The organism is Phenylobacterium sp. RIFCSPHIGHO2_01_FULL_69_31 (genome assembly GCF_001824475.1).
In the GTDB taxonomy this organism is placed as follows: Bacteria; Pseudomonadota; Alphaproteobacteria; order Caulobacterales; family Caulobacteraceae; genus Phenylobacterium.
Map to the genome: position 1 here is coordinate 59424 of NZ_MHXN01000037.1, position 56935 is coordinate 116358.

The following is a 56935-nucleotide window of genomic DNA, read 5'->3' on the forward strand; positions in this document are numbered from 1 at the left end:
GATCATCTCGCCGCCGCCCTGGTAGGGTGGAAGCGCGGCCAGTCGCTCGGCCTTGCCATAGAGGATGCCGATGCCGGTGGGGCCGTACAGCTTGTGGCCCGAGAAGACGTAGAAGTCCGCGTCGATGTCCTTCACGTCCACGGGCTTGTGGACGATGGCCTGGCAGCCGTCGAACAGCACCAGAGCGCCGACGTCATGCGCCATGCGCGCCAGCGACTTGGCGTCGTTGATGGTGCCCAGGACGTTGGACATGTGGCTCAGCGCCACAACCCGGGTCTTCGGCCCCAGCAGGCGCTGGTAGGCTTCCAGGTCCAGGGCGCCGTCGTCCGTGACCGGCACGAACTTCAGCACCACGCCCTTGCGCTCGCGCAGGAAGTGCCAGGGCACGATGTTGGCGTGGTGCTCCATCTCCGAGAGCACGATCTCGTCGCCGGGGTGCAGCGTGGCGCCGAGGCCCGCCGCGACCAGGTTCACCGCCTCGGTGCCGCCCTTGGTGAAGACGATCTCGTTCTCGTGGGCGCCGATGAACGCCGCGGCCTTCCGGCGGGCCGCCTCGTAGGCGTCGGTGGTCTCGTTGGCCAGGGTATGGAGGCCGCGATGGACGTTTGCGTAGGAGTATTCCATCGCATGGGTCATCGCCTCGATCACCGCCCGCGGCTTCTGCGCTGAGGCGGCGCTGTCGAGATAGACCAGCGGCTTGCCGTGCACCTGGCGCGACAGGATCGGGAATTCGTTGCGGACCGCTTCGGCGTCGAAGGCCATGGTTAGCCCCTCAGCCTTTCGCCGATCCAGGCGCGGGCGATCTCTCGGGCGGCTTCGTGGCCGATCCGGTCGACGACCTCGCCGATGAAGGCCTCGGTCAGCAGGGCGCGGGCCTCGTCCTCGGGAATGCCCCGCTGGCGGGCGTAGAACAGGGCGTCGTCGTCCAGGGCGCCCACCGTGTTGCCGTGCGCGCAGGAGACGTCGTCGGCGTAGATCTCCAGCTCGGGCTTGGCGTCGACCTCGGCGCGATCCGACAGGATCAGGGCGTGGTGACCCATGCGTGCGTCGGTGCGGTCGGCGCCCTCGGCCACGACGATCTTGCCCTGGAACACCGCCCGGGCCTGGTCGCGGACCACGCCCTTGGTGAGCTGCTGGGTGGTCCCGTCGACCGCCTGGTGGGTCACCGCCGTGGTCAGGTCGGCGTGGCGCTTGTCGGCCAGCAGATAGACGCCGTCGAGGCGCAGATCCGCGTGACCGCCGGGGTGACGGACCACCGTTTCCAGCCGCTGGCGGCGCGCGCCGGAGGTCAGGACGCTTTGCGCGAAACGGGCGCCCGGGGCCAGGTCGACCTCGGCCTGACTCACCGTCACGCCCTCTGCGCCGTCGGACGCCAGCACGATGCGCTCCACGGCCGCGTCCTTGCCCAGGCTCAGCATCAGGCCCGTCTGGCTGAGATAGCCGCCGGCGTCGCCTTCGTAGCTCTCCAGGATCGTCAGCCGTCCCGCGACCTCCACGTCCACGGAGATGCGGGCCGCGTGGGCGCCGTCGCCGCGGGAAACGATGCGGAGAGCCACGACCTTGGACTCGCCGGGCTCGACGCCGATGTGCGCCGCGCCGCGGCCATTCGCGACGACCAGCACTTCATCGGCCAGGGCGTCGAACGGTCCCGCGTGCAGCGCGGAGACGTCCAGCTCATCGGAGGGCGCCGGAACCTGCCGGATCAGGCCGCGTAGGTCGGTCCAGCGCCAGGCTTCGTCGCGCTTGCCGGGAAGCTCGGCGGCGTCCCGGGTGCGTATGGCGGAGACGACGCTCAAGCGGCCCTCGCGTACTTGTCGTAGCCTTCGCGCTCCAGCTCCAGCGCCAGGTCCGGCCCGCCGGTGGCGACGATGCGGCCGCCGGCCAGCACGTGGACCTTGTCGGGTTTGATGTAGTCGAGCAGGCGCTGGTAGTGGGTGATCACCAGCATGGCGCGGTCCGGCGAGCGCAGGGCGTTGACGCCGTCGGCCACGATGCGCAGGGCGTCGATGTCGAGGCCGCTGTCCGTCTCGTCGAGGATCAGGAAGCGGGGCGACAGCATCGCCATCTGGAAGATCTCCATCCGCTTCTTCTCGCCGCCGGAGAAGCCGACGTTGAGGGCGCGCTTGAGCATGTCGAAGTCGATCTTCAGCTCGGCGGCCTTGGCGCGGGCCAGCTTCAGGAACTCGGGGGCCGTCACCTCCGGCTCGCCGCGGGCCTTGCGCTGGGCGTTGAGCGCCGTGCGGATGAAGGTAAGGGCCGGAACCCCCGGAATTTCCAGGGGATATTGGAACGACAGGAAGACGCCCTTGGCCGCCCGCTCGTTGGGTTCCAGGGCCAGCAGATCTTCACCCTCGAGGGTGACTTTGCCGGCCGTAACTTCGTAGCCGCTGCGGCCGGTCAGGACGTAGCTCAGCGTCGACTTGCCGGCGCCGTTCGGCCCCATGATCGCGTGCACCTCGCCGGCGGGCACCTCCAGGGAGAGCCCTTTGAGGATCTCCTTGTCCTCGACGGCGGCGTGCAGGTTGGAAACGGACAGCATTCTAGCGGGCCTCATCGGCGAGGAACTGGGCCATGACCTTCAGCGCGTCCTCGACGCTCTCGACGGTCTCCTGTTTGCGGGGCGTGCCGGAACCCGGCGCGCCGCCGCGCTTGTCGGACAGCGTGACGCTGGCCTTGCCGCCCTCGAAATAGGCGGCGATGCGGTAGTTCGCGTGGTCGACCGAGACCGTATAGCGGCGGACGTCCGCGCTGAGGTTCCGGCCAGCCAGGAAGTCGCCGTCGGCGGTGACGGCGGCGTGCAGCGCCTGGGCGCCCTCGAGATCTGCCTCCTGCTGCCGCCGCTCGGCCTCCTCCCGGGCGCGGCGCTCCATCTCGCGACGCGCGAACTCGGTTTCGAACGCGTCTTTCAGCGTCAGAACCCTGGGCTTGCGCGTCCGGGTGGTCACAGCTCCACCGCCTTCTTGTCCTCGATCTTCTCGACGACGCGCACGTCCGCGCCGCTGCCGTGGGCGAAGGCGTAGGTCTCACCACTCTCGTCCAGGTAGCATTCGAGATCGAACAGGCCCGACTCAGGGTCGAGCAACGTGATCGCCGTCGCCCGCGTGCCCGCGGGGATCTCGGTCGGGGCCGGATCGCAGTTGCCCGCCGCGGTGGAGGCCAGGGCGCGCATCAGCACGACCCCGTCCCACTCGCGCAACATGTTGCCCTCGGCGTCGACCGCCGTCTGCTCGCCCTCGTAGGTCGGCCGCCCCGTCATCCCACACTCCCCTCTAGCGATATGGCCACCAGCTTCTGGGCCTCTACCGCGAACTCCATGGGCAACTCTTGCAGCACGTCCTTGACGAAACCATTGACCAGCAGTTGCACCGCCTCTTCCTGCGAGAGGCCGCGCTGCATGGCGTAGAAGAGCTGGTCCTCCGACAGGCGGGTCGTGGTCGCCTCGTGCTCGAACTTCGACTGCCCGTTGCGGGCCTCGATGTAGGGCACCGTGTGAGCGGCGCAGTGCTTGCCGATCAGCAGGCTGTCGCACTGGGTGAAGTTGCGCGCGCCCTTGGCCTTGGGGTGGGCCGAGACCAGGCCGCGGTAGGTGTTGGACGACCTCCCCGCGCTGATCCCCTTGGAGATGATCCGCGAGCGGGTGTTGGCGCCAAGGTGGATCATCTTGGTGCCGGTATCGGCCTGCTGGCGGCCGTTGGTGATGGCGATGGAATAGAACTCGCCGGAGCTCTCGTTTCCGCGCAGGACGCAGGAGGGATACTTCCAGGTGATCGACGAGCCGGTCTCGACCTGCGTCCATGACACCTTCGAGCGGTCGCCGCGGCAGTCCGCGCGCTTGGTCACGAAGTTGTAGATGCCGCCCTTCCCGGTCTCCGGATCGCCCGGGTACCAGTTCTGGACGGTTGAATATTTGATCTCGGCGTCGTCCAGGACGACCAGCTCGACCACGGCGGCGTGAAGCTGGTTCTCGTCGCGCATGGGGGCCGTGCAGCCCTCCAGGTACGAGACGTAGGCCCCCTTGTCGGCGATGATCAGGGTGCGCTCGAACTGGCCGGAATTCTCGGCGTTGATCCGGAAATAGGTCGACAGCTCCATCGGACAGCGCACGCCCGGCGGCACATAGACGAAGCTGCCGTCCGAGAAGACCGCCGCGTTCAGGCAGGCGAAATAGTTGTCGCTGACCGGGACCACCGAGCCCAGGTACCGGCGCACCAGTTCCGGATGCTCGCGGATCGCCTCGCTCATGGAGCAGAAGATGACGCCGGCCTGGGCCAGCTCCTTCTTGAAGGTGGTCACCACGCTGACGCTGTCGAACACGGCGTCGACGGCATAGCGGGGCGCGCCCTCGACGCCCGCCAGAACCTCCTGCTCGCGCAGGGGGATGCCCAGCTTCTTGTAGGTTTCCAGCAGGTCGGGGTCGACCTCGTCGAGGCTCTTGGGCCCCTCCTTCTTCTTCGGCGCGGCGTAGTAGTAGCTGTCCTGGTAGTCGATGCGCGGGAAGCTGACCTTGGCCCAGTCGGGCTCTTCCATGGCCAGCCAGCGCTCGAAGGCGTCCAGCCGCCAGGCCAGCATCCACTCCGGCTCGTCCTTCTTGGCCGAGATGAAGCGGACGATGTCGGCGTTCAGGCCCTTGGGCGCGAAGTCCTGCTCGATATCGGTGACGAAGCCATGCTTGTACTTCTCGAGCGAGGCGACGTGTTCGACGGTCTGTTTGACGGCGGCCATCAGGCGACCTCCCCGACTGGGCTGGTGGGGCGGCGGGCGACGTGGCGGGCGTGAGCTTCCAGCCAGGCGTCGGCGAACCGGGTCCAATCTGCTTCCGTGGTGTCCCAGCCGCCACTGACGCGGATCGCCGCAGGGGCCAGGTCGGCCTGGCCCATGGCGACCAGCACGTGGCTGGCCTTCACCTTGCCCGACGAACAGGCCGAACCGGCGCTGACCATCACGCCGGCAAGGTCCAGGGCCATAAGCTGGCGGTCGGCGTCCCAGCCGGGCGTGGCGACGCAGAGGGTGTTGGCCAGGCGCGGTTCGCCTTCGCCCAGCACCACGGCGCCCGCCGCCTTCAGCCGCGCGGCCGCCGCGTCGCGCCACGCGGGATCCCCGACTCCGGACACCGCCTTAGCCGCCGCGCCGAAACCGCTGATTCCAGGGATGTTCTCGGTCCCCGCGCGCCGGCCGCGTTCCTGGCCGCCGCCGTGCTGGATGCGCACCATGGTGGCGCGGGGGCCGAAGGTCAGGGCGCCCACGCCCTGCGGCCCGCCCATCTTGTGCGCGGAGATCGACAGGGTGTCGGCGCCCAGGGCGCGGCTGTCGATCGGCATTTTGCCGGCGGCCTGGATCGCGTCGACGTGCAGCCAGCCGTTCGCCGCGCGGACCAGTTCCGACGCCTCGGACACCGGCTGGATCACGCCGGTCTCGTTGTTGGCCAGCATCAGCGCCACGAAGGGGCGCCCGTCGCCCTCGTCCCAGGCGGCCAGCCGCTCACGCAGCCAGGCGAGGTCGGCCACGCCGCTCGCGTTCACCGGCAGGTATTCGACCGCGGCGTCCGAAGCCTTGGCCGTCTCCAGGACGCTGTCATGCTCGATGGCCGAGACGATCAGTCGCCGCGAGCCGGTCGCGACGGCGCTCAGGATGGCCAAGCCGTTGGCCTCGGTCCCGCCGCTGGTGAAGATGACCGTCGAGGCCGGCGCGGCGATCAGGGCGGCGACGTCGGCCCTCGCCTGCTCCATCACCGCCCGCGCGGCCCGTCCGGCGGCATGCACCGACGACGGGTTGCCGACCGCCTCCAGGGCGCGGGTCACCGCCTCGACCGCCTCGGGGCGGACGCGCGCGGTGGCGTTGTGGTCGAGATAGAGGCTCATGCGGCGCGACGCAGCCTCCCGCCGATGACGTCCGCAAGGCTCACGGAGGCCAGGTAGTCTTCGATCTTGTCGCCCAGGTCGGCCCAGAGGTCGTGCGTGAGGCAACGCTCACCACGGATCATGCAGCCCTGCCCCGCCTTCTCGCAGCGCGTGGCGCGCAGGGGCTCGTCCACCGCATGGACGATCTCGGCGATGGTGGTGGCGGAGGCGTCGCGGGCGAGGCGGTAGCCGCCCCCCGGCCCGCGGGCGCTCTTCACCAGGCCCTTGCGGCGCAGGCGGGCGAACAACTGTTCCAGATAGCTCAGCGAAATCTCCTGCCGGGCGGCGATATCGGCCAGCGCCACGGCGCGGCAGGCGTCGCTTTCGCGGCGCGCGAGGTCGGCCATCGCCATCACGGCATAGCGGCCTTTCGTGGAGAGACGCATGGTTTTGACCCAATGCAGTTTTCGCGCGCATCCGGCGGCGCCTATGTTATTAGCCCGGCCTCGCTCGAAGCGGGGTCGCGCCGGATGGCAGCGACTTAGGAAGACCGACTAAAACAGTCAAGTATTCTAGGCCAAGGAAGAGGGTCGAATGCCAGAGGTGGTTCTGACCGGCGCAGCCGGGCGGATCGAGGGGCGCTACTCCCAGGGCAAGAGCGAGACCGCGCCGGTCGCTCTGATCCTGCACCCGCACCCCAAGGCGGGCGGCCAGATGAACAATCCGGTGGCCGTCCAGCTCTTCCACCTGTTCATGAAGCGCGGCTTCTCGGTCCTGCGCTTCAACTTCCGCGGCGTCGGCCGGTCCCAGGGCGAATTCGACGGCGGCATCGGCGAATTGGCCGACGCGGCCACCGCCCTGGACTGGCTGCAGTCCACCAACCCCGCGGCTTCGCAGTGCTGGGTGGCCGGCTACTCCTTCGGGGCCTGGGTCGGCATGCAGCTCCTGATGCGCCGGCCGGAGACCGACGGCTTCATCTCGGTCTCGCCGCCGACCAACGCCTACGACTTCTCGTTCCTGGCCCCCTGCCCGGCCTCCGGCCTGATCCTGCACGGCCAGAATGACACCGTGGTGCCGCCGATCGACGTGGAACGCGTCGTCTCCAAGCTGCGCACGCAGAAGGGCATCGTGATCGACTACGACGTGGTCGAGGGCGCCAGCCACTTCTGGATGGAGAACCTGCCGGACGTGGAGCGCCGCGTCGGCGACTATCTGGACAAGCGCCTGGCGGCGAACCCGGCGTAACCGGTGGCCACCGCGCAGGAAGACGCCATCCGCGCGCGGCGGAAGCTGACCAACAAGCTGATCGCGGCGCATGAGGCGCAGCGGCTGCGGCCGTTCTTCCTGGCCGACGTGAAGCTGATCGTCGGCGACGGCGCCCTGGTCCTGGGCGTCGATGCGGTCATCGAAGCCTTCGCCGCCCAGTTCGCCGATCCGGCCTTCAAGGCCTATGTGCGGGAGACCGAGCGGGTCTGCCCGGATGCCGAGGGCCAACGGGCGGCCGAGCACGGCGCCTGGGTCGGCCGCTGGGCCGACCATGAGATGTCCGGAACCTACCTCGCCGTCTGGCGCAAGATCACTGGCCAGTGGGCCATCGAGAGCGAGCTCTACGTCACCCTGCGTTAGAACCAGCGGCGCTGGGTTCGCTCCAGCGCCTCCGCGACCTCGGCGACGAAGGCGACCGACCGCCGATCTGCGTCTCCGGGAACCAGGACCCGGTCGCGCGATCGGTCGGCCGGCCGCCAGGAGGAGGCCTGGGCAGCGGCTGGGGTAAGGCCGCTGGACGTGGGGGATGTCGGCTCGTCCATGACTGCAGGATGCTCGCCGCCCGTGCAGCGACGGCAGGCCGCCGTGTGGAGATTTCGTGCAGTCAGTCGGCGCGCGGGAGCGTCACCCGGAACGTGGCGCCCCGTCCGCCGTCCACCAGTTCGATGCGGCCATGGCTGGCGGCCAGGAGCGAGCGGGCGATGGACAGGCCCAGCCCCGTGCCACCCTCGGCGCGTCGGCTGGTGAAGAAGGGTTCGAACAGGCGCTCGCGGTCCGCCTCTGGCACGCCGGGGCCGTCGTCGGACACGGTGAGCACCACCTCCTCGTCCGCCACGACGGCGGAGACCTTTGCCGCGCCGGCGCCGGCCTGCCGCGCGTTCTGGAGCAGGATCGTCAGCACACTTTCCACCGTCGTGAGCGGCGCCGCGACAGGCGGGACCTCGCGCGGGATGTCGACGTCCACCGGAAAGCCCGCGGCGTCCGCGGCGCGCCGGGCGGGCTCGGCCAGGTCGGCCGACGCCCCCGCTTCCGGCATCGCCATGTCCGCGCGGGCTAGGTCCAGGAGCCGCGTGACCAGCTGGGACAGCCGCTCGCTGTCGCCGGCGATGTTGTCCAGGAACCGCCGGCGCTCGGCGGCCGACATGGTCTCGAAATGGTCCTGCAGCAGCTCCACTGCGCCGGTGATGCCGGCGAGCGGGGTCTTGAACTCGTGACTGACGGCGGCGGCGAAGTCGCGCAGGTAGCCGGAGCGGCGATCGATCGCCTCGGCCATGGCGCGGAAGTCCTCGTAGAGGTCTCGGATCTCGACGGCGGCCGTGCGAGGGGTGCGCGGAACGGCGCCGCCGCCGGCCACCTGCCGGGAGGCGGCGCTGAGCTTCTCGATCGGCAGGGTCACGCCGCGGGCGATGAGGCCGGAGACGACCACCAGCAGCCCCAGGATCACGCCGGCGGCGATGGCGAACTTGCCGCGGTCCTCGTACAGGCCGCGGAACAGCGCCCGCGGCGACCGCGACAGCAGCACCACGCCCTTGACCTGGTCGCCCAGGAGGATCGGCCGGGCGTGGTGCAGGCGGATGCCCGACGCCTTGCTGAGCCACTCGAAGCGGTAGAGCGGCCGGTAGTCGCCGTTCTCGCGCAGGACGGTTCGGGAGCGGCCGCCGAGCGCGACCTTGACCTCGGGCAGCGCGGAATAGTCCTCACCCTCGGGCGAGACGCCGCGCCCGTCCAGGATCACCGCGGAGGCCAGGGTCGTCCGCGTGGTCCGCTCGACCACCGGCTCCAGCGCCCGGGCCACGCCCACGGCCTGCGTATCGGGCGCCAGGCCGGCGAACGGCAGCGGCGGTCGCTCGGGGAGAACCGTGTCGCGGCTGAGGTCGATGGTGGTGAACTCGGGCCGGAAATAGCCGTCCGGCGGCTTCTCCGGCCGCGGTATCGGCGCGGGCGCGCCGGGCCATCCCACGCTGGCCATGGCCGCGATGGCCGCCCCCTGGGCCACGAGCTCGGCCTCGGTCTGGCGGACCAGGGTGTTTTCGTAGACCCTGAGCGAGATCGCCCCGATGGCGGGCATGGCGGCCGCGAAGACCAGCACGCCGAACAGGATCGTGCGCAGCCGCAGCGCCGGCCACCACCGCGCGATCAGGTCCTTCAGGCGCTCGATCAAGCCGGCTGGCCGAGGCAGGGCCCGAGGCGGTAGCCGACGCCGGCGCGGGTCTCGACCACGTCGTGGCCGCCCAGGGCTGCGAACTTGCCCCGCAGGTTGCGGACATGGCTGTCGATGGTGCGGTCGGTGATGGCGAAGCCGGGGCCGTGCAGGCGGTCGATGATCGCGTCCCGGCTGAACACCCGCGTCGGCGCGCTCATCAGGATGCGCAGGATGCCGAACTCGGTCACGGTCAGCGCCGCCTCGGCCTCGCCCCAGCGCGCGATCCAGCTCTCCGGATCGAGCTTCAGGCGGCCCTGGCTGAGGACGGCTTCGGCCGCCGGCGGCGGCGCGCTGCGCGCCCGGCGCAGGATGGCCTGGACGCGCGCGGTGACCTCGCGCGGACTGAAGGGCTTCACGACATAGTCGTCGGCGCCCAGTTCGATGCCCAGGATGCGGTCGATCTCGTCGTCGCGGGACGACAGGAAGAGGATCGGCAGGTCGCCCTGCGCCCGCAGACGGCGGCACACCTCCAGGCCGTCCAGCTTGGGCATGTTGATGTCGAGGACGACCAGGTCCGGGCGCTGCTGCTCGACCGAGGCCAGGGCGGCTTCGCCGTCCTCGGCTTCGCGGGCGGACAGGCCGGCCTTCTCCAGGGCGAAGACCAGGAGTTGGCGGATGTGCGGATCGTCGTCGACGACGAGGACCTGGGGCATGGAGCTCATGTTCCGGGGTTCGGGGTGGGCGTCAATGGCGAGGCGGCGGCCGGGCGAAGGTAGCCGTGGCAGTCCCGGCCGCGCAGATCGGGCATCGCGGGCGTCTCATAGACGTTGAGCTCGGCCCACGCGATCCGGCGCGCATCGCGCCACCGCCAGCTCCGCCAGTCCGCCTGGCGCTCGGCCACCTCGGCCATGAGCACGCGGCGCGTGAAAGCCACCCGCTCCAGGAAGGCCGGATCGTAGCCGCCGTGCTCGATCCGCGTGAGCGGGACCACGGCCGCGCCGCCGAGCGATCTCATGTAGCAGAGGTCGAGGTTCACGCCCCGGCCGCCGACCTCCCGGGCATGGCGCACGTTCCAGGCCGCGGCGATGGAGCCCAGGTCGACGATGCTGCACGCGCCAAGGACCAGGCCGGCGGCCAGCAGGTTGGCGTTGATCAGCCAGCCGGCGCTCTTCGCCCGCAGCAGCCGCCAGGTGACCAGGACGAGGCCCAAGGCGACCAGCGCCATCCAGAGCAGCGCCGCCAGGCGCATGCGGGTGAGCGAGTAGGCGTCGATGTAGTCGAGCGTGCGCAGCGCCGTGGAGGCGACGAGGAAGAGGTTCTGGGCGATCCAGACGGTAACCAGCACGCGCACCGCGCGGGAGCCGGCGGTGGCCGATCCCGGCCGCAGGAAGGCCAGCACGGACAGCCCCGCCAGGATCGCGGTCGCGATCAGCGGATAGGCGCCGCGGTGGGCGTAGTCGGCGAAGGTGACGTGTGGCGGCAGGCCCGCGCCGCCCCAGAGGAAGGCGATGTCGAGGGCGTTCTGCACCGCGAAGATGAGGTTGAAGAGCGCCAGCGAGGCGGCGACGGAAGCCGTGGTCACGCCCGGTATGCCGAGGTCGCCATCCAGCCCGGGCGTCCGAAACGTGCGACTGAGGCCGCGGGGGCGGAGCACGGCCCACACCATCACGCCCACCACCGCCCAGAAGATCAGCCGGGGCGGATCAGGCTCTCCCAGGTAGATGGCGCCCAGCTGCGCCTCGATCACCGGGTTGGCGGCGGCGAACAGGCCGAGGAACACCGCCCCGCCGACCAGCGGCAGCACGGCGCCGACGATGGCCACGGCGATCTTGACCGGGCCCCGCCGGGCCCGAGCCTTGAGCAGGGCGCGCAGATCGCACGCCGGGCCGATCAAGGCCTTCAGCCCGCCCGCGACCAGCCGCTGGGCCCAGCGCCAGCCGTCGTCGCCGGTCGGCGCGCGGGGGGCCAGGGCGGCCACGGCCAGGGCGAGCGCGAACAGCAGCCAGCCGAGGACGCTCGCCCGCTCGATCTGGAGGGCGGCCAGCAGGCCTGCGGCGGCAAGGGCGACGAGCGCCGGGCGATGGCGCCGGACCGCAGGGTTCGAAAGGCCGAGGGCGGCGGCGAAGGCCAGGCTGAAGAGGCCGAGGTTCAGCCCGACGCCAGGGGCGCCGAAGAACAGGAGATCCGCCGCGACGACGAGGCCGAGCGCGAGCGCGACCTTGATCCAGAAGCTCGGAAGCCGCGCGGGCATGTGGGACGTCCCCTTGTGTGGGGACCGTCCTAGAGCGGTTGCGTCGCGCCCTGCCCGAGCCGCCATGCGCAGGCGGCCCGGTTCATGTGCAGAGGTTGTGCAGAGGACCTAGGGCGTCAGCTCCAGCCCCTTCAGCGAGCCCTCGGCGCGCCAGTCCTCCAGCACCTTGGTGAAGGCCACCGGGCCTGCGCCGTACGAGCCGTTCTTGGCCGTCATGGCCTCGGGCTTGCCCTCGTTGTTGTAGTAGCCGGGCGTGCATTCCTTCAGGAACTGCTCGCGCATCACCGCCAGCTTCACGATGGTGTCGACCCAGGCCTGCTCGGCCTCCTCCGACGGCTCCACGACCCGGGCCTGCCGCTCCATCGCGCTCTTTACGAGGTAGGCGATGTGCTTGGACTGCTCGTTGATCATGTGGGGGAAGTTGGCGCTGAAGCCCGACTGCACGTTCGAGACGATGAAGCAGTTGGGGAAGCCGCGGGAGAGCACGCCGTGCAGCGTCTCGGCCCCGTTCTTCCACTTGTCGGTCAGGGTCTGGCCGCCCCGTCCGTACAGTTCGTAGCCCGAGCGCCGGGTGTAGTCAGTGCCGACCTCGAAGCCGGTCGCGTAGATCAGGCAGTCGACCTCGTATTCCTTGCCGTCCACGACGATGGCGTTCTCGGTGATGCGCTCGACGCCCCGGCCCTTGGTGTCGATGAGGTGGACGTTCGGGCGGTTGAAGGTCGTCAGGTACTCGTCGTGGAAGCACGGCCGCTTGCAGAACTGGTTGTACCAGGGCTTCAGGGCCTCGGCCTTGGCGGGGTCCTCGACCACCGCATCCACGCGGGCGCGGACCTGCTCCATCTTCTTGAAGTCGGCCAGCTGCATCAGCTCGGCGGGGTTCTCGACCTTCTCGCCGGCCTCGGCCTTCTTGCGGGCCAGGAGCAGGATGTTGCCGATGATGTCGGTCCAGCCGTCGTTCACCAGGTCCTTGTCGGCGAAGCCGCCGGAGACCAGGACGTTGAAGTTGTCCATCCGCTCCTGCTGCCACCCGGGCTGGAGGCTGGCGGCCCACTCCGGATCGGTGGGGCGGTTGTTGCGCACGTCGATGGACGAGGGGGTGCGCTGGAAGACGTAGAGCTCCTTGGCCCACTCGCCCAGGTGCGGCACGCACTGCACCGCGGTGGCGCCGGTGCCGATGATCCCGATCCGCTTGTCCTTCAGGCCCGTCAGGCCGCCGTTGGAGTCGCCGCCCGTGTACTCATAGTCCCACCGGCTGGTGTGGAAGCTGTGGCCCTTGAAGCTCTCGACACCCGGAATGCCCGGCAGCTTGGGGCGATGGAGGGGCCCGTTGGCCATGACCACGAAGCGCGCCCGCAGCGCATCGCCCCGGTTCGTGGAGACCGTCCACCGCGCGGCCGCCTCGTCCCAGCGCAGTTCCTTGACCTCGGTCTGGAAGAGCGCGCCCTTGTAGAGGTCGAATTTCTCGCCGATGGCGCGGCTGTGGCGCAGGATCTCAGGGGCGCGGGAGTACTTCTCGACGGGCAGGTAGCCCACCTCCTCCAGGAGCGGCAGGTAGATGTAGCTCTCGATGTCGCAGGCGGCGCCGGGATAGCGGTTCCAGTACCAGGTGCCGCCGAAGTCGCCGCCCTTCTCGATGATGCGGATGTCCTGGACGCCGGCCTCGCGCAGCCGCGCGGCGGCGAGCTGGCCGCCGAAGCCGCCGCCGATCACCACCACCTCGACCGCCTCGTCGATGGGCGCCCGCTCGATGGGCTGGACGTAGGGGTCCTCAAGGTAGTGGGCGAACTTGCCGGCGATCTCGACGTACTGCTCGCTGGCGTCGGCGCGCAGGCGCTTGTCCCGCTCGGCCCGGTACTTCTCGCGCAGTGCGTTCGGGTCGAAGCCCAGGTCGTCCGCCGCCATCGTCGTCCTCCGCCATGTTATCGGCGTTCAGCCTGCCGAACGAATGTTTGACCGGCAAGAGGGACGTCGCGGAAGGCGCCTACCTCTTCAGGCCGGCCAGATAGTCCAGCGCCGTGAGGGCCTGGGCGCGGACGCCGACCTCCATGGCGCCTTCGTCCATCACGTTGAAGAACGGCGAGTGGTTCACGCCCTTCGGGAAGCCGATGCCCAGGTCGTAGAACAGGCCCGGGATCTTCTGCTGATAGTACGAGAAGTCCTCGGCGCCGGTGATGAAGTCGATGTCGTCCTTGATCTTGCCCTGGGCGGCGCGGCCGAGGGTGGGCTTCATCTTCGCGGTTAGCGCCGGGTCGTTGCTGGTGACGGGGTTCGGCGTGTTCCAGACCACCTCGCCCTTGCCGCCGTAGCGGGTGGCGATCGAGTCCACCGTCTTCTCGATGCGGGCGATGATGTCCTTGCGCAGCGCCGGATCGAATGTGCGCAGCGTGCCGCTTAAGGTCATGTCGTCGGGGATGATGTTCCCGCGGACGCCACCGTGCACCGTGGCCACGGTCAGGATGGTCGGCGTGCGGGTCACATTGATCTGGCGCGCGGCGATCTGGTTGAAGGCCAGGACGATCTCGGCCTGCATGGAGGCGATGTCGATGCCGGCCGAGGGGTTGGCGCCGTGGGTCTGCTTGCCCTTGAGCTTGATCTCGTAGCCGTCGGACGCCGCCATCATCGGCCCGGACCGCCACACCAGCGAGCCTGGCTCGCCGGGGATCACGTGCAGGCCGAACACCGCGCTGGGCGCCGGGTTGGCCAGGGCGCCTTCCTTGATCATCAGCGGCGCGCCGCCCTCCTCGCCCGCTGGCGGGCCTTCTTCGGCCGGCTGGAAGAGGAACACGACCGTGCCGGGGATCTGGTCCTTCATGCTGGCCAGCACCTCGGCCGCGCCCATCAGGATCGCCACGTGGGCGTCGTGGCCGCAGGCGTGCATCACGCCGACCTCGGCGCCGTTGTAGGTCGCCTTCACCTTGGAGGCGAAGGGCACGCCCGTCTGCTCGGCCACCGGCAGGGCGTCCATGTCGGCCCGCAGCGCCACCACGCCGCCGGGCCTGCCGCCCTTCAGCACGCCCACGACACCTGTCTTGGCCACGCCGGTGCGGACCTCGATGCCGAGCTTCTCCAGGTGCGCGGCCACCAGGGCGGCGGTGCGGACCTCGTTGTTGCCCAGCTCCGGATGCTCATGGATGTCGCGCCGCCACGCGACGACCTTGGGCTGGACCGCCTTGGCCTTGGCGAACACGGCCGTATCGAAGCCCTGCGCCGCGGCGGGCGCGGAGAGGGCCAGGGCGACGGCGGCGCCGGCGATCCAATGAGGTTTACGCATGAGACTTCCCCCTCAAGGCCTGACGATACGCCCACCGGCCATGGCCTGCGGGACCCCGGTGGTCTTCGGAAACGAGATGGGCAGGCCGCGGAAGGTGCGGGCCGCCAGATAGGCAAAGGCTTCGGCCTCGATGGAATCGCCGCGCCAGCCGTGGTCCTCGGCGGTCTTCACCGGCATGGAAAGCCGGTCCGCCAACGCCTTCATGATCTCTGGATTGTGCCGCCCACCGCCGGTGACGATCACCTCGGTCGGCGCTGCGCCCATCATCTCGAAGCCGGCCTTCACGGCCTCGGCGGTGAAGGCGACGAGGGTGGCGGCGGCGTCCTCGAGCTGCAGCGGCTCCAGCGGCTCCAGCGAGAAGTCGAAGCGGTCCAGGGACTTCGGCGGCGGCGCCTCGAAGTACGGATGGGCCAGCAGCGCCCGCACGACGCCCTCGTCCACCCGGCCGACGCTGGCGTACTTGCCGCCGGCGTCATAGCGGCCCGCGCCACGCGCCTGGACCAGGAGGTCGATCATCCCGTTGCCGGGGCCAGTGTCGAAGGCCGCGATCTCCTCGCCGCCGGTCCAGAAGGTGACATTGGCCACGCCGCCGACGTTGAGCACCGCCAGCGGCGGCTGCAGCCCCGAGGCCTTGGCCCGCGCCAGATGGTAGATCGGCGCGAGGGGCGCGCCCTGCCCGCCCGCAGCCACGTCGGCGGTGCGGAAGTCATAGGCTACGGGCCGCCCGGTCAGCTTCGCCAGCATGGCGGCGTCGCCGAGCTGCACCGTGCGGCCCGGCGCGCCGTCGCTCGGCCGCTCGTGCAGGACCGTCTGGCCGTGCATGCCGATCAGGTCGATGTCGGGCCAGGAGAGGTCGTTGGCCTGGAGGAAGGCCTCGGCGGCGGAGAAGTGCTCCTCGGCCACCATCTCGGCCGCGTGGGGGAAGATCGTCGGCGGCGGCGTCCCCCGTTCCCACTTGAGAGCCTGTTGCGTCGCCTCCAGCAGCACGTTGCGCGTGGCGTCGGTGAGCTTGCGTTCGCCCGCCGGGCCGAACGCCTGGATGGCCTCGCCGTCGGTCTCCAGGACCGCCATGTCCACGGCGTCCAGCGAGGTCCCGGTCATGAATCCCAGCACGAGCATGACCGTTGACTGCCATGTCCGCGAACGGGTAGCTAGCCGCCATGATCGGTCCCGCCGCCCGTACCGGCCGCTATTACCGCCTGCCCCTGTAGCAGGCGTCCGATCCCACGCGCCTGCCCTCCCCGGCCGGCGCATCCAGAACACCCCAAGATGGAACGCCGGCCTCCCTCATCCCAAGGAGCCTGCCATGTCCCTCGAAATCCTCGCCGCGCCCGTGCTAGAGCGCGGCCCACTCACTGAAGACCGCCCCGCCGCAGGGATTCCGCCGCCGATGACCGACACCGCGTTCAAGTCCGACTTCCTGAAGGTGCTGCAGGAGCGCGGCTACATCCATCAGGTCACGCACCCGGCCGAGCTGGACGAGGCGGCGGCCAAGGGCGTGATCACCGCCTACATCGGCTTCGACGCCACCGCCGCGTCGCTGCACGTGGGCTCGCTGATCCAGATCATGATGCTGCGCCGGCTGCAGCAGAGCGGGCACAAGCCCATCGTCCTCATGGGCGGCGGGACCACCAAGATCGGCGATCCGACCGACAAGGACCAGTCGCGCCCCCTGCTCACCGAGGCCCAGATCAAGGCCAACATCGCCTCGATCAAAACGGTGTTCGCCAAGTTCCTGACCTTCGGCGACGGGCCCACCGACGCGATTATGGTCGACAACGACGACTGGCTCTCGAAGTACGGCTACGTCGACTTCCTGCGCGAGTTCGGCGTGCACTTCACGGTCAACCGGATGCTGGCGTTCGAGAGCGTCAAGCAGCGGCTGGAACGCGAGCAGCCGATGACGTTCCTCGAGTTCAACTACATGCTGATGCAGTCGGTGGACTTCCTGGAGCTGGAGCGCCGCAACGGCTGCGTGCTGCAGATGGGCGGCTCGGACCAGTGGGGGAACATCGTCAACGGGGTGGAGCTGATCCGCCGCGTCGACGCCAAGCCCGCTTTCGGCCTGACGACGCCCCTGCTCTCCACGGCCTCCGGCCAGAAGATGGGCAAGACCGTGGGCGGAGCCGTGTGGCTGAACGCCGACATGCGCAGCCCCTACGACTACTGGCAGTTCTGGCGGAACACCGAAGACGCCGACGTGGGCCGCTTCATGAAGCTTTTCACCGACCTGCCGCTGGACGAGATCGCCCGGTTGGAGGCTCTGCCGGGCGCCGAAATCAACGAGGCCAAGAAGGTGCTGGCGAACGCGGCGACGACGATGCTGCACGGCGCTGAGGCCGCGGCGACCGCGGAAGCGGCCGCCAAGGCCGCCTTCGAAGAAGGCCGGGTCTCCGGCGATCTGCCCACCCACGAGGTCCCCAAGGCCGACCTGGACGCGGGCCTCCAGCTCGCGGGACTGGCCGCCGATGCGGGCCTGGCCGGCTCCAAGGGAGAGGCTCGCCGCCTGGCCCAGGGCGGCGGCCTGCGCGTCAACGACAAGGCCGAACCGGACGCCAACCGCGTCCTGACCTCGGCCGACCTGGTGGACGGCGTCGTGAAACTGGCGGCCGGGAAGAAGAAGATCGTACTCGTGAAGCCTGTTTAACTGCTCGTCATGGCCGGGCTTGTCCCGGCCATCCAGAAGCGCCGACGCTTCAAGGTCTTGCTGAGAGCTCGACGCATCTGGATCCCCGGCACAAGGCCGGGGATGACGTTCTGAAAGGACCGACAATGACCGACGTGACCGAAGGCGCGCCTGCGCCGGACTTCGATCTCGAAACCCCGGACGGCCGGGTGAAGCTCGCCGACTTCGCCGGCAAGACCCTCGTGCTCTACTTCTATCCGAAGGACGACACGGCGGGCTGCACCAAGGAGGCGCAGGACTTCACGGCCCTGGCCCCGGACTTCGCCAAGGCGGGCGTCACCGTGATCGGCGTCTCCAAGGACACCGTCGCCAAGCACCGGAAGTTCGCCGCCAAGTACGACCTGGCCGTGACGCTGGCGTCGGATCCGGAGGGCGAGGTGATCGAGCGCTACGGCTCCTGGGTCGAGAAGAGCCTCTACGGCCGCAAGTACATGGGCATCGACCGGTCCACCTTCCTGATCCGGGACGGCAAGCTGGTGAAGGCCTGGCGCAAGGTGAAGGTCCCCGGCCATGCCCAGCAGGTCCTCGACGCTGCGCGCGGTTTGTGACGGCAATCAGCGATAATCGATAAACCCGTGCGGCCCGTGGTCGCTGCGGGGCGGAACATCCTTCGAACCGCTTGCTTGTCGAAAAAAAGTCGTCGCATATCGCCATCACCGAAAGGTTGGGGACTTCCGGCACGCATGCAACGTCTGGCGCAGCTCGGCCGCTCGCTCGTAGGGCTGTTCCCGGAACGGCATCTCTACGTCCGCTCCGGCGGGGCCATGAAGGCCTTCGTTCTCACCACCAAGAAGCAGTTGGTCATCGCCGGCGGGGTCGCCACGGGCGCCCTCTGGATGGGCGTCTGCACCGCCGCGATGCTGGTCAACCTTCTGTCCGCCTCGGCCGCCGACCGCGAGATCGCCAAGCTCAAGGCGCAGTCCGAACGCTACGTCGCCGACCGCCAGGCCCGCCTGGACAGCGCCATGGCGCGGCTGAACGCGGCCTCGGGCTCGAACCAGGACGCCGCCGCCTCGATCGAGAAGCGCCACGCCGCCCTCGCCCTGCTGCTCACCGACATGAAAGGCGCGCCGGGCGCCGCCGAGGCCCTGACGCCCGCGATCAACCGCGCGCTCGCCAGCGGCGACACCAATCCCGTTCGCCGGGTCGAGATGGTGCGCATCGGCCAGGAACAGCTCCTGGAGGCGGCCGACGGCTTCGCCAAGAGCCGCGCCGACCGGCTGCGGCTGGCGTTCCGCATGGCGGGCTTGTCGCCGACGACCTTCGTCGATCGCTCCAATTCCCTCGGCGGGCCGCTGATCGAGTCCAAGGATCCCAGCGCGCTCGCGGCGGTGCTGGATGTCGACGAGGATTTCGCCATGCGCATCCAGCGCGCGGCCCACGATCTCTCCGAGGCCAAGGCGCTGGGCGAGGCGGCCGAAGACCTGCCCCTGGCCCGGCCGACGGCCTCCGGCCAGCAGACCAGCGGCTTCGGCGTCCGGTTCGATCCCTTCACCCGCCGGCCGGCCTATCACTCCGGGCTGGACTTCAACGGCGGCCACGCGACGCCGATCTATTCCACCGGCCCCGGCGTCGTCTCCTTCACCGGCCAGCGCTCGGGCTACGGCAATGTGGTGGAGATCGACCACGGTCGCGGCCTGAAGACGCGCTACGCCCACCTCTCCGGTTTCGCCGTCCAGCGCGGCCAGCGCGTAGCGGTTGGGCAGCGGATCGCTTCCATGGGCTCGACGGGCCGTTCGACTGGGACCCATCTGCACTATGAGATATGGGTCAACGGTCGGGCCCAGAACCCGGGCCGCTTCCTGAAGGCCGGGCAGTATGTTCTCCAAGCCACAGAATAAGGGCGCGGCGGCGCCCTCCGACCCCTCCCCCGCGCGCAAGCTGACCGTCGCATCCCTGGTGGCCGAGGGCGTGCGCCTCCAGGGCGACCTCACCACCGAAGGCGACCTGCATCTGGACGGCTCCGTCGAGGGCGACATCCGCGTCAATCACATGACCGTCGGCGAGGCCGGCGTGGTGATCGGCACGATCCTGGCCGACAGCATCGAGGTGCGCGGCCGGGTCACCGGCACCATCTGCGCCCGCCAGGTCCGCCTCTGGGCCACCGCCCACGTCGACGGCGACATCAGCCACACGGAACTCGCCATCGAAGCCGGCGCCCATTTCGAAGGCCGCAGCCTGGCGCTGGTCCGGCCGGCCGAGGAGACCCCTGCCCTCAGCGTGGTGGCGGCGGAGTAGCTACTCCCGCGTCGCGCCCACGCGCTGCGCCAGGGCGGCGCCCATGAAGCGGTCGAGGTCGCCGTCGAGGACGCCGTCGGTGTCGCTGGTTTCCACGTCGGTGCGCAGGTCCTTGACCATCTGATACGGCTGCAGAACGTAGCTGCGGATCTGGTGGCCCCAGCCGATGTCGGTCTTCTGGTCCTCGATCGCCGCCTGGGCCGCCTCGCGCTTCTCCAGCTCGGCCTCGTAGAGGCGGGCCTTCAGCATCTTCCAGGCCTGGTCGCGGTTCTGGTGCTGCGAGCGCTGGTTCTGACAGGCCACGACGATGCCGGTCGGGATGTGGGTCAGGCGCACCGCCGAGTCGGTCTTGTTGACGTGCTGGCCGCCGGCGCCCGAGGCGCGATAGGTGTCCGTTCGCACGTCGGCGGGGTTGATCTCGATCTCGATGGTGTCGTCCACCACCGGATAGACCCAGACCGAGGCGAAGCTGGTGTGCCGCTTGGCGGCCGCGTCGAAGGGCGAGATCCGGACCAGGCGGTGGACGCCGGCTTCCGTCTTCAGCCAGCCATAGGCGTTGGGGCCCTTCACCTGCAGCGTCACGGACTTGATGCCCGCCTGTTCACCGGAGGTCTCTTCGAGGAAGTCCACCTCCATGCCGTGGGCGTTGGCCCAGCGCGTGTACATGCGCAGCAGCATGCCGGCCCAGTCGTTGGACTCGGTGCCGCCGGCGCCGGAGTTGATTTCCACGAAGGCGTCGTTGCCGTCCGCCTCGCCCGAGAGCAGGGCTTCCAGCTCGGCGCGGCTGGCGCGCTCCTTGATCGCGCGGAGCTGGGCGGTGGCTTCCTGGAAGCTGGCCTCGTCGCCCTCCTCGTCCGCCATCTCGGCGTAGCCGACGGCGTCGGCGAGGTCGCGCTCCAGAGACTGGACGGCCTCCACCTGCGCGGCCAGCCGCGAGCGCTCACGCGAGACCGCCTGCGCCTCGGCAGGCTTGTCCCAGAGGGTCGGGTCCTCGACCCGGGCGTTCAGTTCGTCGAGTTTACGGAGGGCCGGTTCCCAGTCAAAGACGCCTCCTGAGCAGTTCGATCGACTGCTCGATGTCGGCCTTGGCGGCCTCGACATCCGCTCTCATGGAGAGACTCCCAAAAATCCAGAGCGGCGGGCTCTAGCCCGCGCCGGCGCACAACACAAGAAACTCGGACGGGGTAACTCAGAACAGGTCGGACAGATCATCCTTCTTCTTCGGCGGCGGCGCCTGGGGCGCGACCGCGGCGGCCGCGTTGGGCGCGCCGGTGACGTTGCCGTCGCCGAAGACCTGGCTGTAGGGCTGCGGCCCCGCCGGCACGCCCGCCGCGCCCAGGCCCACGGTCGAGGCCTGGGGCTCGGTGCCGGGCCGGAAGGCCTCGCGGATGCCGCGGATCATCGCGTACTTGGCGTTGGCCGGCGCCTTGAAGGGTTCCGCCGGCTTGTCCTTCAGGGCCTCGCTCATGAAGTCCACGAAGATCGGCACGGCGGCCACGCTGCCGGTCTCGTTGTTGCCGAGACTGCGGTTGTCGTCGAAGCCGATGTAGACCCCGACCACCAGGTGCGGCGAGAAGCCCATGAACCAGGCCGACCGGTAGTCGTTGGTCGTGCCCGTCTTGCCGCCCAGGGGCTTGCCGATCGACGAGGCCTGGGTCGCCGTGCCGCGCAGGACCACGCCCTCCAGCATCGAGGTGATCTGATAGGCGGTGATCGGGTCCATGACCTGGTCGCCGGTGCGCGGAATGCGCGGGCTCTCGTCGCCTGAGAAGCCGGCCGTGCAGCGGTCGCACTGGCGGCGGTCGGCGCGCCAGATGACCTTGCCGTTGCGGTCCTCCACCACCTCGATCAGGCGTGGCTGCACCAGCTTGCCGCCGTTGACGAAGGTCGAATAGGCCGCGGCCATCCGGTAGGTCGTGGTCTCGCCCGACCCCAGCGCCATGGCCAGGACCTTGTCCATCTTCTTGGTCACGCCCAGCCGCTCGGCCAGGCCCGCGATCTTGGTCATGCCGACGCTCTGCGCCAGGCGCACGGTCATGGTGTTGCGCGACAGTTCCAGGCCTTTGCGCAGGGTGAGCGCGCCGTAGTAGTCGCGGCTGTAGTTCTCGGGGCTCCAGTCCTTGCCGCCATAGCCCCGCAGCGTGATGGGCGCGTCGAGCACCGTGCTGGCCGGCGTGTAGCCGCTCTCCAGCGCCGCCGCATATACGATCGGCTTGAACGACGATCCCGGCTGGCGCAGGGCCTGGGTGGCGCGGTTGAAACTGGACAGCGAGAACGAATAGCCGCCGACCATCGCCACCACGCGCCCGGAATAGGGCTCCATGGCCACCAGCGCGCCGTTCACCGCCGGCACCTGCTTGAGGCGGAAGCCGCCGCCGTCCTCGTTGGGCTCGACGAACACCAGGTCGCCGGTGCCGATCCCCTTGCCCGCCCGCGCCCAGGAGACATCCTGGCCGGCCAGGTTGCCGGTGCTGCCGTCGACGGTGCGAACCTCGACGGCCCCGCCCGCGACGCTGGTCACCACGGCGCGCTTCCACTCCTGGCGCTCGCGCGGCTTGACGGTCTTGCGGGCGATGTCTTCCCAGCCCTGCAGGGTGGTGACGTGGCCGAAGGCTCCGCGCCAGCCGTGACGGCGGTCGTAGCTCTCCAGCCCCTTCATCAGCGCCAGCTTGGCCGCGCTCTGGAGCTGCGGATCCAGGGTGGTGCGCATGTAGTAGCCGCCGGCGTTCAGCCGCTCGTCGCCCAGCTCCTTCATGTTGAGGGCGATGCGGCGCACCTCCTCCACGAAATAGTCGGCGTCGCGGTACTGCGAACGCGTCGGCGCAGGCTGGACGACCAGGTCCTCGGCCATGGCCGCCTTGGCCTCGGCCCGGGTCACCCAGCCGAGGTCGGCCATCTGGTCGATTACCCAGTTGCGACGGGCGATGGCCTGGGCCTTGCGGCGCATGGGGTGGTAGTTGTCGGGCCCCTTCGGCAGGGCCGCCAGATAGGCGCTCTCGGCCAGGGTCAGCTCGCTGAGCGACTTGCCGAAGTAGTTGTAGGCCGCCGCGCCGACGCCGTACGAGCGATAGCCCAGCCAGATCTCGTTCATGTAGAGCTCGAGGATCCGCTCCTTCGAGAGCGTCTGTTCGAGCTGGGAGGCCAGGATCGCCTCCTTCAGCTTGCGGCCGATGGTCTGGTCGCTGGTCAGGAGGATGTTCTTGGCCACCTGCTGGGTGATGGTCGAGCCGCCCTCCAGCCGCCGGCCCTGGGCCAGGTTGATGACGTTCTTGACCATGGCGCGGCCGAAGCCGCCCACGTCGACGCCGCCATGCTGGAAGAAGCCGTGGTCTTCGGCGGCCAGGAACGCCTGCGCCGTCTGGGCGGGGATCGCATCGTAGGGCACGAAGATGCGCCGCTCGCGCGAGAACTCGCCGATCAGGGTGCCGTCCCAGGCATAGGCGCGGGTCGCGGTGGCCGGATGATAGTCAACCAGGTCGCCCGCATCGGGCATGTCGTGGAACAGCCAGGCGGCATAGACGCCGACCGCCACCGCCGCCGCGGCGACGAAGCTGAGGGCGACGACGCCCACGATGCCGAACCACCGCGACGGCGGTCGGCCGGGCGCGATGGGCGGATTCAACTGAGACTGGCCGGGCGGGCGCTCCACCTGCCGTGGTCTAAACTGTGTTGAGGCGGGCGCCAACGCCCGGACGATGCGCCTGCGTCAGCGCGACGCGAGCTTCACCTGTTCGCCGAAGTGGGCGTCGATGGCGTTGGTGACTGCCCGCATGAGGCGGGCCCGGGCGGCCGGGTCGCGAAGCCGGGCCTCGTCCTCGGGATTGTTGACGAAGCCCATCTCCAGCAGCACCGCCGGCACGTCGGGGGCCAGCAGCACCATGAAGCCGGCGTCCCGGTGGCTGCGGCGCAGCATGGGCGCCTTGCCCTCGATGTTGGCCACCAGCGTCTGGGCGAACACCGCCGAGCGGTTGCGCGTGGCCCGCTGGGTGAGGTCGAACAGGATGTCGCGAACGCCCTGGTCGCCGGACAGGCTGGCCTTCATGAACCAGTCGTCCCGGCTGACGAACTTGGTCGCGCGGGAAGAGGCCTTGTCCGACAGGGTGTAGACGCTGGCGCCCTTCAGGTTGGTTTCGGGCGCCGAGTCGGAATGCAGGGAGATGAAGAGGTCGGCGCCCGCGCGCTGGGCCACCCGGACGCGGTCCTCCAGGGGGACATAGACGTCGGAGGTGCGGGTCATCACCACCTTGTAGCGGCCGGTGCGGTTCAGCTGTTCGGCCAGGGTGAGCGCGGCGGCGAGGTTCACGTCCTTCTCGACGCCATTGGCGCCCTGGGCCCCGACGTCGCGGCCGCCGTGCCCGGCGTCGATCACCACCACCTTCTTGAGCGGCAGGGCCGGCTTCTTCACCGGCAGGAACTGGGTGCGGATCTGGGCGGGCGGCGTGACCGTCTTCGTCGAGGTGACCACGGCGCCGGGCGCGGCCGCCGCCACGTCGATCACATAGCGATAGTTGGCCACCCCGTCGGCGGGGGGCAGCAGGAAGCGCCGCTTCAGCCGGGCGTCGCCGGCCAGTTCGAGCTGGAGCCGGGCCCCGCCCTGGACCTGGTCCACCACCCAGGCGCGGACCACGCCACGCCCGGCCCCCTGCTGGGTCTGGCCGGCGATGACGTTGGGCAGCATGACCACGACCCGGCGGTCGGCGGAGCCGTCCGAAATGATCTTGGCGCTGGTGGCGCCGTCCAGCTCGATCACCAGGCGGGTCTCGGCGGAATCACCGCCCATGCGCACCTTGATCAGCCCCGCCGTCTCGGTGGCGGCGTGCCCGACGGCAAAGGCTGCGAGGCCGACGGCCACGGCGCAGGAGGCGGCGATCATGCGCCCCCGCCCGTTCATCACCGCGCCCTTGAGCCGCCCCAACATGCTAAAGCCCCGAAAACACGGAGATTCGCGCAACGCGAACCGATCACCCATATAGCCCCCGACCTCGTAGACAAAGGGTTAACGAGGTCTTGCCGCCATCAACGATAGCGTGAGCACGCGCTTTCCTTTTGATGGCTGGTGTTGCAATGTCCCGCCGCGCGACGTCGGAGCGCCCGTTTCGGGCCCGAACGCCACGCGACAAAACCAAGCCGGCGTCGGCTTCGACCGAGTACTCGGTGGCGACGCATCCTCCGATCCGCATCCTTCGGGACGCGCCTAGGAACACACCCGATGAGCTGCGCAGCTCGAGCCACATCTGGCCCCAAGGCCTCCCGAACCGCCGTTTCCGGCGCGTTCGCGGCCTACGCGCGCGCTCGTCCCATTTGCCGGCAGCGCCCGGGCCACGTAGCCCCCGCGCGCCGCGGAGAAACTAATGTCCAAGACTATGTTGATCGACGCAGCCCACGCGGAAGAGACGCGTGTGGTGGTCGTCGACGGGAACCGCGTTGAAGAGTTCGATTTCGAGAGCCAGAACCGAAAGCAGCTTCGAGGGAACATCTATCTCGCCAAGGTGACGCGCGTTGAGCCGTCTCTGCAGGCGGCCTTCGTCGAGTATGGCGGCAACCGCCATGGCTTTCTGGCCTTCAACGAAATCCACCCGGACTACTACCAGATCCCCCTCGCCGACCGCGAAGCCCTGCTGCGCGAGGAGGCCGAGGACCACGAGGACGACCGTCCGGAGCCCCGCGGCCGCCGCGGCGCCGAGAACGGCGACGAGGACGAGGACGCCGACGTCGGTGTCTCGGACGACGACGACGACGTGATGGAAGAGGAGCTGGCGCGCCGCCGCCGCCGGCTCATGCGCCGCTACAAGATCCAGGAAGTGATCCGCCGCCGGCAGATCATGCTGGTCCAGGTCGTCAAGGAAGAGCGCGGCAACAAGGGCGCGGCCCTCACCACCTACCTGTCGCTGGCGGGCCGCTATGGCGTGCTGATGCCGAACACCGCCCGCGGCGGCGGCATCTCCCGCAAGATCACCACGGCCACCGACCGCAAGCGCCTGAAGAGCGTCGTTTCCAGCCTGGAAGTGCCGCAGGGCATGGGCCTGATCGTCCGCACCGCGGGCGCCAAGCGCACCAAGGCCGAGATCAAGCGCGACTACGACTATCTGCTGCGCCTGTGGGAGAACATCCGCGAGAAGACGCTGCACTCGATCGCGCCGGCGCTGATCTACGAGGAAGAAGACCTCGTGAAGCGCACCATCCGCGACCTGTACGACAAGGACATCGACGAGGTCTGGGTCGAGGGCGAGGCCGGCTACAAGGAAGCCCGCGACTTCATGCGGATGCTGATGCCGAGCCAGGCCAAGAAGGTCATGGCCTACCGCGAGCCGACCCCGCTGTTCGTGAAGCACCGGGTCGAGGACCACCTCAGCCAGATCTATTCGCCGGTCGTGCCCCTGCGCAGCGGCGGCTACCTGGTGATCAACCAGACCGAGGCCCTGGTCGCGGTCGACGTGAACTCCGGCCGCTCGACGCGTGAGCGGAACATCGAGGCCACGGCGCTGAAGACCAACCTGGAGGCGGCCGAGGAAGCCTGCCGCCAGCTGCGCCTGCGGGACCTGGCCGGCCTGATCGTCATCGACTTCATCGACATGGATGAGTCGAAGAACAACCGGGCGGTCGAGAAGAAGCTCAAGGACGCGCTGAAGGACGACCGCGCCCGGGTCCAGATGGGCAAGATCAGCCCGTTCGGCCTCATGGAGATCAGCCGGCAGCGCCGCCGCACCGGCGTGCTGGAAGGCACGACGCACGTCTGCGAGCACTGCCAGGGCACCGGCCGGGTTCGCTCGGTGGAATCCTCGGCCCTGGCCGCCTTGCGCGCCCTGGAGATCGAGGCCCTCAAGGGCGGCGGCGAGGCGTGCCTGCGCGTGCCCCGCGCGGTTGGCCTCTACATCCTGAACGAAAAGCGTGCGCACCTGGCGCGGCTGAACCACGCGTTCGGCCTCTTCGTGACCGTGGTCATCGAGGACGACATGGCGCACGCCGATCACGTGATCGAGCGGACCTCCATGGAGATCCGTCCCGACCACGCCAGCGCCCTGCCCGCGTCCGTCCAGCCCTATGAACCGGCGCCCGTCGACGAGGACGAGTTCGACGACGAGGCGTTCGAGGACGAGGACGAAGAGGAACTGCCCGAGGAGGACGAGGACGCCCTCGAGCGCGAGGACACCGACGACGACGCGGCCCACGCCCGCAACCGCCGTGAGGATGGCGAGCGCGAGGAGGACGGCGAAGGCCGCCGAGGCCGTGGCCGCCGGCGTCGCCGTGGCCGCCGGGGCGAGGAGCCCCGCGCCGAGCGTGGCGAGCCGCGCGCCGAGCGCGAGCCCCGTCCGGCCCGCGCCGAGACGGAGGAAGAGCGCGAGGGCCGCCGCCGCCGCCGGGGCCGCCGTGGCGGTCGCCGGATGCGCGACGATGTCCGTCCGCAGGACGCGTTCTCGTGGGTGCGCCCGTGGGTGCCCTACGGCGACGATCCGTTCGTCTGGTACGACCCGGCGGAAGACCTGAAGATCGCGCCGGCCGCGCCGGAAGCCGCCCAGCCAGCGCCCCAGGTCCAGACCGAGGCTCCGTCGCCCGCGCCGATCGCCCGCGACTCGGGTAGCGACGAGGACATCTGGGTCGAACTGCCCGAGGTGGAAGAAAAGCCGAAACGCGCCCGCCGGGCCCGGGGCCGCGGCCGTGGTCGGGGCGAATCCGAGGCGGTCGAGGCCGCGCCGGTCGCCGCCGAGGCCGAGGCCGAAGCCCTGCCCGCCCCGCCGGAGCCGGAACCCGAGCCCGTCGCGGTCGTGACCGTCGCCGAAGAGCCGCCGCCGGCCAAGCCGAAGCGCTCGCGCAGCCGGAAGGCGGCCCCCGCCGCCGAGGCCGCCGAAGCCGTGGCTCCGCCGGAGCCGGTGCTGGAGGCCGTCACGGTCCCCGAGCCGGAGCCCGAACCGGAAGCGGCCCCCGAACCGGTCGCCGCGGCCGCGCCGCGTGAGCCCGACCCGGCCGAGATCTCCGGTCCCGCGCCCAAGCCGCGTCGCGGCTGGTGGCGCCGCGGCTAGGGCGTAACCATGTTGGCCGCGGGTCCTTCCAAACCGGTTCCGGTTTGGCGGGACCCGCGCTAGCATCCGACCGGCTGGGGGTGTCGGACTACGATAGAGTGTCGAGCATGATCTCCCCTTTCCGGTCGGTTTCGCGCCTAGCGCTGACGGCCGCGTCCCTGGCGGCCTTGGCCATGGTGGCGGCGCCGGCCTCGGCCCAGTCGCTGATCCGCGACACCGAGATCGAGGAGATCCTCGCCCGCGACGCCGAGCCGATCCTGAAGGCGGCGGGCGTCGATCCCAAGAATGTCGAGATCGTGATCGTCGGCTCGAAGGAGCTGAACGCCTTCGCCGGGCCGCGGATCATGGGCTTCAACACCGGCCTGATCCTCGAATCGGACGATCCCAACGAGCTGCAGGGCGTCATCGCCCACGAAGTCGGCCACCTGGCCGCCGGCCACAGCGCCCGCTCGGGCGACATGCAGTCCGCCGGCATGCGGCCGTTCCTGCTGACCATGGGGCTGGGGGTGCTCGCCGCGCTCGCCGGGGCGCCCGAGGCGGCGGCCGGCCTGGCGGGCAGCGCCAGCTATTTCGGCACCATCGGCGCCCTGGGCTACAGCCGCGAGCAGGAGAGCCGCGCCGACCAGGCCGGCGCCCAGCTGCTGGACAAGGCGGGCCTCTCCGGCCGCGGCCTGGCTGAGTTCTTCGACAACTTCCGCTATCAGGAGGTCTTCGACGAGGCCCGGCGCTACGCCTATTTCCGCAGCCACCCGATCTCGTCCGACCGGATCGAGAGCCTGCGCCGCAAAGTCGAGACCCAACCGCACTTCGCCAGGAAGGACAGCCCGGAGGCCATGGCCGAGCACGCGGTCATGAAGGCCAAGCTGGACGGCTTCCTCAACCCGCAGGTGGCGATCACCAAGTACGACGAGAAGGCCACCGACTATCCGTCGCGCTACGCCCGGGCCATCGCCTATTACCAGTTGAAGGAGCCCGACCGGGCCCTGAAGCTGATCGACCAGCTCCTCGCCGAGCAGCCGGACAACCCCTACCTCTGGGAGCTGAAGGGCCAGATCCTGTTCGAGTTCGGCCGCACCGAGGAGGCCGAGATGCCGCAGCGCAAGTCGGTCGAGCTCAAGCCCGAGGCGCCGCTGCTGCGGGTCAACCTGGGCCAGACCCTGATCGCCCTGGACGACAAGAAGAAGGTCGCCGAGGGCGTCACCGAGCTGAAGAAGGCCCTGACCCAGGAAGAGGACAACGCCGTCGCCTGGCGCATCCTGGCCGAGGCGTATGACAAGCTGAACGAGGACGGCCTCGCCCGCCTCGCCACCGCCGAATACAACTTCAACATCGGCGACAAGCGCCAGGCCCGTGTGTTCGCCATGCGCGCCCGCGAAATGCTGACCCGCGGCACGCCGGAATGGCGGCGGGCCACCGACATCGTCCTGGTGGCCGAACCCACCCGCGAAGACCTGCGCGACCTGGCCCGCGAGGGCTCGGTCGTCGGCGCCACGCGCTGAGCCGCCTCACCTATCGGGATCCCATGAAGACGCTTCTGCCTATCGCCGCCGTGCTCGCGGCCGCCCTCGCCCTCCAGGCCTGCAACAAGCCCGCCGAGGCCGACCCCGCGTTCGGCGCCAAGGTGCGGGCCTATCTCCTCGAACACCCCGAGGTGATCGAGGAAGCCGTGGTGAAGCTGCGCCAGAAGCAGATGCTGGAGCAGGCCAAGGCCCAGGCCAGCACGGTCGAGAAGTACCGAAAGCAGCTCGAGCGCGACCCGCGCGACTTCGTGGTCAACCCGAACGGCGAGTTCACGGTGGTCGAGTTCTTCGACTACCGCTGCGGCTACTGCAAGGTCGTGGCGCCCGAGGTGATGAAGCTGATCCGCGAGAACCCGGACGTCCGCTTCGTCTTCAAGGAATTCCCGATCTTCGGCGAGGTCTCGGACACGGCCGCGCGCCTGGCCTTGACCGCCCAGGCCAAGTCGAAGGGCGTCCAGCTCCACAACGCCTGGATGGCCGACAAGGGCCTGGACGACGCCGCCCTCGACCGCCACCTGGCCGAGGCTGGCCTCGACCCCGCCGCCGTCCGCAAGGCCGCCGCCGACCCGGCCATCACCCAGCAGATCCAGGACGTCCGCATGCTGGCCGGCGCGCTGGGCCTGCAGGGCACCCCGGCGTTCATCGTCGGCGACTATGTGATCCCGGGAGCGGACATCAATGCAGTCCGCGCCGCGCTCGCCAAGGTGAAGACCGGCGAGATGAAACGACCCTCGGGCTCCCCGACGTAAAGAACCGCCTCTGCTAGACTGGCCGCCTCAGCTTTGACGGGGAACGGCATGGTCGAGCGGGTGGTGGTGATGGGCGCAGGGATGGCGGGCCTCTGGACCGCCATGGCCCTGGCAGGTCCGGGCCGGGAGGTCACGGTTCTGGATCGCGATCCGCCGCCGCCCGCCGGCGACCCGGACACGGCGTTCCAGGACTGGCAGCGACGCGGCGTGGGTCACCTGCGCCACAGCCACGCGTTCCTCGCGCGCCTGCGCACCCTGGTCCGCGATCGCCATCCTGCCCTGCTCGATGCGCTACAGGCCGCCGGCGTGCGCGAGCTGGGCTTCGAGGGCTCCCTGACCGCGGCGCACAAGCGCGCGTACGTCCCCGCCCCCATCGACCGCGACCTCGCCATCCTGACCAGCCGCCGCACCACGCTGGAGCTGGTGATGCGGCGCTACGCCGAGAACCTCCCGGGCGTCGTCATGCGGCCGCAGACCTTCGTGAAGGGCCTGAAGGTCCTTCAGGGCGCGCCGCCCGCCGTGACGGGGGTCGTGCTGGAGGACGGCAGCGAGCTCGCCGCCGACATCGTCGTCGACGCCCAGGGGCGGACGTCGCAGGCCTACGAATGGCTCGCCGCGGCGGGCGTGACCGTTCCAGAGACCTCCGAGCCGTGCGGCGTCATCTACTTCACCCGCCACTACCGCCTGCGGCCGGGCCAGGAGGAGCCGCCGCGCGGCGCCGGCTCCACCACCGGCGACCTGGGGTTCCTGAAGTTCGGCGTCTTCCCGGGCGACAACGGCTGCTTCTCGATCACTCTCTGCGCCCCCGAGATCGAGGAGGAGATGCGCAAGGCGATCGTCGACCCCGAGGTCTTCGATGCGATCTGCCGCCAGCTGGCCGGGGTCGCGCCCTGGATCGAGCCGGACCGCACCGAGGCCACCAGCCGCGTCTTCGGCATGGGGCAGCTGGAGAGCCGCTGGCGGGAGATGGCGCCGGGGGGCCAGCCGGCTGTGCTGGGCTTCTTCCCCGTGGGCGACTGCGTGGTCCGCACCAACCCGCTCTATGGCCGAGGCTGTTCCTTCGCCGCGGTGAGCGCGCACCTGCTGCTGGACGCTCTGGCCGCTGACGCCGATCCAGGCCGGCGGCTGCTGCACTACCGCGCCGGGCTGGAGCGGGAGCTGCGGCCCTATTACGACGTGATGCGCAAGGCCGACCGCTCGGCAATCCGCCGCGCCCGCGCCGCCCTGCTGCCGCCCACGCGGCCGAACCTTCGCTCCAGGCTGATGAAGAGCTTCCTGGAGGACGGCGTGGCGGTGGCGATCCGCGAGGACGTGGAGCTGCTGCGGGCCTTCCTGAAGGGCTTCCACATGCTGGAACACCCCGAGGCCTGGCTGAAGCGCCCGAAGAACCTGGCCAAAATCGTCCGCGTCTGGGCGCGCGGCAAGGCCAGGAACGCGGACCTCTACCCGGTACTCGGCGCGCCGGGACGCACGCAGATGCTGGAAGCCGTCGGCGTCTCGCCCACTGCCGACGAGCAGCGGGCCCGCGCGCAAGCCGCTTGAGCTAAAGGTCCGGGTAGCCGGTGGTGAGCGCCGAACGCAGGCGTGCGATCTCCGTCGCCCGGCCGGCGGGGTCGAACAGGGCCGGAAACTCCACCGGGGCCTGGTCGCGCCACCAGGCCTGGAAGCTCGCCGGTCCGCTGGCGAAGGGGTCGGGAAACGCCGCCTGCAGGTCCCGACGCAGCCGGAACACGAACCGCTGCTCCGCAAGGATCGTCTCGCCGTCGGCAAAGGCGCCAAAGCCCCAGGCCGGGCCGATGCCGGCGGTCTCGCGACGATAGGCGTCCACCATGTCCGCCACGACGGGTTCGTCCCGGAACGGATCGAACGCGCCCTGATCTGCCCCGCTGAAGTGAAAGAACCCGAGCGGCTCGCCGTCGACGGTCGGCGCCCCCACCCAACCGGCCAGCCGCCTCGGACCCAGGTTCCAGGGCGCCACGTTCAGATGCGCACCCCGCAGCACTCGCACCCGGTCGAAATAGGCCGGGACGAAGTCCATCCAGCGCTGGTCGGTGTAGAGGCCGCTGGGGACGTCCTCGCGGCAGAAGCGGTAGAGGCGCTCACGCCACCAGGCGGCAAAGGCCGGCCCCTGTCCGCGGGCGGCCACGGCCAGGAAGCCCAGGTTGTAGATGCCGTGCTGGGCGGTGCAGACCTCCCGCGCGATGATGCCGGCCGCCGTGGCCTCGGGCTGCGCCTGGTGCGGCGTCAGCAGGATGTCGGCGCCCTGCAGCGCATCGACCACGTCGGCCAGGTCGGAAAAGACCAGGATGTCGGGATCCAGATAGATCGCCGCGTCGCAGTCCGGGCGGGCGAGCAGCCGCGCGAGGGCGAAGCCCTTCACCGCCGTGGCGAGCTCGACCAGCGAATGGCAGAACGCCCAGGACCGCCAGGCGGGCACGCCGAGGTCGGCCAGGTGATGGACCTCGTCCGCGCCGGTCGCCTCCAGCCCCGCCGCGCCCGGAGAGTCGGCGAGGACCAGGTGCAGGCGCCAGTCCGGCCGCACGCGGCGCACGGATGCGAACAGGGCGCGAACCTTCTGCTGGTAATTCGCCGCCGCGCTGGTGAAGAGGTGAACCCTCATGCCGGGCTTCGGCGGCCCAGCATCCGCGCCAGGACGCGAAGCGGCGCGGTGAGGCGCCAGGAGGTGGAGTTGCGCACCGCCGCCAGCGCCTGCTCCAGGGCCGCCGTGTGCTCTCCGAGGGTCCGCATGTCGAACTCCCGCCGGGCGATTTCACGCTCGGCCGCCGCGCTCCGCGTCCGGAACTCGGAGACCAGCGCCTCGAAGCCCGCGTGGCCCAGCCGTGGCAGCCACTTGGCCCGGAGGCGCTCGCGAACGGCCAGGTGACGGTCCGCCCCGCTGTCGCCGAGACCCGAGCACCCGAGGCCCGCGCGATAGACGGCGCTGACGCCGGCCACCCGTTCCAGGGGCGTGTGGCGGCAGACCTGCAGCCAGAAATCCCAGTCCTCGTAGACGTCCAGGCTTTCGTCGAAGCGGCAACCGTCCGCCAGCAGGCTGCGGTGGAACAGCACGGCGTGGATCGGCAGGTGGTTCCAGGCCATCAGCATCGCCGGATCGAACGCCGCATCGTAGCTGTCCACCGCCACGCCCTCGCGCTCGACGCGAACGCCCGCATAGGCGGCCCGTACGCCGGGACGGCGTCTCACCGCCGCCACCAGCCGCGCCACATGGTCGGGGAAGATCAGGTCGTCGTCGTCCAGGAAGATGACGAACGCGCCCGAACTGGCGTCGAGCCCCAGGTTGGCGGCGCGGCTGCGGCCGAGGCGCGCGCCTTGCCCGACCTGCCGCAGCGGATGGCGGCCACACCGGTCCGTCGGCACACCCCCGCCGCCGAGAGCATCCACCAGGACGACCTCGAGGTTCGGATAGGTCTGCAGCGCGACCGAATCCAGCGCCTCCTGCAGTTCCGGCCGGCCCATGCTGCGGATGATCACGCTCACCGGCGGAAGGTCGCGGGGATCGACGGCCAGGCCAAGGTCCCGCTGGCGCGCATGCTCGGGCTGGTAGAGGCGAAGAGGGTCGGCGGCCAGCTCGGCGGCGTCGACGACGGCATAGGCCTCGGCGGCGGTCACCGTCGGCGGCAGCGTATAGGTGCGGAAGCGGTTGAGGGCCGCCATGTGCTCGTCGTACGGCTGGCGGACCAGCTGCGAGCCGAAGCAGCGGGCGGCGGCCTGCTTGCGCGCCTGCACCCCCGAAATGTCCAGCAGGGTGTTGGGGCGCAGCGGCACGCCCACCTCGTAGAAGGCGATGCGCACGCCACGGCCGCGCCGCCGCACCGCCTCGGCCGTCGCCATGGCCAGCGCCCGGTGGTCCGGGTGCATCTCAAGTGGAGACGGCGCATAGACGAGGTCGGCGCCGCCGATCGCGGCGGCGATGCGTTCCACCAGCGGCTCGCCATAGGCCAGGCCCTGGTCCGGCAGGTCCCAGAACTCGGGCTCGCCATACCCCAGGATGGTCGCGGCCCGCCGGCTCTCGTCCTTGCGCTGACCGGCCTCTCCGGCCTCCGCCCCCAGCGCCCCGTCGGTCACCACGACGACGCGAACCGGCGTCCTCGACTGGACGTGCCGGATGATGGCGCCACCGCAGCCCAGCACCTCGTCGTCGGGATGCGGCGCGATCACCAGCACCGACGCGGCGGGGATCTCCAGCACCGCGCCGTAGGGCGTCAACAAATGCTCCATCGACCCGATGCTCTTCCGGTGTCCCCGCGACGGGACAACCCTTATCTCGACGAGCGGGTGCGGGCACGCGACGACTTGACCGCCCCTGCGTCACGGGCGTTGCCTGCGCCGCAACGAATTTTCCGGGAGGACCGCATGTCCGAATACAAGCTGCTCATCAACGGCGCCCTGGTGGAGGGCGACGCGACGCTGGACGTGATCAACCCCGCGACCGAGGAGACCGTGGCGACCTGCGCGCGGGCGTCCAAGGCCCAGCTCGACCAGGCGGTCGCAGCGGCCAAGGCGGCGTTCCCGGCCTGGAGCGCCACGTCGATGGACGAGCGCCGCGAGGTCCTCGTGGCCATCGCCGACGCCATCCAGGCCAATCTGGGCGAGCTGGCCCGCCTGCTGACTCAGGAACAGGGCAAGCCGCTGCAGGACGCCACGGGCGAGATCTTCGGCGCCTCCGCCTTCTTCCGCTATTTCGCCAGCCTCGACCTCCCGGCCAAGGTGGTGACGGACGACGCCACCTCGCGCATCGAGATTCGGCGCAAGCCGCTGGGCGTGGTCGGCTGCATCGTGCCCTGGAACTTCCCGATGATCCTGATGGCCTTCAAGGTCCCCGCGGCCCTCCTGGCGGGCAATACGGTGATCGTGAAGCCGGCCCCCACCACGCCGCTGACGGCGCTGAAGCTGGGCCAGATCATCAAGGACATCGTGCCCCCCGGCGTGGTCAACATCATCGCCGACGCCAACGATCTGGGCGGCGAGCTGACCAAGCACCCCGACGTGCGCAAGATCAGCTTCACCGGCTCCACCGAGACGGGCAAGAAAGTCATGGCCAGCGCCGCCGACGCGCTGAAGCGCATCTCGCTGGAGCTGGGCGGCAACGACGCCCTGATCGTGCTGGACGACGTGGATGTGGCGGCGACTGCGCCCAAGGTGTTCGGCGCGGCCATGCAGAACGCCGGCCAGGTGTGCATCGCGGCCAAGCGGATCTACGTCCACGAGAGCATCTACGACGCCATGTGCGACGAGTTCGCCACCCTGGCGAAGAACATGGTCGTCGGCGACGGCCTCGAGCAAGGCACCCAGATGGGCCCGCTGCAGAACAAGGCCCAGTTCGACAAGGTGATGGGCTTCATCGACAGCGCGAAGAAGGACGGCAAGGTCATCGCCGGCGGGGAGCGCAAGGGCGACAAGGGCTACTTCATCCAGCCCACGGTCGTGCGCGACATCGCCGAGGGCTCGCAACTGGTGGACGAGGAGCAGTTCGGGCCGGTCATGCCGGTGATCAAATATTCCGACCCCAAGGACGCCGTGGCCCGCGCCAACGCCTCGATCTACGGCCTGGGCGGCTCGATCTGGGCCAAGGACTCGGACAAGGCCTGGGCCCTGGCCGAAAGCATGGAGTCAGGCTCGGTCTGGGTGAACAAGCACGCGGACCTGCAGCCCCACCTGCCCTTCGGCGGCTCCAAGTTCTCCGGCATCGGCTCGGAGCTGGGCGAGGAAGGCCTGAAGGAGTTCACCCAGGTCCAGGTGCTCAACATGGCGCGGTAGGGCCGCCGAAAATCAGATCAGCCCGCTGAGCGGCGAGGATGGGTCGGCGTACATGCGCTTGCCCATCCGGCCGGCCAGGAACGCCTCGCGGCCTGCGATGACCGCGTGCTTCATGGCGCGGGCCATGCGGATGGGGTCCTTGGCCTCGGCGATGGCGGTGTTCATAAGCACCGCAACGCAGCCCAGCTCCATGGAGATGACCGCGTCCGAGGCGGTGCCGACCCCGGCGTCGACCAGCACGGGCACCTTGGTCTGCTCGATGATCAGGCCCAGGTTCAGCATGTTCTGGATGCCTCGGCCCGAGCCGATGGGCGCCGCGGCCGGCATGATCGCCGCGGCGCCGGCGTCCTCCAGCTTCTTGGCGTAGACCGGGTCGTCCGAGCAGTAGACCATCACCTGGAAGCCGTCGGCGATCAGCAGCTTCAGCGCCCGCAGGGTCTCTTCCATGTCGGGCAGCAGGTGCGGAGTGTTCGACAGCACCTCCAGCTTCACCAGGTCCCAGCCGCCGGCCTCTCGCGCCAGCCGCAGGGTGCGGACCGCATCCTCGCCGGTGAAGCAACCCGCGGTGTTCGGCAGGAAGGTGAAGCGGTCGGGCTTCACGTGGTCCACCAGCATCGGCTGGCTGGGGTCGCTGAGATTCACCCGGCGCAGCGCCACGGTGACGATCTCGGCGCCCGCGGCCTCGGCGGCGGCGGCGTTCTGGGCATAGTCCTTGTACTTGCCGGTGCCCACGATCAGGCGCGAGCGGAAGGTGCGGCCGGCGACCGACCAGGTGTCCTCGGTGTGCGTGGACCCGTCCATGTCAGCCGCCTCCAATGAAATGCACGATCTCGATCCGGTCGCCGTCGGCGAGCGCGGTCTTCGCATAGGCCGATCGCGGCACGATCTCCAGGTTCCTTTCGACGGCCACCTTGCGGGTGTCGAGGCCGAGCGCCGAGACCAGCGCCGCCACGTCGGCGACGTCCGAAAAGGCGCGGGTCTCTCCGTTTACGGTCAGCTGCACGGGCCAGGTTCCTGTCGCTTTGCTTGTGGCCTTCGCCGTCGCCCGGTACAAGACGCCGGAATCGACGGCGGAGCCGAATGCCGAAACCGATCTATGTGCTGAGCGGCCCCAACCTCAACCTCCTGGGGACCCGCGAGCCGGAGATTTACGGACATCAGACCCTGGAGGACGTCCACCGCCTCTGCGAGGCGCGTGCGAAGTCCCTGGGCTATGAGGTCGTGTGCCGGCAGTCCAACCATGAAGGCGAACTGGTCGACTGGATCCAGGAGGCGCGCGAGACGGCGTCCGCCCTGGTGCTGAACCCGGCCGCCTATGGGCACACCTCCATCGCCATCCTTGACGCTCTGAAGATGCTTTCCATACCGATCGTCGAGTGCCACCTCTCGAACCCCGCCGCGCGCGAGGCGTTCCGTAGGGAAACCTACGTCTCTCTCGCCGCAACCGGCCTCGTGTCGGGTTTTGGGGCCAAGAGCTACGAACTGGCCGTCGAGGCCGCCGCGGGCCTGGCCCGTTAGAGACCACACAAGACAAGGGCCGATACATGGCTAACACCCCGAAGGCGCCTGCCGATCCGTTCGACGCTCGCCTCGTGCGCAAGCTGGCGGACATCCTCACCGAGACCGGCCTGTCCGAGATCGAGGTGGAACAGGGCGCCCTGAAGATCCGCGTGGCCAAGACCCTGACGGCGGCCCCCGCGGCTGTCCACTACGCCCCGGCTCCCGCCGCCCCCACCGCGGCGCCGGCCCCGGCTGCGGCGGCACCTGCTCCGGCAGCGGCGGCGCCGGCTCGCGCCAGCGGCGAAGAGGTGAAGTCCCCCATGGTGGGCACCATCTACCTGCAGCCCAACCCGGGCTCGCCGACCTTCGTGAAGGTGGGCGACACGGTCGAGGTCGGCCAGACCCTGTTCATCGTCGAGGCGATGAAGACCATGAACCCGATCCCCGCGCCCCGCGCCGGCAAGGTGGTGGAGATCCTCGTCGACGACGCCCAGCCCGTGGAGTTCGGTGAACCCCTGGCCATCATCGAGTAGGGCCATGTTCGACAAGATCCTGATCGCCAACCGGGGCGAGATCGCGCTGCGCGTCCACCGGGCGTGCAAGGAGATGGGCATCTCCACCGTCGCCGTGCACTCGGAAGCGGACTCCAGCGCCATGTGGGTGAGGCTGGCGGACGAGAGCGTCTGCATCGGCCCCGCTCCCGCGGCGAAGAGCTACCTGCACATCCCCGCGATCATCGCGGCGTGCGAGATCACCGGCGCCCAGGCGGTCCACCCCGGCTATGGCTTCCTCTCCGAGAACGCCCGGTTCGCGGAGATCGTGACCGCCCACGGCTTCACCTTCATCGGCCCCAAGGCCGAGCACATCCGCATGATGGGCGACAAGATCACCGCCAAGCAGGCGGTGAAGGAAGCCGGCATCCCGGTGGTGCCGGGCTCGGACGGCGCCATCACCACCGAGGAAGAGGCCATCGCCGCGGCGAAGGAAATCGGCTTCCCGGTGCTGATCAAGGCGGCGGCCGGCGGCGGCGGGCGCGGCATGAAGGTGGCCAAGACCGAGGACGACCTGATCGAGGCCGTGCAGACCGCCCGCTCCGAGGCGAAGGCGGCCTTCGGCGACGACGCCGTCTACATGGAGCGCTACCTCCAGACTCCACGGCACATCGAACTGCAGGTGGTGGCCGACAGCCATGGAAACGTCGTCCACCTGGGCGAGCGCGACTGCTCGCTGCAGCGGCGTCACCAGAAGGTGCTGGAAGAGGCCCCCTCGCCCGTCATCGATGCGGCGGCGCGCGCCAAGATCGGCAAGGTGGTGGTCGATGCCGTCAAGGCCATCGGCTACCTGGGCGTCGGCACCATCGAGTTCCTGTACGAGAACGGCGAGTTCTTCTTCATCGAGATGAACACCCGCCTGCAGGTGGAGCACCCGGTCACCGAGGCCATCACCGGCATCGACCTGGTGCGCGAGCAGATTCGCATCGCCGCCGGCCTTCCGCTGTCGTTCACGCAAGAACAGGTGATCTTCGAGGGGCACGCCATCGAGTGCCGCATCAACGCGGAGAACCCGAAGACCTTCGCCCCCTCGCCCGGCCTGGTCACCGACTTCCACGCCCCGGGCGGCCTCGGCGTGCGGATGGATAGCGCCCTCTACGCGGGCTATTCGATCCCGCCCTACTACGACAGCCTGATCGGCAAGCTCATCGTCCACGGCCGCGACCGGGAGGAGTGCATCGCGCGCCTCAACCGCTGCCTGGGCGAGATCGTGGTGGGCGGCATCGACACCAACATCCCGCTGTTCCAGGAGCTGCTCCAGCAGGAGGACATCCTGAAGGGCGACTACAACATCCACTGGCTGGAACGGTGGATGGCGAGCCAGGCCGGCTAGAGCCTTCCCGCTTCGGCGGATTGCGCTCTAGCGCCTACGACCGGAAGCGGATCGTCACCTTCAAGCCGGGCTGGGCGTCTTCCAGGCGCAGCTCGGCCTGGTGGCGCTCGGCCGCCGCCGCCACGAGGCTGAGGCCCAGACCGAAGCCCTCGGCTCCGCCGCCGGGACTGCGGTAGAACCGTTCCAGCACGCGCGATCTTTCGTCCGGCGCGATCCCCGGGCCGTTGTCGGCCACGGTCACCTCCACGCCATTGCCGGCCGGCTGCGCGTCCAGCCGCACCGTCCCGCCCACCGGCGCGAACTTCACCGCATTGTCGAGAAGGTTGCTGACCATCTGGAACACCAGGTCCCGATCGCCCTGGACGGCGAGGCCGGGCGCGATCGCGACCGCGAAGTCCTGGCTGCGATCTTCCGCCGCCGGCCGATGGAGGTCGACCACGTCTTCCAGCAACGCGGAGAGATCGACGAGGACGCTCTCGCCGCGCGGCCCGCTCTGCAGCCGGGCGATCCGCAGCAGGGCGTCGAACATGGACTGGAGGCGCGCCGCCTCCTCCAGGGCGGCGCCGGTGCGCGCCCTCACCTCCTCCGGATCATCGCCCGCCGCCGCCAGCTCCTCGAGCTCCGCGCGCAGACGGGTGAGCGGGGTCCTAAGCTCATGGGCGATGTTGTCGGAAACCCGGCTGATGGACGCGACCAGCCCCTCGATGCGGGCCAGCATCTCGTTCAGGGTCGCGGAGAGCTGATCGAAGTCGTCGCCGCTGCCGTGGAGCGCGACCCGGCCCGAGAGGTCGCCCGCGATGACCGCGCGCGCGGCGCGGTTGATGCGGTCCAGCCGCTGGGACACCGCATAGGTCATCACGAGGCCGCCGATCAGCCCCAGCACCAGGCTCATCCCCGCGCCCCAGGACAGGGCCTCGAAGATCAGGTCCTCCCGTTCGTCCAGGTCCTCGGTGTCCAGGCCGACGAGCAGCCGATAGCCGCCTGGCAGTACGAGGTCGCGCACGACCGCCTCGTGCTCCTCCTCGGTCCCGGTGGCGTAGGTGCCGAACTCGTACCGCACCCATTCCTCCCCCCTCACGGCCGGCCAGTCCGCGAGGTTCGCCGCCACCACCGCCCCGTTCGGCGCGATGAGCACATGGTAGGCCAGCCGCCCGCGTGCGCCCGCCGAGCGTCGTTCGAGCGCGCGGATCAGCGCGTCCCGGCCCTGGGCGCGGTAGACGCCGACCAGGGCGTCGGCGTCGCGGGTGATCGTCGCCTCTACCTGCCGCAGCGGACGCCAGACGCCGCCGACGTAGGTGACGGCCAGCATGATCCCGACCGAAGCGCTGAACAACGCCATGTAGACCAGCGTCAGCCGGAGAGTGAGGCTGCGGAGAACGCCGGGCCAGATCATGCGCGCAGGGCGTAGCCCATGCCGCGCACCGTCTGCAGGAGCGGCGGGTCGAAGTCCTTGTCGATCTTGGATCGCAGCCGGCTGACGTGCTGGTCGATGATGTTGGTCTGGGGGTCGAAATTGTAGTCCCAGACCGCTTCCAGCAGCATGCTGCGGCTGACCACCCGCCCCGCGTTGCGCAGCAGGTACTCCAGCAGGGCGAACTCCCGGGTCGTCAGGTCGATGGCCTGCCCGCGCCGCGTGACCGTGCGGGTGATCAGGTTCATCTCCAGGTCGGCGAGGCTGAGCTCCGTGGTTTCCTGCACCACGCCCTTGCGCCGTCCCAGCGCCTCGATCCGCGCCACCAGCTCGGAGAAGGCGAAAGGCTTGGTCAGGTAGTCGTCGCCGCCGGCCCGCAGGCCCTTCACGCGGTTGTCCACGTCGCCCAGGGCCGACAGGATCAGGACCGGCGTGCCGTCGCCCGATGCGCGCATGGTCTGCAGGATCTTCAGCCCATCTACGTTGGGCAGCATGCGGTCGAGAACGATGACGTCATAGGTCTCGGCGGCGACCTGGAAGAGCGCCTGGCGGCCGTCGGCCACATGGTCGACCAGCCAGCCTTCGCCCTTCAGGCCTTTCACCACGTGGCCCGCGACCCGTTCGTCATCCTCCACGACCAGCACGTGCATGCCTTGCTCCGAGGCGGATCAGTCGCCGATCAGCGGCGTGATGGCGCCCGTGCGGACGTCGACGAGCACGTCGCGGTCCTGGGCGCCGACCAGTTCGACCTCGTAGTAATGCCGGCCGCCACGGCGCTCCAGCCCGATCTCGGCGACCTTGCCCTTGGTGGCGTCCTCGACCATGGCGATGGTCTGGCTGAGGGTCCGCGGAGCGATCTGCGCGGCCTTCAGGTTCTCGCCGACGATCGGCAGGCGCGCCTTGATCGCCCGGGACTGGTGCACCAGCCGCCCGCTGTTGGCGTCGACGCGCACCTGGACCGGCTTGCCGTTCTTCACCAGCTCGATCTCGTAGACCATGTCGCCCAGATCCATGTCGAACTCGGCGTCGTAGGCGCGGGCGCCCAGCTCGCTCTCGGCGGTGGCGACCGCCTGGGCCAGGGAGATCTTCGGCCGGACCACCTGGGCGGCGGCCGGAACCGCCAGGACCGCGACGGCGCCGGCGGTCAGCAGCATGTTGCGAATGTTCATCTCAGTACTCCGTGTTCGTCCCCCGCAGTCCATCAGATAGCGGACGCAGATGGCCGGCCCCTTCGGCCTGCATTTGAATTTCGTCATGTGCCGAGCGGGCGCCGGCGACGATGCCGCACAGCCGGTCGACCACCGCCTCCAGGCGGAAGGCTTCGGCGCGATTGCCCGGCGGAAGGCAGTCGGCGGGCGTAAGCTGGCGCGCGATGCCGCGGGCGAGGTCGGCGGGATCTCGCGGGTCGGCCAGGACGCCGTAGCGCCCCCCCGCCAGCACCTCGGCGGCGTTGCCCGCCGTCCGCGAGGCCACCACCGGCACGCCGCAGGCCAGGGCCTCGAGCAGGCTGTTGGACGCCCCCTCCCAGAGGGAGGGGAGCACGTAAGCCGTCGCCCGCGACAGGATGGGAAACGGATTTGCCGTCTCCCCGTCGAAGCGGACCGCATCGCCAAGCCCCAACGCGCGGGCGCGGCTTTCCAGCGACGCCCGCCGCTCTGCCGAGCCCCCGCCGAGCACCAGCAGCCGGGCATCCGGCCGCCGCTCACGGACCAAGGCAAGGGCGTCGATCAGGGTCTCGTAGTTCTTCTGGGCGTGCAGTCGGCCCACGGCGACCAGGAACGGGCGACCGTCGTCGAGCCAGGGGTGGCGTAGACGCGCGCTCGCGCGCGCCCGGATGGCCTCTGCGTCGACGCCGTTCGGCAGGACATCGACCCGCCGGTCGCGGCGGGCGCGGCGGAAGGGTTCGCGGGCGGCGATGGCGGCCGAAACACAGACGACGCGGGTCGCATCGGCCGCGATCAGCCGCAGGCCGAGGTTGCGCAGGCCGCTGCGCGCCGGGTCGCCGCCGCCGTGGGCGGGGTCGTTGCTGATGCGATAGATGCGCGGCGTATCCGGCAGGCCCCGCAGTGCCGCCCAGGCCGCCAGGTGTGCGTGGTTGCCCATCGAGACCACCACCGAGGGGCGCAGGGCGTCCAGATGGCCGGCCAACGCCGGGACCGCCCGGGCGAGCGCCAGACCGCGCGGGCCACGGGCGCGCCCCAGGCAGGTGATCGTAGGCCCCCTGAGCTCCGCCGCCAGTGCGCCGCCGTCGAGGCAGGTGACGTTGACCGCCGCGCCCCGCCGCGCGAGCGCGTTGGCCAGGTGGACCGTGTTGCGCGCGACGCCGTCTCCGGCAAGGCCACCGCAGAACAGGACGACGGGACGGGAGCTGGGCATGCCCGCAACCTGTCGGGGCCGGATTTGCACGGCCTCGCCCGAACATTTGCTTTTGCCCACGTTCGGCGATGAGGTGGACAAAAGACGGGGAGGCAAGACGGCCATGATGGACCGGCGGGAGCGAAGGTCTCCAACCTCATGGCCATGCCCTCCGCCAGGGGCCTGTTCCACAAGGCCATCGTCCAGAGCGGCTCGCTGCTGGAGATCGGCGAGCCGGCGCGCGGCCAGCGCCTGGCCGAGGCCGTCCTGAAGGCGCTGGAGCTGGGGCCCTCGGACCTGGCGAAGCTAGCCGAGGTTCCGCCCGCCGACCTCGTGAAGGCGGGCGAGGCGGCGCGAAAGGCCATGCCCAAGCCGGGCCCGAACACCGTCAACCTGCATTGGCAGCCCACCGTCGATGGCGTCGCGATCCCGGCGCAGGGCTGGTCGAACGGCGCCCCCGCCCTCTCCGCGCACGTGCCGCTGCTGGTAGGCTCGACGCTCAACGAATACTCGCCCAGCCAGGGCAATCCGGGCCTGGAGGATGCCGGCGAAGACCAGGCCCGGGCCATGGCCAAGGTCGCCGGCGCCCCCGACGGCGCCTGGGATGCCTTCCGCGCCGCCCACCCGCAGGCCAGGCCGGTCGAGATCCTGTCGAGACTGGTCTCGGGTCGATTCCGCGCGCCGGCGGTCGTCCAGGCGCAGCAAAAGGCGGCGCGGGGCGCGGCCGCGGCCTGGCTCTACCGCTTCGACTACAACCCGGCCTCGGTGCTGGACGGCCGCGTGCGGGCCTTCCACTGCGCGGAGCTTGCCTATTGCTTCGACAATGTGGACCGCTGCCTCAACGCCACGGGAGGCACGGCCGAGGCCCGGACGCTGGCGGCGCGAATGGCGGACGCGTGGATCGCCTTCGCCCGCACCGGCGATCCCAACCACAAGGGCCTCCCCAGATGGCCGCCCGTCGGCGCGGGTGCGACGCCCAACATGCTGTTCGACGCCACGTGCCGCGTGGTCGACGACCCCGATGCGAAGGAACGCGCCGCATTGACCGCCTGACCGTTCCCCGCCGCGCAACGGCCGGGTAGAGGTCGGGCATGTCCGCCTTCGACGCCCGCGACCTGCTCGACTGCTACGCCCGCGGCGTGTTCCCGATGGCCGACGCGCGAGAGGACGCGCGCGTCTTCCTGATCGATCCCGAGCGGCGCGGCGTGATCCCGCTCGACCGGTTCCACGTCTCGCGCAGGCTCGCGCGCACGGTCCGGGGCGATCCGTTTGAGGTTCGCTTCGACACCGCCTTCCATCGGGTGGTGCTGGAGTGCGCCGCCTCGGGCCCAGGGCGCACCGAGACCTGGATCAACCGGCCCATCGAGAACCTCTACCTGCAGCTTCATCGCATGGGCCGCGCCCACAGCGTCGAGTGCTGGGCCGGCGGCGAACTTGTGGGCGGGCTCTATGGCGTGTCGCTGAAGGGGGCCTTTTTCGGCGAGAGCATGTTCTCGCGCCGGCGCGATGCGTCGAAGGTGGCGCTGGTGCACCTGGTGGCGCGGCTGATCGCCGGCGGGTTCGTCCTGCTGGACACCCAGTTCATGACGGACCACCTGAGCCAGTTCGGCGCCGAGGAGATCAGCCGCTCGGCCTATCACCGGCGCCTGGCAAAGGCGCTGGAGATCGAGGCCGACTTCTACGTGGGCGGGACGGCGGGGGTTTCCGGCGCGACGGCGGGCGCGGCCTTGGGCAGCGGGGCAGCCTTGGGCTCGGGCGTCGGCGCCGTCGGCGGAGCGGCGTTCGTCGGCGATGTCGCAGGCTTGGCCGCCGGCAGCTCCAGCAACTTGGGCTCGGCCGTCTCCGGCGCCTTGGCCGCGGGCGGACGGGCGGGCGCTGCCGCCACGGCCGGCGCCGGCGCGTTGGCCCTGCAGCTGATCGCCCAGGCGTCGTAGGTCGCGTGCTCGAGCGGGTTCAGGCCCGGCGACGAGGCGAACATCCAGCCCTTGAACGCCTGGCGCGGCGGCGGTGTCGGACGGCCCGGCTGGGGGCGCGGCTGAGAGTCGACGGTGAGGTAGACGATCGAATCCTCGATGGCCTCGTCCGGGGCCGACCGCTCGCAGGCGCGCACGGTGAACACCAGGCCCTTCCAGCGCACCGGCTGGCCGACCGCGGCCTCGAAGCGCAGCGTTTCGGCGGTCACCTTGTCCAGCGCCTGCAGCACGGCGACGTTGTAGCGGGCGCGGCGGATCGGAGCGGCCACCGGTTTCTCGGCCACCTGCTCCTTCGGCGCGGCGGCCGGGGCGACCTCGCTGGCGGTCACGGGCGGCGCCACGGTCGGCGTCGGGGTCGAGACGGCGGCCGGCGGGGCTTCTTCCGCCACCGGCCCTGCGACGGGCGCGGGCGGCGCTTCAGCGGGCGCGGGCGCGGGCGCGGGCGGCGCGGTGGGCTGGGCCGCGACCATGCCGGTCAGCGCCGCGCCCAGAGCCACGCCAAGTCCGGCGCGGCGAAGGGACAGGCTGGAGGTGCGGCGCGGGCCCACGGCTATTCCGGGGTCCACGCCTCGTAGTCGCCGGTCGCGCGCTGGCGGTCGCCGCCGCGCGAGATCGCGCCCTTGGGCCGGCGGGCGTAGATGGTGCCGGTCAGGTTCGGGAGATGGTCCTTCTCCCACGACCGGCGCAGCAACGGCTCGGTCGTCGGCGGTTCGTCGAAGGTGTAGCGCAGCCAGCCGTGCCAGTCGGGCGTGACCTTCGACGCGTCGGCATAGCCCTTGTAGATCACCCAGCGCCGCTTGCGGCCCTTGTCGTAGCTGTCGCGGTCGTCGCGGGCCTCGTAGTACCGGTTGCCCAGTTCGTCCTGGCCGACGAAGCGGCCACGGCGCCAGGTGGTGAAGTGGATGCCGGTCGTGGCGCCGTTCCACCAGGTGAAGATCGTCTTCAGGACGGACAAATCAGGGCTCTCGGGGCTCGAAATTCGGCCGGACTATAGGCGGGTGCCCTCGGAGCGTCCAGCGCGCGGCGCATCCAGACCCCGCAGCAATATGTTGGGGATGAAGCACCCCTCGCACCCAACATCTATTGCTCCTTGGGCTCGGCGACGCCTAGGCTCGCGTGTCAGGGAGTCGGGCCGCATCATGACCGAGACGTCGCGCGCGGGAATCGAGGGACGGATCCTGGAGCTGGGCGACCGCCTGGTCGAGGTCGAGGCGCCCGCCCATTTCACGAACGCGCGGGTCGAAGCCTGGATCGACTGGGCCGGCGGCCGGACCGACCTCGCCGCCGCGATTCTGCAGTACGCCTATGCGCTCGCCGGCAAGGCGCATGCCCGCGGGCTTATCAAGGATCTGAAGAGCCGGACCCGGTTCCGCGAGGCGATCACCGAGGCGATGATGTTGGGCTTCATCGCCCTCTCCCCCGCTGCGGCGCCCTGCGAGGCGTTGGCGTCCGACGCGCCAACGCTGGATGAATTCACCGCGACGCACCGCGGGCGTGAAGCGGCCCAGGCGGCTGCAGGGTTGCTGAGGGCCCGCCTGCAGGCGGTCATGGACGCCGTGCTGCGTTGCGAGGGCGGCCCGGAGGCCTGCGCCGATCCGGCCCGGAACACCAGCCTGGCCCGCGCGGCCGACGCCGCCCGGGCCGCGGGCGCGCCCGACACCGCGGTCTTGGAGGCGATCGCCCTCGCCCGCGGCGGCGAGAGCGAGTGGCTCTGCGCCGCGCCGCCGCAGGTCCCGTCGGCCCCCGTGGTCGTGGACCGGGGGGCCGCGACGGCCGTCGCCCGCGCCGCGTGGACCACCGGCCGGGTGATCGGCGCCCCGAGCGAAGCGGCCGCGGCGGCGATCGTCGACGGGTCGGGCCTGGCCTGCGCCGGCGTGGAGCTGATGGCTTTCTGGCGTGAAGGCGCCTTCGACGAGGCGGCGTTCGCCGAAGCGGTGAAGCTGGTGGCCATCGCGGTGGGCGCGGAGTCCGATGGTCCGGCGGTGCTCGCGCTGGGCGGACTGGGCGAATGGCTCGTGGCGCACGGCTTCGACTACGACAGCCAGGAGGCTCGGCAGGCCAGCCGCAACCTGTACCAGGCGGCTCGCGACGCGATCGACGGGCTGGAACTCGATCTTCGCCTGGGCTTGGTGAACAATCCGGACCTCGCGCTGCGCCTGGGCGCGCGGCTGGATGCAGCGCCCTGGGCCGGACCGGTGACCGTCGCCGAGACCGCCGACGGCGAGACCGTGAGAGTGCTCTCCGAGGCCGCCATCCTGGGGATCGCCGCCACGGGCGCCGACCTCGCCGCGGCGCGGGACGCCCTGCTCGGCCACCGCAGCCTTACCGAGGCGCCCGGCGTGAGCGCCCAGGCCCTTGCCGCGCGCGGCTTCACCAGCCTGGAGATCGCCGCGGTAGAGGCCGAACTGCCCTTCGTCTCCAGCCTCGCGCGGGCCTTCGCCCCCACGGTCGTCGGGGAAGGGTTCCTGCGCGATGTCCTCGGCGCGACCCCAGAGCAACTGGCCGACCCCACCCTCGACGTCCTGGCTCTGGCCGGCTTCAGCGCCGAAGAGGTCGCCGCCGCCGAAGCCCATGCGCTGGGCGCAGCCGACCTGGCGGACGCTCGCTTCCTGAACGAGGACCAGCGCCGGGTGCTTCGCGCTGCGGCCGAGCTGCCGGCCGCTGCCGAGGCGGCCATGCTGGCGGCGCTGACGCCGGCGCTGGACGTCCCGCCGGTCCTGACGGTCCGGCTGGCCTGGGACGCGAGCATCGCCGAGATCGAGGCCCTGCTCGCCGCCTCCGACGTCGCCATCCACCCGCGCCGCGCCGCGCCGCCGGCCGCCCTGGCGCTCGAGATCCCGCCGGTGGCCGAGCTGCCGGCCCGCGCCGCCGCACCGGCCCCGCCCGAGGAACGGATCGTCGAACGGATCGTCGAGCGCGAGCGGACCCGGCAGAAGCTCCCGGACCGCCGCAAGGGCTACATCCAGAAGGCCAGCGTCGGCGGTCACAAAGTCTATCTGCACACCGGCGAGTACGACGACGGCCAGTTGGGCGAGATCTTCATCGACATGCACAAGGAAGGCGCGGCCTTCCGCTCGCTGATGAACAACTTCGCCATCGCGATCTCGATCGGCCTGCAATACGGCGTGCCGCTGGACGAGTTCGTGGATGCGTTCGTTTTCACCCGTTTCGAGCCCGCGGGAAGCGTCACCGGCAACGATACGGTCAAGTCCGCCACCTCGATCCTGGACTACATCTTCCGCGAGCTCGGGATCAGCTACCTGGGCCGAAACGAGCTGGCGAGCGCCGATCCCGGCGAGCTCAACGCCGACGGCCTCGGCCGCGGCAAGGCGGATGCGGCCATGGGGATCGAGGAGCCTCAGCCCCAGCCGGCGTCGCGGTTCATCTCCCGCGGCTTCGCCCGCGGGGCGGCGCCCGACAACCTGGTCTTCCTGCCGTCCGCGAACCGTGGCGCAGGCCCCGCCGCCATGACCGCCGCCGAGGTCTGCGCGGCCTGCGGCGACATCGCGGTGGTGAAGAAGGGCCAGGCCCTGATCTGCGAGACCTGCGGAACCCGCGCCGGCCGCCTGCCCGAAGACCAGACGGGCTAGAAGGTCGCACCCAAGACCACTGAAGTTACCGCGATTTAAGTGGCGCCTCCGGAGGCGAGCAGGCAGAGGTGACAGCCTGACTGCAAGGAACCGCCCTCCTGATGTTGCGTAACGCCCGCGTCCTGGCCGCCACCGCCGCCGCCTTCGCGATCGGCTCGATCGCCGGCGAGACGATGGCCGGCGAGCCGGTCGTCCGGCGACAGGATTCGTTCGGCGGCTCCTGCGTGAAGTGCGAGCTGTCGGGCCGGAACATGTCGGGCGCGCGGATCATCGGCGCGAACTTCTCCGGCGCGACCATGGTCGGGACCAATCTGCAGGACGCGAAGTTCCACGCCTCGGTCTTCGCCGGCGCCGATCTCACCAAGGCCGACCTCTCCGACTCGGCCATGAGCGGGGCCAACTTCTCCGGCGCCAACCTCAGCAACGCCCGGATGCGCTCCACCGAGGCCAACGGGGTCGTCTTCGCAACGGCGAACCTCACCCGCGCCGACCTGTCCGACAGCGAGGCGACGGGCGCCAACTTCCGCAGGGCGATCCTGGTGAACGCCAACCTGAGTTCGGCCACCTTGCGCGGCGTGGTGTTCGAGAGCGCGGACCTGTCGCGGGCCACGCTGTCCGACATCGAGGCGCAGGGCGCCAATTTCACCCGCGCGCGGCTTTCCGGCACGACCCTGCGGTCCGCCGACCTGCAAGGCGCCAACTTCAGCCGTGTCGAGGCCTCCGGTGCGGTCTTCCAGGCTGCAGACCTGACGGCCGCGTCGATGAGCCACGGCACCTTCACGGGCGCCTCGTTCCGCGGCGCCGACCTCAGCCACGCCAGTCTTTCGGGCTCGACATTCGACGGCGCCGACTTCCGCGGCGCGGACCTTACGCGCACCAGTCTGCACGGGGTGGACCTGTCGAACGCCGAGGGCCTGAGGCAGGACCAGCTGGACGATGCCTGCGGCGATACGCGGACGCGGCTGCCCCGCGGCCTCGTCATCCGCTCTTGCAACGGCGTGCGCCTGATCCTGCGCCACGATACGGCAAAGCCGGCGATGCGGATGGTCCCGGCGATGCCGGCCGCGCCGGCGCCGCCGCAACCGCCCGCGCCGCGCTACTTCCTCCCGGTCGCCGGCTGAGCCGTCACCCCGCCTTGATCGGCGGGGCGAGGCGAATGTGCAGCTCTTTCAGCTGCTTGTCGGAGACTTCCGACGGCGCGTTCATCATCAGGTCCTGACCCTGCTGGTTCAGCGGGAAGGCGATGACCTCGCGGATCGCGACCTGGCCGGCCAGCAGCATGACGATCCGGTCGATGCCGGGCGCCAGACCGCCGTGCGGCGGCGCTCCGTGGCGGAACGCGTTCAGCATGCCGCCGAACTGCTCCTCGACCACTTCGGGCCCGTAGCCCGCGATCTCGAAAGCCTTGAGCATGATCTCCGGCAGGTGGTTCCGGATCGCGCCCGAGCACAGCTCGTAGCCGTTGCAGACGATGTCGTACTGGTAGGCCAGGATATCCAGCGGATCCTTGGTCTCCAGGGCCTCCAACTCGCCCTGCGGCATCGAGAAGGGGTTGTGCGAGAAGTCGACGCGGTTCGTCTCCTCGTTCATCTCGAACATCGGGAAGTCGACGATCCAGACGAATTCGAACCGGTCCTCGTCGACCAGTTTCAGGTCCGTGCCGACCTTGGTCCGCGCGGACCCCGCGAACTTGGCGAACACCTTGGGATCGCCGGCCACGAAGAAGGCGGCGTCGCCCTGCCCCATGCCGATCTGGCCCATCACGGCGTCGGTCTTTTCCGCGCCGAGGTTCTTGGCGATCGGGCCGCCCCAGCCGCCCTGGTCTTCGGACCAGAAGATGTAGCCCAGGCCCGGCTGGCCCTCGCCCTGCGCCCAGCTGTTCATGCGGTCGCAGAACGCCCTGCTCCCGCCCTTCGGCGCGGGGATCGCCCAGACGGCGTTCTTCTTGTCTTCGAGGATCCGCGCGAACAGGCCGAAGCCGCCGCCGCGGAAGTGCTCGGACACGTCCTGCATCTGGATCGGGTTGCGCAGGTCGGGCTTGTCGGTGCCGTACTTGGCGATGCTCTCACGGTACGGGATGCGCGGGAACGGGTACGGGGTCACCGGCTTGCCGTCGGCGAACTCCTCGAACACACCATGCATCACCGGCTCGATGGCGGCGAAGACGTCCTCTTGCGTGACGAAGCTCATCTCGACGTCGAGCTGGTAGAACTCGAGGGAACGGTCGGCGCGCAGGTCCTCGTCGCGGAAGCAGGGCGCGATCTGGAAGTAGCGGTCGAAGCCCGAGACCATCAGCAGCTGCTTGAACTGCTGCGGCGCCTGCGGCAGCGCATAGAACTGCGACGGGTGCAGCCGCGACGGCACCAGGAAGTCGCGCGCGCCTTCCGGCGAGCTGGCGGTCAGGATCGGCGTCTGGAACTCCAGGAAGCCCTGCCCGATCATCCGGTTGCGGATCGACTGGATCACCTTGGACCGCAGCACGATGTTCTTGTGCAGGGTCTCGCGGCGCAGATCGAGGTGGCGGTTCTTGAGCCGGATCTCTTCCGGATAGTCGGGCTCGCCGAAGACCGGCAGCGGCAGCTCGTCCGCCTTGGACAGGACCGTCACCACCTTGACCTTCAGCTCGACCTCGCCGGTCGGCAGGTTGGGGTTCACGGTGTCGGCCGAACGGGCGACGACCTCGCCGTCCACGCGGATCACGCTCTCGGCCCGCAGGTGTTCGACCACCTCGAAGCCGGGCGTGCCGGGGCTCAGCACCAGCTGCGTCAGGCCATAGTGGTCGCGCAGGTCGATGAAGATCAGCCCGCCATGGTCGCGCTTGCGGTGGATCCAGCCCGAAAGCCGGGCGGTCTTGCCGGTGTCGGCGGCGCGAAGCGCGCCGCAGGTATGGGTGCGGTAGGCGTGCATTTGTCTCGGGAAATCGGGTGTTTTACGAGGCGCGGAAGGGCGCACGGGGGGGCGGGAAAGTCAAGGCGCAGGCGCTTGACAGGCTAGCCGACGACCTCTCCCATCCCGGCTTCTGTTCGGGGATCTCCAGTGAACAAAGTCATCGGGACCGCCGTTGCGGCCCTCGCCAGCGCAAGCCTCGCCGCGTGCGCCACCACCGCGTCCAAGCCACCCGCCGACAAGCGGCCCGCGACCTCGCAGCCTGCCGCGGCCCTGCCCAAGGGGCTGGACCCCGCGGCCGCGAAGGATCCATTCCCCTCGACCTATCGCGCGCTGCCCGGCCAAGCCGTGGCTCTGGTGGGCGCGACGGTGCTTACGGGGACCGGCACGCAAGTCGACAACGGGACCGTGCTGATCCGCGACGGCCGGATCGCCGCCGTGGGCGCGGGCCTGGCCGTTCCTGCCGGCTACGAGACGGTGGACGCTCGCGGCAAATGGATCACCCCCGGCCTGATCGACACCCACTCCCACCTCGGCGTCTATCCCGCGCCCGAGGTCCAGGCCCATTCCGACGGCAACGAGGCCATCGATCCCAACACCGCCCAGGTTTGGGCCGAGCATTCGGTGTGGCCCCAGGATCCGGGCTTCAACCTGGCCCGCGCCGGCGGCGTCACCACGCTCCTGGTGCTCCCGGGATCGGCCAACCTGTTCGGCGGCCGCGGCGTGACGCTCCGCAACATCCCGGCCCGCACGGTCCAGGACATGAAGTTCCCCGGCGCGCCCTACACGCTGAAGATGGCCTGCGGCGAGAACCCCAAGCGGGTCTATGGCGGCAAGCAGCGCACGCCGTCCACCCGCATGGGCAATGTGGCGGGCTACCGCGCCGCCTGGATCAACGCCGCCGACTACATGCGCAAGTGGGACGACTATCGCGCCAAGGCCGGCCGCGGCGAGAAGGCGGACCCGCCCAAGCGCGACCTGCAGCTCGACACCCTGGCGGGCGTGCTGAAGGGCGAGATCCTGGTGCAGAACCACTGCTACCGGGCCGACGAAATGGCCCAGATGATCGATATCTCGAAGGAGTTCGGCTACCGGATCACCGCCTTCCACCACACCGTGGAGGCCTACAAGATCGCGGACCTGCTGGCCAAGAACGACATCTGCGCCGCCACCTGGACCAACTGGTGGGGCGCCAAGCTCGAGGTCTTCGATTCGGTCGAGGCCAATGTGCCCTTGGTGGACGCCGCCGGCGCCTGCGCGATCATCAAGTCGGACGACCCGGACCTGATCCAGCGCCTGAACCAGGAGGCCGCCGAGGCCCTGGCCGCCGGGCGGGCGGCGGGTCTGCAGATCACCGAGGCCCAGGCCATTCGGTGGATTACCGCCAATCCCGCCAAGGCGCTGGGCATCCTGACCGAGACCGGCACCCTGGAAGCCGGCAAGCGGGCGGACGTCACGCTGTGGGATGGCAACCCCTTCTCGGTGTACGCCCGGGCCCAGCGGGTCTGGATCGATGGTGGGCTGGCCTACGACCGCAACGACCCGCGCTTCCAGGCCAGGTCCGACTTCGAACTGGGCCTGGAGGGCCGCCGATGATCCGCCGCCTCGCCGTCCTGCTGGCCGCCACCGCCCTGGTGGCCGCCCCGCAAGCCCAGGCCGCCACGGTGGCCATCGTCAACGCGCGGATCCTCAACCCCGGCGCCGCCGAGATCCCCAGCGGCACGGTCGTGGTCCGCGATGGAAAGATCGTCGCGGTCGGGGCCAGCGTCGCCACACCCGCGGGCGCGCAGGTGGTGGACGCCAAGGGCGGTGTTCTCACACCCGGCTTCGTGGCGGTGAACAGCATGCTGGGCGCCGTGGAGGTCTCGGCCGTCGGCGACGACATCGATGTCAAGACGCCCGACCTCGGCGCGGCGTTCGACGTGCAGTACGCCCTGAACCCCGACTCCGTGGTGATCCCGGTGGCTCGCCTGGGCGGCATCACCAGCGCCGTCGTCACGCCGCGGGCCGAAGGCGGCCAGGGCGGCGCCGGCGAGCACGACGACAGCGGCGCGGAGGCCACCTCCGGCGCGCCGTCGTCCGAGCACGCGCACCACCTTTTCGCCGGCCAGGCGGCGGTGATCCAGCTCGCCCGCGGCTCCGACATGCTGCTGAAGCCCAAGGTGGCGATGGTGTCGCCCTTCGGGAACGCCGGCGCCAAGGTGGCGGGCGGCGCCCGGGGCGCGCAGTACGTGCTGCTGAAGGAGGCGCTGGCCGACGTGCGGGCCTACATGCGCAACCGCGCGGCCTACGAGCGCGCCGGCTATCGCGACCTGTCGCTGTCGCGGGCCGACCTGGAGGCGCTGATCCCCGTGGTCAATGGGCAGATGCCGCTGGTCGCCGTGGCCAACAAGGCCTCCGACATCCGTGCGGTGCTGAAGCTGGCCCGGGACGAGAACATCAAGCTGATCCTCACCGGCGCCGCGGAGGCCTGGCGGGTCGCACCCGAACTGGCCGCGGCTCGTGTCCCGGTGATCCTGAACCCGATCCTGAACCGGCCCACCAGCTTCGAGACGCTCGGCGCCACGATGGAGAACGCCGCCCGTCTGGAGGCCGCCGGGGTCACCGTCGCCATCGAGGGCAACAGCGGCGCGCATCGGGCGCACGAGATGCGCTACAACGCCGGCGTCGCCGTCGCCAACGGCATGACCAAGGGCGGCGCCCTGGCCGCGGTGACGATCAACCCGGCCAAGATCTTCGGCGTGGCGAACCGCGTGGGTTCGCTGGAGCCCGGCAAGGACGCCGACCTGGTGGTCTGGTCGGGCGACCCCTTCGAGCCGTTGTCGAAGCCGCACCTGATCCTGGTCCGCGGCGAGGCCCAGCCCCTGCGTTCGCGCCAGCTCGACCTGCGCGACCGCTATCTGGATCTGAACCGCCCGATGCCGCCGGGGTATTCGTACTGACCGCGCGCCTGGGCGGCGAGCATGCCGGCGCCCAGCCAGAGGCCGAGAATGGGACTCAGCGCCATGCCCACGAGCGGCACCGGGAATGGCGCGACCAGCGCGGTCAGCGCCGACAGCACAGCGTAGGCGCAGAGCGCCCGCGCCGCCGGAGCCCTGAGGAGGGCGAGGGAGGTCAGGGCCAGCAGCAGCATCGCGCCGGCGCCGACCGCGAGAGCCGGCGACAGCCGCCAGGCCAGTTGCAAAATCTCCTCGACCTCCGCCACGGGCTGCAGCGGATCGGGTCGTAGCCAAGCCGCCGCCATGGCGAGGCCGGCGGCCGCCATGGCCGCGGTGCGCGGGATCCGCGGCCACCCTCCCGCACCGATCAAGGCGACCAAGGCGGCGCCCAGGGCTGTCGCCTGGGAGGCGTCCGGCTGCGCGATGAGAAGCGCCATCAGGACCGCAGCGGCGACGAGCCGGATCCGCCCCGCGCCTACCGCGCCGAGGGCCACGATCACCGGCGGCAGCAGGATCTGAGCGGCGTTGATGTGCAAAGGCCCGAGGTCGAGCCAGCGGTGAACGCCAAGCTGGCCGGGGCCAAAGAAGGTCGCGGCGAGCGCCACCGGTGCTGCGATCAGGAAACCCAAGGCGGTGCGCCGACCGGCCGTGGCCAGAAGAAACGCGCCCAGCAACGCGCCCGCCAGCCAGGCTGCAGGGTTGCGAACCCACACACTGGGCGGAACGCCACTGGCTGCCGCCACGCCAGCGCCGATCGCCACCGCCGCCAGGGAGGCCACTCCGAAGGCCGCTAGCCCTCGCGCAGGAGACTGGAACACGGGGCGATCGCCAGGCTGGAGGGATCTTGCGGCGCGGCCGCGGCGGGCGGCCTCGCCGGGTCGACTATTTGGACGGGTCGACCAGCGCCTGGTAAACCAAGGTCCGGGACATGGCGCCCAGGTCATCCCCGCCCGAGCCGCCCAGCCGCTGGATCATGCCGACGAAGATCAGGTCGTTTTCAGGGTCGACCCAGAACCAGGTTCCGGCGGCGCCGCCCCAGCTGATCGTGCCGTCGCCCTCGAGGGTGCCGGCTTCCCGGGCGTTCTTGACCACCATGAAGTCCAAGCCGAAACCGACCGCCTCATTGAAGCGGCTCACGCCGTTGCCGTTCGAGGCGACCAGGGCGTCCTTGGAGATCACGTTCGTCCCCATAAGCTCGACCGACGCGGGCGACAGGATGCGGACGCCATCGAGGACGCCCTTGTTGGCGATCATCTGGGCGAAGCGGGCGTAGTCCATGGTCGTGCCGACCAGACCGCCGCCGCCGGACTCCATGTTCGGCGGCGAGAGATAGGTCGGCGCGTCGTTGCCGAAGATGGACTTGGCTTCTTCGATCCGGCCGGTCTCGCGGTTGGCGACGTAGAGCGCGGCAAGGCGGCCGGCCTTGTCGGCCGGGACGTAGAAGGCCGTGTCGTTCATCTTCAGCGGCTTGAAGATCCGCTCCGCCATGAACTGGCCTAGCGTCTCGCCGGTAAGCCGCTCGACGATGTAGCCCTGGATGTCGACGGACGACGAGTAGCGCCACGACGTTCCCGGCTGGAAAACCAGCGGGATCTGCGCGGTCCGGTCGATCATGTCTTTGAGGCCGCTGGCGCCCAGGACCTGCTTCTCGCGGTACAGCTTGTCGACGGGATGCTCATCCTGCAGACCGTAGCCGAAGCCCGCCGTGTGGCTCATGATCTCCCGCATCGTCGGGGGCCGTTTCATGTCCTCCAGCACCATCGTGCCGTCGGGATTGACTGCCTTGACCACCCGCAGGGTCTTGAACTCCGGGATGTAGCGAGTGACCGGGTCGTCCAGCCGCCAGCGGCCTTCCTCGAACAGGATCATCAGCGCCACGCCGGTGATCGGCTTGGTCATCGAATAGATGCGGAAGATCGTGTCCTCGGTCATCGGCGCGCCGGTGGCCAGGCTCTTCTTCCCGTAGGTCTTGTAACTGACAATCTTGCCGTGGCGAGCAAGCAGCGTGGTCATGCCTGGAACCCGGCCCTGCGCCACTACGCCGGCCATGTAGGCGTCGAGCTTGGCGAGGCGCGCGCTATCGAACCCCAGGGCCTCGGGGCTGGACGCCATCGAAAGGCCCGTCGCCTTCGCCGACGCCGCGGTGGCCCGCTTGGCCGACTGGGCGTGGCCCACGCTTGCCGGCGCGAGCGCCAGCGAGACAGCCGCCAAGCCGACGGCCAGGCGTTTGGTGATGCGAAGCATGGCGGGTCCCCTCCCGAACAGTTGTTGGCGCAAGCTTAGGTTCCGTCGGCGACGGCGCAAGCGCGCGTGCGTTTCAGACCGGCAATCCGCTAGCCTGAGGCCCATGAAGCGACTCCTCATCGTCTGGCACTCGCGGACCGGCGCCGCACGGGCGATGGCCGAGGCCGCCGCGCGCGGAGCCGACGCCGAGCCCGAGATCGAGGTGCGACGGCTGGAGGCGTCCGAGGCCCAGGCGGATGATCTGCTCTCGGCCGACGGTTATCTCTTCGCCTGCCCGGAGAACCTCGCCGCCATGTCGGGGGCGATGAAGGAGTTCTTCGACCGCAACTACTATCCCGTCCTGGGGCGGCTGAACGGCCGCCCCTACGCGGCGATGATCGCCGCCGGCAGCGACGG

48 protein-coding genes and 3 pseudogenes (1 of these 51 running past the window's edge) are annotated in these 56935 nt (G+C 70.2%); 21 read left to right on the forward strand and 30 right to left on the reverse strand.

Translation table 11 applies throughout. The annotated features are described in order from the left end of the window. The 8 genes and pseudogenes from A2790_RS19815 to A2790_RS19850 form a co-directional block, all read right to left on the reverse strand. Positions 1 to 762 (reverse strand): annotated as a pseudogene (locus tag A2790_RS19815) (aminotransferase class V-fold PLP-dependent enzyme); the annotation flags it as partial. 2 nt (positions 763 to 764) lie between these two features. Further along, a complete protein-coding gene (sufD, locus tag A2790_RS19820) occupies positions 765 to 1796 on the reverse strand; it encodes a Fe-S cluster assembly protein SufD (RefSeq protein ID WP_293395395.1) in 1032 nt (343 codons plus the stop codon). Then, entirely contained in the window at positions 1793 to 2539 is a 747-nt protein-coding gene (gene sufC, locus A2790_RS19825; RefSeq protein ID WP_293395398.1) for a Fe-S cluster assembly ATPase SufC, read from the reverse strand. The genes sufD and sufC overlap by 4 nt, the downstream gene beginning before the upstream one ends. 1 nt (position 2540) lies before the next feature. Further along, positions 2541 to 2945 (reverse strand): hypothetical protein, encoded by a 405-nt coding sequence (locus A2790_RS19830; RefSeq protein WP_293395401.1) that lies wholly within the window; start codon positions 2943 to 2945, stop codon positions 2541 to 2543. Beyond that, positions 2942 to 3256, reverse strand: a complete 315-nt coding sequence (locus A2790_RS19835) for a hypothetical protein (RefSeq protein ID WP_293395404.1) — start codon at positions 3254 to 3256, stop codon at positions 2942 to 2944. Before A2790_RS19835 ends, A2790_RS19830 begins: the two co-directional genes overlap by 4 nt. Then, positions 3253 to 4722: a Fe-S cluster assembly protein SufB gene (gene sufB / locus A2790_RS19840; RefSeq protein ID WP_293395407.1), complete on the reverse strand. Its 1470-nt coding sequence runs from the start codon at positions 4720 to 4722 to the stop codon at positions 3253 to 3255. Before sufB ends, A2790_RS19835 begins: the two co-directional genes overlap by 4 nt. Then, entirely contained in the window at positions 4722 to 5858 is a 1137-nt protein-coding gene (locus tag A2790_RS19845) for a cysteine desulfurase family protein (protein WP_293395410.1), read from the reverse strand. Before A2790_RS19845 ends, sufB begins: the two co-directional genes overlap by 1 nt. Then, positions 5855 to 6283 (reverse strand): Rrf2 family transcriptional regulator, encoded by a 429-nt coding sequence (locus A2790_RS19850; protein WP_293395412.1) that lies wholly within the window; start codon positions 6281 to 6283, stop codon positions 5855 to 5857. Before A2790_RS19850 ends, A2790_RS19845 begins: the two co-directional genes overlap by 4 nt. A 148-nt stretch (positions 6284 to 6431) precedes the next feature. Here A2790_RS19850 and A2790_RS19855 point away from each other — a divergent pair, with 148 nt between their 5' ends. Both A2790_RS19855 and A2790_RS19860 read left to right on the forward strand, forming a co-directional pair. After that, on the forward strand, positions 6432 to 7082 hold the full coding sequence (locus A2790_RS19855; protein WP_068878039.1) for an alpha/beta hydrolase: 651 nt from the start codon (positions 6432 to 6434) through the stop codon (positions 7080 to 7082). Positions 7083 to 7085: 3 nt separating this feature from the next. Next, positions 7086 to 7463, forward strand: a complete 378-nt coding sequence (locus A2790_RS19860) for a DUF4440 domain-containing protein (protein WP_293395415.1) — start codon at positions 7086 to 7088, stop codon at positions 7461 to 7463. A gap of 244 nt (positions 7464 to 7707) precedes the next feature. Here A2790_RS19860 and A2790_RS19865 read toward each other — a convergent pair whose 3' ends face one another. The 6 genes from A2790_RS19865 to A2790_RS19890 all read right to left on the reverse strand — a co-directional run bounded on the left by A2790_RS19865 (position 7708) and on the right by A2790_RS19890 (position 15887). Beyond that, on the reverse strand, positions 7708 to 9264 hold the full coding sequence (locus A2790_RS19865) for a HAMP domain-containing sensor histidine kinase (RefSeq protein ID WP_293395419.1): 1557 nt from the start codon (positions 9262 to 9264) through the stop codon (positions 7708 to 7710). Beyond that, entirely contained in the window at positions 9261 to 9959 is a 699-nt protein-coding gene (locus A2790_RS19870; RefSeq protein WP_293395422.1) for a response regulator transcription factor, read from the reverse strand. The genes A2790_RS19865 and A2790_RS19870 overlap by 4 nt, the downstream gene beginning before the upstream one ends. Positions 9960 to 9964: 5 nt before the next feature. After that, positions 9965 to 11497: a DUF4173 domain-containing protein gene (locus tag A2790_RS19875; protein ID WP_293395425.1), complete on the reverse strand. Its 1533-nt coding sequence runs from the start codon at positions 11495 to 11497 to the stop codon at positions 9965 to 9967. Between the two features lie 108 nt (positions 11498 to 11605). Continuing rightward, positions 11606 to 13399, reverse strand: a complete 1794-nt coding sequence (locus tag A2790_RS19880) for an NAD(P)/FAD-dependent oxidoreductase (RefSeq protein ID WP_293395428.1) — start codon at positions 13397 to 13399, stop codon at positions 11606 to 11608. A 79-nt stretch (positions 13400 to 13478) separates the two neighbouring features. Beyond that, positions 13479 to 14768, reverse strand: coding sequence for an amidohydrolase (locus tag A2790_RS19885; protein ID WP_293395431.1), 1290 nt, complete (start codon positions 14766 to 14768; stop codon positions 13479 to 13481). A gap of 12 nt (positions 14769 to 14780) precedes the next feature. After that, the gene (locus tag A2790_RS19890; RefSeq protein WP_293395434.1) at positions 14781 to 15887 is read right to left on the reverse strand and encodes an anhydro-N-acetylmuramic acid kinase; all 1107 of its coding nucleotides are present in this window, start codon (positions 15885 to 15887) and stop codon (positions 14781 to 14783) included. A 271-nt stretch (positions 15888 to 16158) separates the two neighbouring features. Between A2790_RS19890 and tyrS the strand changes: the two genes are divergently transcribed. The 4 genes from tyrS to A2790_RS19910 all read left to right on the forward strand — a co-directional run bounded on the left by tyrS (position 16159) and on the right by A2790_RS19910 (position 19692). After that, positions 16159 to 17415: a tyrosine--tRNA ligase gene (gene tyrS, locus A2790_RS19895; RefSeq protein WP_293395690.1), complete on the forward strand. Its 1257-nt coding sequence runs from the start codon at positions 16159 to 16161 to the stop codon at positions 17413 to 17415. 125 nt (positions 17416 to 17540) lie between these two features. Further along, complete coding sequence (locus A2790_RS19900) at positions 17541 to 18002, forward strand: peroxiredoxin (RefSeq protein ID WP_293395437.1); 462 nt, start codon at positions 17541 to 17543, stop codon at positions 18000 to 18002. Positions 18003 to 18137: 135 nt separating this feature from the next. After that, on the forward strand, positions 18138 to 19295 hold the full coding sequence (locus A2790_RS19905) for a M23 family metallopeptidase (RefSeq protein ID WP_293395440.1): 1158 nt from the start codon (positions 18138 to 18140) through the stop codon (positions 19293 to 19295). Beyond that, positions 19273 to 19692: a polymer-forming cytoskeletal protein gene (locus A2790_RS19910; protein WP_293395443.1), complete on the forward strand. Its 420-nt coding sequence runs from the start codon at positions 19273 to 19275 to the stop codon at positions 19690 to 19692. Before A2790_RS19905 ends, A2790_RS19910 begins: the two co-directional genes overlap by 23 nt. On the opposite strand, the gene prfB is transcribed toward A2790_RS19910, so the two are convergent. The 3 genes from prfB to A2790_RS19925 all read right to left on the reverse strand — a co-directional run bounded on the left by prfB (position 19693) and on the right by A2790_RS19925 (position 24610). Continuing rightward, positions 19693 to 20803, reverse strand: a protein-coding gene (prfB, locus tag A2790_RS19915) for a peptide chain release factor 2 (protein ID WP_293395446.1) whose coding sequence is annotated in 2 segments (ribosomal slippage) — positions 19693 to 20733 and positions 20735 to 20803 — 1110 coding nt in all. Because the reading frame shifts where the segments join, the coding sequence is not laid out codon by codon here. 78 nt (positions 20804 to 20881) lie between these two features. Beyond that, the gene (locus tag A2790_RS19920; protein WP_293395449.1) at positions 20882 to 23314 is read right to left on the reverse strand and encodes a penicillin-binding protein 1A; all 2433 of its coding nucleotides are present in this window, start codon (positions 23312 to 23314) and stop codon (positions 20882 to 20884) included. An 84-nt stretch (positions 23315 to 23398) separates the two neighbouring features. Beyond that, positions 23399 to 24610: an N-acetylmuramoyl-L-alanine amidase gene (locus A2790_RS19925; RefSeq protein WP_293395452.1), complete on the reverse strand. Its 1212-nt coding sequence runs from the start codon at positions 24608 to 24610 to the stop codon at positions 23399 to 23401. Positions 24611 to 25043: 433 nt separating this feature from the next. Here A2790_RS19925 and A2790_RS19930 point away from each other — a divergent pair, with 433 nt between their 5' ends. The 4 genes from A2790_RS19930 to A2790_RS19945 all read left to right on the forward strand — a co-directional run bounded on the left by A2790_RS19930 (position 25044) and on the right by A2790_RS19945 (position 31521). Beyond that, positions 25044 to 27710 carry a ribonuclease E/G gene (locus tag A2790_RS19930; protein ID WP_293395455.1) on the forward strand — a complete coding sequence of 889 codons (2667 nt, stop codon included), beginning with the start codon at positions 25044 to 25046 and terminating at the stop codon, positions 27708 to 27710. Positions 27711 to 27817: 107 nt separating this feature from the next. Further along, entirely contained in the window at positions 27818 to 29209 is a 1392-nt protein-coding gene (locus tag A2790_RS19935) for a M48 family metalloprotease (RefSeq protein ID WP_293395458.1), read from the forward strand. Positions 29210 to 29232: 23 nt separating this feature from the next. Then, the gene (locus tag A2790_RS19940) at positions 29233 to 29979 is read left to right on the forward strand and encodes a DsbA family protein (protein WP_293395462.1); all 747 of its coding nucleotides are present in this window, start codon (positions 29233 to 29235) and stop codon (positions 29977 to 29979) included. Positions 29980 to 30027: 48 nt separating this feature from the next. After that, positions 30028 to 31521, forward strand: a complete 1494-nt coding sequence (locus tag A2790_RS19945; RefSeq protein ID WP_293395465.1) for an FAD-dependent oxidoreductase — start codon at positions 30028 to 30030, stop codon at positions 31519 to 31521. Between the two features lies 1 nt (position 31522). Here the strand turns inward: A2790_RS19945 and A2790_RS19950 are convergent, their stop codons facing one another. Beyond that, positions 31523 to 32599 carry a hypothetical protein gene (locus A2790_RS19950; protein ID WP_293395468.1) on the reverse strand — a complete coding sequence of 359 codons (1077 nt, stop codon included), beginning with the start codon at positions 32597 to 32599 and terminating at the stop codon, positions 31523 to 31525. After that, complete coding sequence (locus A2790_RS19955; RefSeq protein ID WP_293395471.1) at positions 32596 to 34206, reverse strand: PIG-L family deacetylase; 1611 nt, start codon at positions 34204 to 34206, stop codon at positions 32596 to 32598. Before A2790_RS19955 ends, A2790_RS19950 begins: the two co-directional genes overlap by 4 nt. A 147-nt stretch (positions 34207 to 34353) precedes the next feature. Here A2790_RS19955 and A2790_RS19960 point away from each other — a divergent pair, with 147 nt between their 5' ends. Continuing rightward, positions 34354 to 35757, forward strand: a complete 1404-nt coding sequence (locus tag A2790_RS19960) for an aldehyde dehydrogenase family protein (RefSeq protein WP_293395474.1) — start codon at positions 34354 to 34356, stop codon at positions 35755 to 35757. Between the two features lie 12 nt (positions 35758 to 35769). On the opposite strand, the gene A2790_RS19965 is transcribed toward A2790_RS19960, so the two are convergent. Together A2790_RS19965 and thiS are read right to left on the reverse strand one after the other, a co-directional pair. After that, on the reverse strand, positions 35770 to 36558 hold the full coding sequence (locus A2790_RS19965; protein ID WP_293395477.1) for a thiazole synthase: 789 nt from the start codon (positions 36556 to 36558) through the stop codon (positions 35770 to 35772). A gap of 1 nt (position 36559) precedes the next feature. Further along, positions 36560 to 36760: a sulfur carrier protein ThiS gene (gene thiS, locus A2790_RS19970; protein ID WP_068874854.1), complete on the reverse strand. Its 201-nt coding sequence runs from the start codon at positions 36758 to 36760 to the stop codon at positions 36560 to 36562. Positions 36761 to 36837: 77 nt separating this feature from the next. Between thiS and aroQ the strand changes: the two genes are divergently transcribed. From aroQ to accC, 3 genes are read left to right on the forward strand one after another with little or no spacing between them, the layout of a single operon-like run. Next, positions 36838 to 37275, forward strand: coding sequence for a type II 3-dehydroquinate dehydratase (aroQ, locus tag A2790_RS19975; protein ID WP_293395480.1), 438 nt, complete (start codon positions 36838 to 36840; stop codon positions 37273 to 37275). A 26-nt stretch (positions 37276 to 37301) separates the two neighbouring features. Beyond that, positions 37302 to 37790 (forward strand): acetyl-CoA carboxylase biotin carboxyl carrier protein, encoded by a 489-nt coding sequence (gene accB / locus A2790_RS19980; RefSeq protein ID WP_293395483.1) that lies wholly within the window; start codon positions 37302 to 37304, stop codon positions 37788 to 37790. Between the two features lie 4 nt (positions 37791 to 37794). Continuing rightward, positions 37795 to 39141, forward strand: a complete 1347-nt coding sequence (gene accC / locus A2790_RS19985) for an acetyl-CoA carboxylase biotin carboxylase subunit (RefSeq protein ID WP_293395486.1) — start codon at positions 37795 to 37797, stop codon at positions 39139 to 39141. Between the two features lie 34 nt (positions 39142 to 39175). Here accC and A2790_RS19990 read toward each other — a convergent pair whose 3' ends face one another. From A2790_RS19990 to A2790_RS20005, 4 genes are read right to left on the reverse strand one after another with little or no spacing between them, the layout of a single operon-like run. After that, a complete protein-coding gene (locus A2790_RS19990; protein WP_293395488.1) occupies positions 39176 to 40534 on the reverse strand; it encodes an ATP-binding protein in 1359 nt (452 codons plus the stop codon). Beyond that, on the reverse strand, positions 40531 to 41202 hold the full coding sequence (locus A2790_RS19995) for a response regulator transcription factor (protein WP_068876610.1): 672 nt from the start codon (positions 41200 to 41202) through the stop codon (positions 40531 to 40533). Before A2790_RS19995 ends, A2790_RS19990 begins: the two co-directional genes overlap by 4 nt. Before the next feature lie 18 nt (positions 41203 to 41220). Continuing rightward, entirely contained in the window at positions 41221 to 41721 is a 501-nt protein-coding gene (locus tag A2790_RS20000) for a PepSY domain-containing protein (protein WP_293395491.1), read from the reverse strand. Position 41722: 1 nt separating this feature from the next. Further along, positions 41723 to 42928, reverse strand: a complete 1206-nt coding sequence (locus A2790_RS20005; RefSeq protein ID WP_293395494.1) for a glycosyltransferase — start codon at positions 42926 to 42928, stop codon at positions 41723 to 41725. Between the two features lie 129 nt (positions 42929 to 43057). On the opposite strand from A2790_RS20005, the pseudogene A2790_RS20010 reads away from it, so the two are divergent. After that, positions 43058 to 43960 (forward strand): annotated as a pseudogene (locus A2790_RS20010) (carboxylesterase family protein); the annotation flags it as partial. Between the two features lie 38 nt (positions 43961 to 43998). After that, positions 43999 to 44571 (forward strand): annotated as a pseudogene (gene aat, locus A2790_RS20015) (leucyl/phenylalanyl-tRNA--protein transferase); the annotation flags it as partial. A 14-nt stretch (positions 44572 to 44585) separates the two neighbouring features. Here aat and A2790_RS20020 read toward each other — a convergent pair. Further along, positions 44586 to 45446: a DUF2155 domain-containing protein gene (locus tag A2790_RS20020; protein ID WP_293395497.1), complete on the reverse strand. Its 861-nt coding sequence runs from the start codon at positions 45444 to 45446 to the stop codon at positions 44586 to 44588. Then, positions 45431 to 45835, reverse strand: a complete 405-nt coding sequence (locus tag A2790_RS20025) for an NADH:ubiquinone oxidoreductase subunit NDUFA12 (protein WP_068876792.1) — start codon at positions 45833 to 45835, stop codon at positions 45431 to 45433. The genes A2790_RS20020 and A2790_RS20025 overlap by 16 nt, the downstream gene beginning before the upstream one ends. Before the next feature lie 184 nt (positions 45836 to 46019). Here A2790_RS20025 and A2790_RS20030 point away from each other — a divergent pair, with 184 nt between their 5' ends. Beyond that, positions 46020 to 48470, forward strand: coding sequence for a ribonucleotide reductase (locus A2790_RS20030; protein ID WP_293395502.1), 2451 nt, complete (start codon positions 46020 to 46022; stop codon positions 48468 to 48470). Between the two features lie 101 nt (positions 48471 to 48571). Then, positions 48572 to 49591 carry a pentapeptide repeat-containing protein gene (locus tag A2790_RS20035; RefSeq protein WP_293395505.1) on the forward strand — a complete coding sequence of 340 codons (1020 nt, stop codon included), beginning with the start codon at positions 48572 to 48574 and terminating at the stop codon, positions 49589 to 49591. A 4-nt stretch (positions 49592 to 49595) separates the two neighbouring features. Here A2790_RS20035 and aspS read toward each other — a convergent pair whose 3' ends face one another. Continuing rightward, the gene (gene aspS, locus A2790_RS20040) at positions 49596 to 51377 is read right to left on the reverse strand and encodes an aspartate--tRNA ligase (protein ID WP_293395507.1); all 1782 of its coding nucleotides are present in this window, start codon (positions 51375 to 51377) and stop codon (positions 49596 to 49598) included. Positions 51378 to 51506: 129 nt separating this feature from the next. Here aspS and A2790_RS20045 point away from each other — a divergent pair, with 129 nt between their 5' ends. Further along, positions 51507 to 52952: an amidohydrolase gene (locus A2790_RS20045; RefSeq protein WP_293395508.1), complete on the forward strand. Its 1446-nt coding sequence runs from the start codon at positions 51507 to 51509 to the stop codon at positions 52950 to 52952. Then, positions 52949 to 54298 carry an amidohydrolase family protein gene (locus tag A2790_RS20050; RefSeq protein WP_293395510.1) on the forward strand — a complete coding sequence of 450 codons (1350 nt, stop codon included), beginning with the start codon at positions 52949 to 52951 and terminating at the stop codon, positions 54296 to 54298. The genes A2790_RS20045 and A2790_RS20050 overlap by 4 nt, the downstream gene beginning before the upstream one ends. Here the strand turns inward: A2790_RS20050 and A2790_RS20055 are convergent. Further along, complete coding sequence (locus tag A2790_RS20055; protein ID WP_293395512.1) at positions 54253 to 55074, reverse strand: hypothetical protein; 822 nt, start codon at positions 55072 to 55074, stop codon at positions 54253 to 54255. The genes A2790_RS20050 and A2790_RS20055 overlap by 46 nt on opposite strands. Positions 55075 to 55177: 103 nt before the next feature. Further along, positions 55178 to 56539 (reverse strand): serine hydrolase domain-containing protein, encoded by a 1362-nt coding sequence (locus tag A2790_RS20060; RefSeq protein ID WP_293395515.1) that lies wholly within the window; start codon positions 56537 to 56539, stop codon positions 55178 to 55180. A gap of 103 nt (positions 56540 to 56642) precedes the next feature. Between A2790_RS20060 and A2790_RS20065 the strand changes: the two genes are divergently transcribed. Then, positions 56643 to 56935 carry the 5' portion of an NAD(P)H-dependent oxidoreductase gene (locus A2790_RS20065; RefSeq protein WP_293395518.1) on the forward strand. 199 nt of this gene lie beyond the right edge of the window, so 293 of the gene's 492 nt are visible here — the first part of the coding sequence; its start codon is at positions 56643 to 56645; the stop codon falls past the right edge of the window.

Coding starts and splice junctions, on each gene's coding strand:
- A2790_RS19890 (WP_293395434.1), bottom strand. CDS start 15,887: ATGCTCGTGCTGGGATTCATGACCGGGACCTCGCTGGACGCCGTGGAC.
- tyrS (WP_293395690.1), top strand. CDS start 16,159: ATGACCGACACCGCGTTCAAGTCCGACTTCCTGAAGGTGCTGCAGGAG.
- A2790_RS19925 (WP_293395452.1), bottom strand. CDS start 24,610: ATGTTGGGGCGGCTCAAGGGCGCGGTGATGAACGGGCGGGGGCGCATG.
- A2790_RS20035 (WP_293395505.1), top strand. CDS start 48,572: ATGTTGCGTAACGCCCGCGTCCTGGCCGCCACCGCCGCCGCCTTCGCG.
- A2790_RS19875 (WP_293395425.1), bottom strand. CDS start 11,497: ATGCCCGCGCGGCTTCCGAGCTTCTGGATCAAGGTCGCGCTCGCGCTC.
- A2790_RS19930 (WP_293395455.1), top strand. CDS start 25,044: ATGTCCAAGACTATGTTGATCGACGCAGCCCACGCGGAAGAGACGCGT.
- A2790_RS19885 (WP_293395431.1), bottom strand. CDS start 14,768: ATGCGTAAACCTCATTGGATCGCCGGCGCCGCCGTCGCCCTGGCCCTC.
- accC (WP_293395486.1), top strand. CDS start 37,795: ATGTTCGACAAGATCCTGATCGCCAACCGGGGCGAGATCGCGCTGCGC.
- A2790_RS19880 (WP_293395428.1), bottom strand. CDS start 13,399: ATGGCGGCGGACGACCTGGGCTTCGACCCGAACGCACTGCGCGAGAAG.
- A2790_RS19960 (WP_293395474.1), top strand. CDS start 34,354: ATGTCCGAATACAAGCTGCTCATCAACGGCGCCCTGGTGGAGGGCGAC.
- sufC (WP_293395398.1), bottom strand. CDS start 2,539: ATGCTGTCCGTTTCCAACCTGCACGCCGCCGTCGAGGACAAGGAGATC.
- A2790_RS19935 (WP_293395458.1), top strand. CDS start 27,818: ATGATCTCCCCTTTCCGGTCGGTTTCGCGCCTAGCGCTGACGGCCGCG.
- A2790_RS20060 (WP_293395515.1), bottom strand. CDS start 56,539: ATGCTTCGCATCACCAAACGCCTGGCCGTCGGCTTGGCGGCTGTCTCG.
- sufB (WP_293395407.1), bottom strand. CDS start 4,722: ATGGCCGCCGTCAAACAGACCGTCGAACACGTCGCCTCGCTCGAGAAG.
- A2790_RS19845 (WP_293395410.1), bottom strand. CDS start 5,858: ATGAGCCTCTATCTCGACCACAACGCCACCGCGCGCGTCCGCCCCGAG.
- accB (WP_293395483.1), top strand. CDS start 37,302: ATGGCTAACACCCCGAAGGCGCCTGCCGATCCGTTCGACGCTCGCCTC.
- A2790_RS19950 (WP_293395468.1), bottom strand. CDS start 32,599: ATGAGGGTTCACCTCTTCACCAGCGCGGCGGCGAATTACCAGCAGAAG.
- A2790_RS19965 (WP_293395477.1), bottom strand. CDS start 36,558: ATGGACGGGTCCACGCACACCGAGGACACCTGGTCGGTCGCCGGCCGC.
- A2790_RS19945 (WP_293395465.1), top strand. CDS start 30,028: ATGGTCGAGCGGGTGGTGGTGATGGGCGCAGGGATGGCGGGCCTCTGG.
- A2790_RS19850 (WP_293395412.1), bottom strand. CDS start 6,283: ATGCGTCTCTCCACGAAAGGCCGCTATGCCGTGATGGCGATGGCCGAC.
- A2790_RS19910 (WP_293395443.1), top strand. CDS start 19,273: ATGTTCTCCAAGCCACAGAATAAGGGCGCGGCGGCGCCCTCCGACCCC.
- A2790_RS19855 (WP_068878039.1), top strand. CDS start 6,432: ATGCCAGAGGTGGTTCTGACCGGCGCAGCCGGGCGGATCGAGGGGCGC.
- A2790_RS19870 (WP_293395422.1), bottom strand. CDS start 9,959: ATGCCCCAGGTCCTCGTCGTCGACGACGATCCGCACATCCGCCAACTC.
- aspS (WP_293395507.1), bottom strand. CDS start 51,377: ATGCACGCCTACCGCACCCATACCTGCGGCGCGCTTCGCGCCGCCGAC.
- A2790_RS20030 (WP_293395502.1), top strand. CDS start 46,020: ATGACCGAGACGTCGCGCGCGGGAATCGAGGGACGGATCCTGGAGCTG.
- A2790_RS19900 (WP_293395437.1), top strand. CDS start 17,541: ATGACCGACGTGACCGAAGGCGCGCCTGCGCCGGACTTCGATCTCGAA.
- aroQ (WP_293395480.1), top strand. CDS start 36,838: ATGCCGAAACCGATCTATGTGCTGAGCGGCCCCAACCTCAACCTCCTG.
- A2790_RS19940 (WP_293395462.1), top strand. CDS start 29,233: ATGAAGACGCTTCTGCCTATCGCCGCCGTGCTCGCGGCCGCCCTCGCC.
- A2790_RS19905 (WP_293395440.1), top strand. CDS start 18,138: ATGCAACGTCTGGCGCAGCTCGGCCGCTCGCTCGTAGGGCTGTTCCCG.
- A2790_RS19995 (WP_068876610.1), bottom strand. CDS start 41,202: ATGCACGTGCTGGTCGTGGAGGATGACGAACGGGTCGCGGGCCACGTG.
- A2790_RS19835 (WP_293395404.1), bottom strand. CDS start 3,256: ATGACGGGGCGGCCGACCTACGAGGGCGAGCAGACGGCGGTCGACGCC.
- A2790_RS20005 (WP_293395494.1), bottom strand. CDS start 42,928: ATGCCCAGCTCCCGTCCCGTCGTCCTGTTCTGCGGTGGCCTTGCCGGA.
- A2790_RS20000 (WP_293395491.1), bottom strand. CDS start 41,721: ATGAACATTCGCAACATGCTGCTGACCGCCGGCGCCGTCGCGGTCCTG.
- A2790_RS20050 (WP_293395510.1), top strand. CDS start 52,949: ATGATCCGCCGCCTCGCCGTCCTGCTGGCCGCCACCGCCCTGGTGGCC.
- A2790_RS19990 (WP_293395488.1), bottom strand. CDS start 40,534: ATGATCTGGCCCGGCGTTCTCCGCAGCCTCACTCTCCGGCTGACGCTG.